This window comes from Pseudomonas sp. 2024-210 (assembly GCF_045062345.1).
GTDB lineage: Bacteria > Pseudomonadota > Gammaproteobacteria > Pseudomonadales > Pseudomonadaceae > Aquipseudomonas.
This window is the reverse complement of record NZ_JBJGEJ010000004.1, coordinates 282,950-340,620: the sequence shown is the minus strand read 5'-3', so window position 1 is coordinate 340,620 and position 57,671 is coordinate 282,950. Positions and strand designations below refer to the sequence as shown.

Genomic DNA, 57,671 nt, shown 5'->3' with positions numbered 1-57,671 from the left:
ACCTCTTTCATCCACTCAACCGGCCGCTCGCCTGAACCGATGGTCATCAATACCCCGGCAATGTTGCGCACCATGTGATGCAAGAAGGCACTGGCGCGGATATCCAGCACAATCATTCGCCCATGACGGGTGACCCGCAGATGATGCATCTCCTTGATCGGCGACTTGGCTTGGCATTGTCCAGCGCGGAAGGCGCTAAAGTCATGAACGCCCAGCAAATACTGGGCGGCCTCAGCCATGCGATCAACATCCAAAGGGCGATGATTCCAGGTCACTTCCTGATTCAAATGTGCCGGGCGGATCTGATCGTTGTAAATCACATACCGATAACGGCGAGCGATGGCCTTGAAGCGCGCATGAAATTCCGCCGGCATGACTTTGGCCCACGTCACACTGATGTCATGGGGCAAGTTGATATTGGCGCCCATGACCCACGCTTTGAGGGAGCGCTCGGCCTGAGTATCAAAATGCACCACTTGCCCACAGGCGTGCACACCAGCGTCGGTACGGCCCGCGCACATCAAAGACACTGGCGATGCGGCAACTTTTGATAACGCGCTCTCAAGGGTTTCCTGAACGGTCAACACACCATTGGCCTGGCGCTGCCAGCCGCTGTAGCGCGAGCCTTTGTATTCCACGCCCAGCGCGATGCGGTAAAAGCCCTCGGGGGCCATTTCGGCTACTGGGTTATCTATATTTGCCAAGGGGTGACAGCCTACTGATCAACGCAAAGTCGGCCATTATAAGGCGACACCGGCCAGACGCCATGAAACAAATGATGAGCGCGCGACAAATCCGGATGCCACAGACAACAACGGCAGCCATAAAGGCTGCCGCTGGCGTTTAAGGACTCAGACCATCAGACCAGTCGAGACAACATCTCGAGGGCTTCAGCCTGTTGCTCAGGGTTACCTTCAGCAATCACCTCCGCCAGAATATCCCGTGCCCCTTCATCATCACCCATGTCAATGTAAGCCTCAGCCAAATCCAGCTTGGTCGCGGTTTCATCCGAACCGGACAAGAAATCCGGTTCGGGGTCATCAGCAAATGCCGACTCAAGCGAGGGTTGCTCCAGGCTTTGCGACAAGCGCTGCAACTCCGCGTTGACCTTGTCCAGCTCAATGGAAAAGCTGTCGGGCTCAGCTTCAGCCTCTCCGCCCTCCGGCGCCAACGACAGATCGAAATCAGCCGGCAAGCTTAAATCTAGATCTGGCTGTTCATCACCCGCTACTTGAGCCTCAGCTTGCTGCTTGAGCACGTCCTCAAAGCTTTGCTCACTGCCTGGCACTGGCTGATCCAGTGGTTGTGCAGGCAACAGTTCGGCGGGGGATGCGGTTTCCAGCTCATCAAGGCTCAGGTCGAAGTCGTGATCAAACTCAGGCTCGAGCGCCCTGTCATCACGCAGCATTTCATCAACGAACTGCTCTTCAAGTTGCGCGGCAACTGCAGCCGTAGCGATCCCAGTAGCTGCCGCCGCCAACATGGCCGGATAACGCGCTTTGAGTTGTTCGACTTCAGCATGATTCTTGCCGTTGGCGACCAACTGACGCTCTTGAGCAATAAAAGCCTCACGTTCGCCCTGCTCGCCGTAGATCTGCATCAGCTTGAGACGCAAGTCACTGCGTTGAGGCTCTTTTTCGATTGCACTTTTGAGCAGCGCTACGGCCTCATCCAGCTGTTGCTGTGCAATCAGCCGCTCTGCCTGAGCCAGCACATCACCAGGTTTGGCCAATGACAAAGCGCCAATGACGGGAGGGATATCAGCAGCTGGAGCTGGAGCTTCTTCGAGCGTAGGGCTTGGGGGTGGCACTTCAAGCCCGGCAAAGTTACTTTCTGGCAGGTCCAGATCAGACGCAAAATGCGCATCATCTTCCAGCTCCCGTGCCATGCGCTCGTGCCGTTGCGCCGCTTGCAAGGCTTTGCGGCGACGAGCCAGCAGCAGTAACAGCAATAACAGCAAAACAGCTGCACCACCTGCCAAGCCCATCAGCATTGGACTGCCAAGCAGACCCTGAAGACTGCGCTCACCCGCTGAGGCAGGATGCTCGCCCTGCGTGGGTGCAGGCGGCACAGCGGTGGCGGGTGAACCTTCTTGCGCGGGCTCGATATCCGCCTCTGGGGCATCTACAGCTTGTGCGGCCAACTGAGCCGGGATCGCAGTAGCAGGGTCGCCAGAAGCTGCGCCGCCGGCCTCCAGCTTGGCCAGTTGATCATTTTTCAACTCGATCAAGCGTTGCAGCTTGTCCAGTTGGCTTTGCAAATCGTTCATCCGGCTTTGCAGCTCGGTATTTTCACGACGGCTTGAATCCAAACCTTCCTGAGCCATCGCTAGCTGTGCAGCGATATTCCCGGCGTCCCCAGCTGCGCCATTACCATTACCATTACCATTGGCTGGCTGCGCCGCCACCAGGCTCAGGTTGTCATTGCCAGCAGCCCTGGCCGGGCGAACGGCTTCAACCGGCTGACGTCGTGTTGCATCCAGCTGCTGGGGCAATGGCACCGTACGGCGACCATTACGCCAATCAGCGTTCTGTGAAGCCACTTCACCGAGCGCTTTGGCCTGCGGCAACTGAACACTCTGCGAGGCGTCAGGCAGACGCAACACTTGCCCGGTTTTCAGACGATTGATATTGCCATTGATAAACGCATCAGGGTTTAGCGCCTGAATGGCCAGCATCGTCTGTTGAACCGAGCCACCATTGGCCGCCTTTGCCGCGATTTCCCACAAGGTGTCGCGAGGCGTTGTGGTGTACTGCCCAGGCGCGCCAGCAGTGGCGGCCGCAATCGGAGCCGAGGCAGCCGCAGCGGTTTGTGGCGAAAACTTAGCAGGATCGAGCATGACGCTGTAGTCACGAAGCAAGCGACCGCTTGGCCACATGACTTGCACCAGAAATTTTACAAAGGGTTCGGACAGCGGCTGACTGGACGTAACGCGTAGCACGCTCTTGCCTTCGGCATTGATCACCGGGGTAAAACGCAACTCATCCAAAAAAGCCGGACGTGGCACGCCTGCCTTGTTGAACTCGTCCGCAGGGGCCAGGCTCGGCACCACTTCTGCGGCTGTAAGATCCTTGACATCCAGCAACTCGATTTCAGCCAGCAGAGGCTGGTTCTGAGTCGATTTCAGAGTCAGCTCTCCGAGCCCAAGCGCCTGCGCCATACCGGATGACAGCGCTGAAGCGGCAGCTATTGCTAACACTAATTTGCGAACCTGAAGCATCGCTCTTCCTTATTGGTACAGATCTCGTCCTGCGAGATCCGAATAGCTACTGCCCGAAGATAGTGCCCAAGACTTGCGCCTTAAGACACATGGCCCCAGAGCGGCTCTTGAACCCTGCTGGAAATTGACGCCAAGTATCTTTTACGGCAAGTCTTTTATCAACAACTCAGCCAGTTGCACGGCATTCAAGGCAGCGCCTTTACGTACGTTATCTGATGCTATCCAAAGATTAAGTTCAGAAGTATCGTCCACACCGTGGCGAACTCGGCCTACATAGACCACGTCCTGGCCAACAGCATCCCCTACCGCCGTCGGGTAGTCGCCTGCGTCAACCAACTCAAGACCGTCGGCGGCCTCAAGCGCTGCATTAACAGCATCCAAATCGACTGGCTCGGCCATTTGCACCGACACACTAAAGCTATCGCCAAAAAACACCGGAGCTTGAATGCACGTCACTGACACTTTGAGTGTCGGCAAATCCAATATTTCACGCAGTTGTGTGACCAGACGTTTTTCCAGCGGAACATGGCCTTGTTCATCTGGTGTACCGACTTGTGCAAGCAAGTTGAAGGCCATCTGACGATCAAAGAAATTTGATTCAAGCGGATGCAGGTTCAGCAGCGCCGTGGTTTGACGCGCTAACTCGGAAACGGCCTCGCGCCCTTGAGCGGAAACGGCCAGACACGCCGTCACAGTGACGCGCTGAAAATCGTGTAAACCGCGCAACGGCGCAAGTGCCACAGCCAGGGCGGTCGCCGACGGGCTTGGACTGCTGACTTGTACAGGCTTGGGCAAACCGGCCAGGACCTGCGCATTAGCCTCGGGCACCACTTGCGGCGCCTGCAAGGCAGGCAAAACGCCCGACAAATCAATCACCGCACACCCAGCAGCCGATGCTTTGGCCGCGTAGCTGGAGGTCACCGCTGGCCCGGCGGCAAAGAAAACCACCTGAACGTTGCTGAAGTCGAACACATCCACTTCACGCACTCTGACGTTTTTGCCACGAAATGGCACCGAGCTTCCGGCGGACTCGATGCTGGCCAGCAGGTGCAAGTCGGCTACAGGAAAATTGCGCTCTTCAAGAATTTGCACAATGGTTTCGCCAACAGTGCCGGTGGCGCCGACGACGGCGATATCAAAGGTCTGGTTCATGGATCTGCCTCAGGCGAAACGTGGGGAGGCGCACTTTAACTGCCCGGGGTGAGCCAGGCAATTAAAGCAAGGTGCAGGAAGACGCTAGCAAGCTTATGTCTGCTCAGCTGCCGCAAGTTGCGTTGCACGGTGGGTATTGCCATAAAAATGCTCGTTAATGGTGATCAGCCGTGGGTTTGATCAGGCATTTACGCGCGGACGCTGCAAGTGACATGTGTTGAAGGGATATAACAGTCATGACACGACCGGGACAACAGGTGTAGCGATGCATCAACACCCACAAAAAAACCGTGCTTCTTTGCAGAAAACACGGTTTTTGTAGTGCATCAGCGAATCAACGCTCCAGCAGAATCCGCAGCATGCGGCGCAACGGCTCAGCCGCGCCCCACAACAACTGGTCGCCCACGGTGAAAGCACCGAGGAACTGCGAACCCATGTTCAGCTTGCGCAGTCGGCCAACCGGTACGTTCAGGGTGCCCGTCACTTTGGTCGGACTCAGCTCTTGCATGCTGATGTCACGATGGTTTGGCACCAGCTTGACCCAAGGGTTGTGCTGGCTGATCAGGCCTTCGATGTCCGCGATTGGCACATCTTTGTTCAGCTTGATGGTCAGTGCCTGGCTGTGGCAGCGCATCGCACCGATACGCACGCAGATACCGTCCACCGGAACCGGGTTTTTGAACCGGCCCAGAATCTTGTTGGTCTCAGCTTGCGCTTTCCACTCTTCGCGGCTTTGACCGTTTGGCAGCTCTTTGTCGATCCACGGGATCAAGCTGCCGGCCAATGGCACGCCAAAGTTTTCAGTCGGATACGCTTCGCTGCGCATGGCGTCGGCCACACGACGGTCAATATCCAGAATTGCGCTGGCCGGATCAGCCAGTTGATCGGCAACAGCGGCGTGAGTCGCGCCCATTTGCTTGATCAGTTCGCGCATGTTCTGCGCGCCGGCGCCCGAGGCCGCCTGATACGTCATCGCGCTCATCCACTCCACCAGACCGGCTTCGAACAGACCGCCAAGGCCCATCAACATCAGACTGACCGTGCAGTTACCACCGATATAGTTCTTGGTGCCCGCATCCAGTTGATGGTCAATAACCTTGCGGTTGACCGGATCCAGAATGATGACCGCATCATCCTGCATGCGCAGGCTCGATGCTGCATCAATCCAGTAACCTTGCCAGCCTGCCTCACGCAGCTTGGGGAACACCTCATTGGTGTAGTCGCCGCCCTGGCAGGTCAGGATCACATCGAGGGTTTTCAACTCTTCAATGTTGTAAGCGTCCTTGAGCGGAGCAATATCCTTGCCCACGGACGGACCTTGTCCACCGACATTGGAAGTGGTGAAAAACACCGGCTCAATAAGATCGAAATCCTGCTCTTCCAGCATCCGCTGCATGAGCACGGAACCAACCATACCGCGCCAACCGACCAGACCTACACGCTTCATCGCAACGACACCTTTAACAAAAAGTGGGGTCGTTACTTCCACCAACAGGAAGTAACGGGCCCGAGAGATTACAGATTCTGTAGCGCCGCGACTACTGCGTCACCCATTTCCTGTGTTCCAACCTTGGTGCAACCCGCCGACCAGATATCGCCGGTGCGCAGTCCCTGGTCCAAAACCAGGCTTACGGCCTTCTCGATGGCGTCAGCGGCAGCCTGCTGATTGAAGCTGTAACGCAGCATCATCGAGACCGACAAAATGGTCGCCAGCGGGTTGGCAATGCCCTGCCCTGCGATGTCCGGCGCCGAGCCGTGGCAAGGTTCGTACATGCCTTTGTTGTGGGCATCCAGCGATGCCGACGGCAGCATGCCAATCGAGCCGGTCAGCATTGAAGCCTCATCAGACAGGATGTCGCCGAACAAGTTGTCAGTGACGATCACGTCGAACTGCTTGGGTGCACGCACCAGTTGCATGGCCGCGTTGTCGACGTACATGTGGCTCAGTTCAACGTCCGGGTAGTCCTTGGCCACTTGCTCAACCACTTCACGCCACAGTTGGCTGGAGGCCAATACGTTGGCTTTGTCTACCGAACACAGCTTTTTGCCCCGCACACGGGCCATATCAAAACCGACACGGGCAATGCGGCGAATTTCGCTTTCGCTGTAAGGCAGCGTGTCATAAGCCTGACGCTCGCCGTTTTCCAGCTCACGGGTGCCGCGTGGCGCGCCGAAATAGATGCCACCGGTCAATTCACGAACAATCAGAATATCCAGCCCCGAAACGATTTCCGGCTTAAGGCTCGATGCGTCCGCCAGTTGCGGATAAAGGATGGCCGGACGCAAGTTGCCGAACAGCCCCAATTGCGCACGGATTTTCAGCAGACCCCGTTCAGGGCGAATATCACGCTCGATGGTGTCCCACTTGGGGCCACCCACTGCACCCAACAATACTGCGTCGGCGGCACGAGCACGCTCCAGCGTTTCATCAGCCAGCGGCACGCCGTGCTTGTCGATGGCCGCACCGCCAATGACGTCATGAGTCATCTCGAAGTTCAGGTTGAACTTGTCGTTGGCCAACGCCAGCACCTTGACCGCTTCGGTCATGATTTCCGGACCGATGCCATCGCCTGGGAGAATCAGAATCTGCTTGCTCATGAGTTCCTCTTTTTTGTCGGTTGATGCCCCCGCAGGCGCATCTTTAATAGTCGGAATTACTTCTCGGCCCACAGCACCAGCACATCGGTACTGAACGAGCCATCGGCGGCAATTTCAAAGTACTCGCGCACTTCGTTGCCCATGGACTGTTGCAGCTCGCGAATGGCGGCGCTCATGACCGGCGGCGTACGCATACGCTCGATCCAGGAAGCGAACTCTAAACGCAAACGCTGACGCCGTGTGCTGCGCACCTGCAAACCTGCCTCATTGATCTGGTGCAACCACTCGCCTGCTGAATAGTCACGCACATGACTGGTATCACGCAGCACTTCGACACTTTGCAAATAGGTGTCGAACAATGGATTGCCCGGCGACATGACATCGATAAAGGCCGCCACCCCGCCCGGTTTGAGCACCCGACGCACTTCACGCAGCGCCAGCCCCAAATCGCTCCAATGGTGTGCCGAGTAACGGCTGAACACGTAATCAAACTCGCCATCGGCAAACGGCAAGCGTTCTGCCGCCCCGCAGACGGTGCTGATATTGGCCAGCCCCCGATCAATACCCGCCGCGCTCACCACATCAAGCATTTGCTGCGACAGGTCGTAAGCCACCACCTCTTTTACCAGTGCTGCCACATGAAAACTGACATGACCTGCACCGCAGCCCAAATCCAGCACCCGCGCCTGTGACTTGCCGGCCAACTCGGCCTTTAGCAGGCCGAATTCAGTGCCTTGTGCGTGCACGGAGCTGCTCAAATAGGCCGAAGCCTGTTCACCGAACTGTTTTTGTACAACCTGGCTGTGAGGGGCGGTTCTGGTCATGACAACTTCCTTTCAAGGTAACGCCAAACCTGTAGCAGTTGCCGCAGGCTAAGTCCGGTTGCGCAGCAATCGTAAAGCCTGAAAAACGCATGCTCTGACTTCACGATGACTGCGTCGCCTTACGCAGCTTGCGGCAGTTGCTACGAAGATCTAATGCAATCAAGCGTCGCGAAACAACCACGGCTGGCTCGCCCGGTGCTTGCTTTCAAATGCAGCAATCGAATCAGCGTCCTGCAAGGTCAGGCCAATATCGTCAAGGCCATTGAGCAGGCAATGCTTACGGAATGCATCGATTTCAAAACTCAGCACCTTGCCGTCAGGGCGAGTGACCGTTTGCGCCTCAAGGTCGATCGTGAGCTGGTAACCCGGCTCGGCTTCAACCTGAGCAAACAAGTCCTCCACTTCGGCGTCGCTCAAAATGATCGGCAACAACCCGTTTTTGAAACTGTTGTTGAAAAAGATGTCGGCGTAGCTCGGCGCGATAATGCTGCGAAAGCCGTACTCTTCCAACGCCCACGGCGCGTGCTCACGGCTGGAGCCGCAGCCGAAGTTTTCACGGGCCAGCAACACACTGGCACCCTGATAACGCTCGGCATTGAGCACAAAATCTTTGTTTAACGGGCGCTTGGAATTGTCCTGATACGGTTGCCCGACATCCAGATAACGCCACTCGTCAAACAAGTTGGGGCCGAAGCCGGTGCGTTTGATCGATTTCAAAAACTGCTTGGGAATGATCTGATCGGTGTCGACGTTGGCGCGATCCAAAGGTGCGACAAGCCCGGTGTGCTGGGTAAAAGCTTTCATGTTGCGCTCCTCAGATCAATTCGCGAACGTCGATAAAACGACCGTTAACAGCAGCGGCGGCGGCCATGGCCGGGCTCACCAAATGTGTACGACCACCGGCACCCTGACGGCCTTCGAAGTTGCGGTTGGAGGTCGATGCGCAATGCTCGCCCGACTCCAGGCGGTCGGGGTTCATCGCCAGGCACATCGAGCAACCCGGTTCACGCCATTCGAAACCGGCCTCAATGAAAATTTTGTCCAGACCTTCCGATTCCGCTTGAGCCTTAACCAGCCCTGAACCCGGCACTACAATCGCCTGTTTAATGGTGGACGCTACTTTGCGGCCCTTGGCAATCACCGCAGCTGCACGCAAATCCTCAATCCGCGAATTGGTGCATGAGCCGATAAACACCCGATCGAGCTGGATGTCGGTGATCGCTTGATTAGCGTTCAGGCCCATGTATTTCAAGGCGCGCTCGATGGAGCCACGCTTGACCAGATCCGTTTCCTGCGCCGGGTCGGGCACGTTTTGATCAACGGCCAACACCATTTCTGGTGACGTGCCCCAGCTGACTTGTGGCTTGATCTGCGTAGCATCCAGCTCGACCACCGTGTCAAACGTTGCATCAGCGTCGGAGACAAGGTCTTTCCACGCCTCGACTGCCAAATCCCACTCAGCGCCTTTGGGCGAGAAAGGACGCCCTTTGACGTAATCCACCGTCTTCTGGTCCGCAGCCACCAGGCCAACGCGGGCACCGGCTTCAATGGACATGTTGCAGATGGTCATGCGGCCCTCAACCGACAGGTCACGAATCGCGCTGCCGGCGAACTCGATGGCATGGCCATTGCCGCCCGCCGTGCCGATTTTGCCAATGACGGCCAACACGATGTCTTTGGCGGTCACGCCGAACGGCAACTGACCTTCAACCAAAACCAGCATGTTTTTCATTTTTTGGGCGACCAGGCACTGCGTGGCCAGCACGTGCTCGACTTCGGAAGTGCCAATACCGTGGGCCAAGGCGCCGAACGCACCGTGGGTCGAGGTATGGGAGTCGCCACAGACAACGGTCATGCCGGGCAAGGTCGCGCCCTGCTCCGGGCCGATCACGTGAACGATTCCTTGACGCACGTCATTCATCTTGAATTCAGTGATGCCATATTCGTCACAGTTATCGTCCAGGGTCTGCACCTGTAAGCGCGAAACCTGGTCGGCAATCGCTTCGATCCCGCCTTTACGCTCTGGCGTGGTCGGTACGTTATGGTCCGGGGTGGCGATGTTGGCATCGATACGCCAAGGCTTGCGCTTGGCCAGACGCAAGCCTTCAAAAGCTTGCGGCGAGGTCACTTCATGGATGATGTGACGGTCGATGTAGATCAGCGCCGAGCCATCGTCGCGCTGCTTGACCAAATGCGAATCCCAGAGCTTGTCGTAGAGCGTTTTGCCGGCCATCAGACGGTTTCCTCATCAGCTACTTTTCTGCGCCAATAACCACTTGGCTTGTGAGGTCGATCCTATGGCGTTACAGTGAATAACTCAAATTCATAATTTTCATGCTTTGGATAACCAATAGGAATTCGAACAGATGGATCTCGCGAATCTCAATGCATTTATTGCCATTGCTGAAACCGGAAGCTTTTCCGGGGCAGCCGAGCGGCTGTTTCTGACTCAGCCCGCCATCAGCAAACGCATTGCCAGCATTGAGCAGCAACTCAAACTCCGGTTGTTCGATCGCCTGGGCCGTGAAGTCAGCTTGACCGAAGCAGGACGGGCCTTATTGCCGCGTGCCTATCAGATTCTCAATGTGCTGGATGACACCCGCAGGGCCTTGAATAACCTCAATGGCGAAGTCAGTGGGCGATTGACCTTGGCCACCAGTCATCACATCGGGTTGCACCGCCTGCCGCCCTTGCTGCGCGAGTTCACGCGTCTCTATCCGAAAGTCGCGCTGGATATTCAGTTTCTCGATTCAGAAGTGGCCTACGAAGAAATTCTTCATGGCCGCGCTGAGTTGGCCGTGATCACCTTGGCACCTGAACCCCACTCGCTGATTCGCGCCGTATCGGTGTGGGATGATCCGCTGGACTTTGTGGTCGCCCCCGAGCACTCTCTTACCCGTCAACCGGTGGTCAACATGGCTGACATTGCGCATCATCCAGCGGTGTTTCCGGGGGGTAATACGTTTACCCACCATATTGTGCAGCGCCTGTTTGAAGCACAGGGGCTGACACCGAACATCGCCATGAGTACTAACTATCTGGAAACTATCAAGATGATGGTGTCCATTGGTCTGGCTTGGAGCGTGCTGCCACGCACCATGCTGGACGAGCAAGTTGCCTCGATCCGTTTGCCGGGTATTCAATTGACCCGACAACTGGGCTACATCGTACATACCGAAAGAACGCTGTCGAATGCCGCTCATGCGTTCATGACATTACTCGATGGTCAGGTCTCAACCCCTTGCAACGAGCTGTCCTGAATCCGCCACCTGGTTTCGAGTTCAAGGATCGCAGTACATGGCTAACCCCACGGACGATAAGCAAGCGCTACACACTCAAGCGCTTTGCTGGAACAACGCAAGCCACTTGCTCGCAGCCCTGAACGCCGCACAATCAGGCGCCTGGAGCTGGGATCTCGACAGCGGCGAGATCAGCTGGTCAAAAGGTGTTCACGCGTTATTTGGCCTGGATGCCGAGCAGGTATTGCCTGACAATCTCGAGCGCTTGGGCAATCTCTCTTTTGACGACTGGCCCAAGGCGCAGCGCGCGTTCCAAGACGTGATCAATGGTAATGCCAGGCAGGAGTTCATCCACCACCGGATCCGCTGGCCGGACGGTAGCCTGCACTGGTTGGAGGTGCGAGGGAGCCTCGTCAACCTGAAAAATGGCAGGCCTCTCATGTTGGGCATCATTCGCGAAGTTACGTTTCAACGTCAGCGCTTGAGTGTTTCCGAAGACAAATTCGCCAAGGCGTTTCACTCCAGCCCCGACGCCATCACTATCAGCGAGCTGTTCAGCGGTCGCTATCTGGAAGTCAATGAGGGTTTTAGTCGACTGACGGGGTACAGCAGCGCTGAAGCCATTGGTTGCAGCCCTTATGAGCTGGGCATTTGGGGCGATTATTCAAAGCGCCAGGCATTAATGAACGAACTGCGCGATAAGGGCCGAATCACGCACAGGGAAATCACAGGTCGCTCCAAGAGTGGTGCTGTACTTCACGTTGAAGTGTCTATCGAGCCGATCACCCTCAACGCTACGCCGTGCATATTGCTGACCGCCCGAGACATCAGCCAGCTAAAGATCGCTCAGGCCCAAGTCAGGCACCTGGCCTACCATGACCCGCTGACCAATTTGCCCAATCGTGCCCTGCTGATGGACCGCTTGAGCCAGTTAACTTCGATGCTCAACCGTCATGACCTGCGTGGGGCCTTGTTGTTTCTTGACCTGGACCATTTCAAGCACATCAATGACTCTCTGGGCCATCCCGTGGGCGATTCGGTGCTGCGCATCATCACGGCTCGCCTTGAAACCAGCGTGCGCAGCGAAGACACCGTAGCCCGCTTGGGCGGTGACGAGTTTGTCGTGGTGCTGACCGGCCTCAAGGGTACGCTCCAGGAGGTGACACACTCGGTACGCAACACGGCCGATGCGTTGCGTCAGTTACTGGCCGAACCCCTGTTTCTGGACGGCCAGCGCCTGCAAGTCACGCCCAGCATTGGCATAGTTATCCTGCCGGAGCATGGGACCCAGCCTGCCGACCTGCTCAAGCGTGCCGACATAGCCTTGTACCGGGCCAAGGACTGCGGCCGCAACACCGTCCAGCTTTTCGACTTTGCGATGCAAACCGCTGCCACTGAGCGGATGAGCCTGGAAAGCGATTTGCGCACTGCATTGGTCCGTAACGAGTTCAGCCTGCACTTTCAACCACAAGTTGACGCCCGCGAAAACCGCATCGTTGGCGCCGAAGCGCTGTTGCGCTGGGAACATCCGCAACGGGGTGCACAAGCGCCTGCCGAGTTCATCAGCATCCTTGAAGACAGCGGATTGATCGTTGACGTCGGCACTTGGGCGCTTGAGGAAGCCTGTCGATCATTACGCCTGTTACTTGATGAAGACTTGATTGACCCGAACAGCTTCAGACTATGCGTCAACATCAGCCCGCGCCAGTTTCGCCAAAATGACTTTGTCGAGCGGGTCCAAGCCAGCCTGAGCAATCACACGCTGCCAGCTTCGATACTCAAACTTGAGATTACCGAAGGTATCGTCATTCAGAACCTGGAGGACATCATCGGCAAAATGCGCCAGCTGATGGCCTTGGGCGTGAGCTTCGCAATGGATGATTTTGGCACGGGCTATTCCTCGCTGACCCACCTGAAACGTCTGCCAGTGGACACGTTAAAGATTGATAAATCGTTCATCCAGGACGCCATCAATGACCCAAGCGATACAGAAATTATCCGTGCCATTGTTGCAATGGCACACAGCTTGAAGATCACAGTGGTCGCTGAAGGTGTGGAACAGCAGAGCCAGTTAGCGTTCTTGCAGAGCCTGGGCTGCCATCTTTACCAAGGTTATCTGCACAGCCGACCGGTGCCCTTGGCGCAGTTCCAGGCGATGCTGAAGGGCCCAAATAACTGACAAGCCAACCGTAGCTAAAGGCCAAGACGCCCTCAAACGGACTAATCCCTGCGACCCGGCCGCATGAAATAATCTGCTTCACTTCAACCCATAACAAGAATAAGGACCTGCCATGCAAGCCCCTGAAATTTTCATTCTCAGCGCCCGGCGAACGGCCATCGGCACGTTTGGCGGCACGCTCAAGGATGTGCCGCTCTGCGATCTGGCCACCACGGTCGTCAAGGCCGCGCTCATCGACAGTCAAGTCGAGGCCGAGCGCATCGGGCACGTGGTCATGGGCAATGTAATTGCCACTGAACCCAAGGACGCCTACCTGGCGCGGGTCGCCGCGATCACCGCGGGTATTCCCAAGGAAACACCGGCGTATAACGTGAACCGCCTGTGCGGTTCCGGCTTGCAGGCGATCATTTCTGCCGCACATACCCTGCAACTGGGCGATGCCGATTTCGCCATTGGCGGCGGTGCGGAATCCATGAGCCGTGGCCCTTACCTGCTGCCGTCAGCCCGCTGGGGCGCGCGCATGGGGGATGCACTGGTGCAGGACTATATGCTCGGGATTCTTCACGATCCGTTCCAAGGCATTCATATGGGGATCACGGCGGAAAATGTGGCGCAACGCAATCACATCAGTCGTGAAGCGCAAGACGCCTTGGCGTTTACCGACCAACAACGTGCTGCGCACGCCATCGCCCAAGGCTATTTCGCCGCACAAATTGCGGAGGTCGAGGTGCCCGGTCGTAAAGGCACCAGCCTGTTCAATGTCGATGAACACCCGCGTGTGACCACGCTTGCGCAACTGGCGCAGATGAAGCCGGCGTTCAAAAAGGACGGCACCGTGACCGCGGGCAATGCTTCAGGCCTTAATGACGGCGCGGCGGCCTTGGTATTGGCCAGAGGTGATGCCGTTCGGGCCGCAAACCTCACCCCTATGGCGCGTCTGGTGGCGTATGCCCATGCCGGGGTCGAACCTGAATTGATGGGTTTGGGGCCCATACCGGCTACACGTCTGGCACTCAAGCGCGCGGGTTTACGAATTTCGGATATGGACGTGATTGAAGCCAACATCGCCTTTGCGGCGCAAGCGTGTGCGGTGATGGAGGAGCTGGAACTTGACCCGGCAAGGCTCAACCCGAACGGCTCGGGAATTGCACTGGGCCACCCGGTGGGCGCCACTGGCGCCATCATCGCCACCAAAGCGCTCCACGAGCTGCACCGGATAAAAGGCCGCTATGCCCTGGCCACCATGTGCATTGGCGGCGGTCAGGGCATAGCGGTGATTTTCGAGCGGGTCTAAGCGCCAGCCCGGAGTTATCCGGGCATCCGCCCAAATTTACCGGACTGGAAGTCAATAAAGGCCTGTTGAATCTCGGCCTCGGTGTTCATCACAAACGGGCCGTGACCTACAATCGGCTCGTCGATAGGCTCACCGCTCAAGATCAACACCGTAGCGTCTTGTTCGGCATCCAGAAGAATGTCAGTACCCTCGCGGTCGAACAGAACCAACTGGCCTTCACGCACGACTTCCTGACCATTGACCTCGACGGCACCGTGTAACACGACCAATGCGGTGTTACGACCTTGATGAAGATCAAAGGTGGCCGACTTACCTGCATTCAAACGCACATCCCAGACATCGATCGGCGTAAAGGTGCGCGCTGGGCCACGCTGGCCATCGAACTCACCGGCAATCAAGCGTAACCGACCGGCATTATCCTTGAGTTCCAGATCTGGGATCTCGCGGTCCAGAATCCCTTGATAGCCCGGTTCGGCCATTTTGTCCTTGGCGGGCAAGTTGACCCACAGTTGCACCATTTCAAGGGTACCGCCGCTGCGGGCAAAGGCTTCAGAGTGAAACTCTTCATGCAGGATCCCCGACGCTGCGGTCATCCATTGCACATCGCCCGGGCCAATCACACCGCCATTGCCGGTGGAATCGCGATGCTCCACTTCGCCTTTATAGACAATGGTCACTGTTTCAAACCCGCGATGCGGATGCTGACCTACACCACGACGCTCTGAAGTCGGCGTGAAGTCGGCTGGACCCGCGTAATCCAATAACAGAAACGGGCTGACATATTTGCCCATTCGGTCGTAGGAAAACATGGTGCGAACCGGGAAACCATCACCGACCCAATGGCCACGTGGAGCCGCATAAACACCTAGGATTTTTTTCATCTAGCACCTCCTGAAATTCATGCTAACCACTATAGATTCGCACCACCGAAGAGAGTAGAGGCTCTTTTTGAAACTCTGCGTCTCATTAATAGAACAGTTAGCGTTATATGTTGCGCATCACCAGCCTAAATCCTGCGCTTTGCCCCTCGTTCTCCCCTGATAGCAAAGGCCGTGCGCCGACCCCTTGACGGTGGATTCTGACTGAGATGGCAATGACTAAACCCCGTACAAAAAAAGGCCTGATGATAGGTATCCCATTGGCCTTAGTGGCTGCCCTCGCAGGGGGCTTTCTGGCCTGGGACGCGTTTTACAAGGGCAACCCGGGTTACCCGTTAAAAATCGTCAAACAGGCCGACGAGCTTCAAGAGCGTCTGTTGTCGTTCGATAGCCACATCACCATCCCGCTTGAGTTCGGCACGGCTGGCAATGAGGCCGACAAGGACGGGCCTGGACAGTTTGATCTGGTCAAAGCGGCGAAAGGTCGCCTTTCAGGGGCCGCGCTGACCATTTTTGGCTGGCCGGAAATATGGAATGGCCCCAATGCCCCGCACCGCCCCACGGCGGGTTTCGTAGAGGCCGCGCGCAACGAGCAGGAAGCCCGCTACCGGATCATCACCACGATGGTGCGCGACTTTCCCAATCAAGTCGCCATTGCCTACACCCCGGACGACTTTCGCCGCTTGCATGGCGAGGGCAAATTTGCGGTGTTTATCAGCATGCTCAACGCCTACCCGCTGGGTAACGATATCGACCAACTGGATAAATGGGCCGCACGGGGCATGCGCATGTTTGGCTTCAGTTATGTCGGCAACAACGACTGGTCCGACTCTTCACGCCCGCTGCCGTTTTTCAATGACACACCCGACGCACTCAATGGCCTGTCAGAAACCGGCAAACAGGCCGTACAGCGCTTGAACGAACTGGGGGTGATCATTGATGTGTCGCAAATGTCGAGCAAGGCACTGGAGCAAGTCAGCCAGTTGAGCCGCACACCGCTCGTGGCATCGCATTCGGCGCCCCGGGCGCTGGTGGATATACCGCGCAACCTCAGCGACAAGGACATGCAGTTGATCAAGGCCAGCGGTGGCGTGGTGCAAGTTGTTGGCTTCGGCACTTATCTGCGGCCCTTGAGCCAAGGCAGTCAGGACAAACTCAACGCCCTGCGCAGCCAGTTCGATTTACCGCCTTTGCACAACCTCGAAATGGCGTTGATGCCGGGTGACGCGATCATCACCGTATGGCCCGAGCAGCGCTTCGGCCAGTACGCCAGCGGCTTATACGGCATTGTCGACGAAGAACCCAAAGCCACCCTCAAGGATTACGGCGATGCCATTGATTATGCCGTGAAGAAAATCGGCATTGATCATGTCGGCATCAGCTCCGACTTCAACGATGGCGGCGGTCTGGACGGCTGGAAGGATGTCAGCGAAGCCCGCAACGTCACTGCCGAATTGCTGCAACGGGGTTACTCCGAGGGCGATATTGCCAAGCTGTGGGGCGGCAATTTTCTTCGGGTCTGGGACACCGTACAAAAAGCCGCCAAGCCAACGTCTACTGATGAAGTGAAATAACCATGCCTACGCTGAAACCCTTGTACTACCTGCCTTTGATCGCCTTGCTCGGCGCGCCTGCAGCCCATGCCGATGCACCTGGCACCGTCTTCAAAGACTGCAAGCATTGTCCGGAAATGGTCGTACTGCCCACCGGCAGTTTTATGATGGGTACGCCAGAGGATGAAGTCGGTCGCGAGCCCGATGAAGGCCCGATCCATAAGGTGACCTTCAGCACGCCAGTAGCCATCAGTCGTTTTCAAGTGACGGCGGCTGAGTTTGACGCCTATATCAAAGAAACCGGGGTCAAGATTGCCGATGGTGATGATCGTCCCGGCCGTGCCTGTATTGCCAGCAAACCGCGTTACCCGCAAGGGCCACGACAGCCTGCGGTGTGCATGGACTTCAAGGACGTTGAAGACTATGTGGCGTGGATTTCGAAGAAAACCGGTAAGCCGTATCGAATGGTCAGCGAAGCCACCCGTGAGTATGCCGCGCGCGCAGGCTCGACCGGGCCGTTCCCCTTCCCGATGGACGAAGGCAAGGGTTACAGCATCGCCCAACATGCCAACACCTATGGGCCTGCTGATGGCTACAGCTATACCTCGCCAGTGGGCACTTACCCGCCCAATGCCTTTGGCGTGTATGACATGCACGGCAATGTGTATGAGTTTGTTGAGGACTGCAAACACAGTGACTACACAGGCGCGCCAACCGATGGCAGCGCGTGGTTAACGGGCAGCACCTGTGAACTGCGTCAGATTCGCGGCAATGACTGGGGTGAAGCACCGGTGTTTTCGCGCTCGGGCAATCGTAATGACATCTACCCACAGACGCGCGGCGACTGGATCGGATTTCGGGTTCAGCGCGATCTTTAGGGATCAAAAGCCCCTCACCCTCACCCTCCCCCAAAGGGAGAGGGGACTGAATTGAGTCGTACACAAAATATCATTCACCGCATAAAACCCCCCTCTCCCTTTGGGAGAGGGTTAGGGTGAGGGTCGTTCGTTAAATCCATCGCCCAATCACTCGTTCACAAGAGACCGTCTTCCCTTGATCCAAGGAACTCTTGTTTATGAGCCAGTGCGCAACACCCCGAACCTCACCGGGGGTTCTTCGAGAGCTGTTAACCCTGCTCAAGCCGTTCCGCCTTATCGTCTGCCTGTCGGTCCTGCTGGGCATGATCGGCGGGTTAAGCGTGACGGTGCTGCTGGCAACCATCAATAACGCGCTGCACACCGAAGGCGGCCTCACCCAGCAGGTGGTCGCGGTGTTTGCCGGGCTGTGTGTACTGGCCCTGCTCAGCACCATTTGCTCAGACATCGGCAGCAACTATGTCGGCCAGCACATCATTGCCAGACTGCGTAAGGAACTCGGCGAAAAAGTGCTCTCGGCACCCATCTCGCAAATCGAACGCTACCGCAGTCACCGCCTCATCCCAGTGCTGACCCACGACGTCGACACCATCAGCGACTTCGCCTTCGCCTTCGCCCCCCTGGCCATTTCACTGACCGTAACCCTTGGCTGCATGGGCTATCTGGCCATGCTGTCATGGCCGATGTTTCTGATGATGCTGGTGGCGATTGTCATCGGCACCATCATTCAGTACATCGCCCGGGGGTATGGCCTCAACGGTTTCTCTGAAGCCCGCGACGCCGAGGACGAGCTGCAAAAGCACTACAACGCCATTGCCGAAGGCGCCAAGGAGCTGCGCATTCACCGGCCGCGCCGCCAGCGCATGTTCAACTCGGGCATTGCCCACACCGCGCAAAAAATCTGTGACACTCAAGTCCGCTCGATCAACACCTTCGTGATCGCCAAAAGCCTGGGCTCAATGCTGTTTTTCGTCGTCATCGGTTTGGCGCTGGCCATGCAGTCGCTGTGGCCGAGCAATAACCCCGGCGTCATTAGCGGCTTTGTGCTGGTGCTGCTGTATATGAAAGGCCCGCTGGAGCATTTGATCAGCACCCTGCCGATCATCAGCCGCGCACAAATTGCATTCCGCCGTATTGCTGATCTGTCTGAACAGTTCAACTCACCCGAACCGCATTTGTTGCTCAATGACCAGAGCACGCCCGACAAGACCGTAAACAGCCTGGAGCTGGTGGACGTCAATTACCGTTTCGCCGCTGTTGAAGGCAGCGCATCGTTTCGACTGGGGCCGGTTAACCTGAAGATCAATCAGGGTGACATTGTGTTTATCGTCGGCGAAAACGGCTGCGGCAAAACCACCTTGATCAAACTGCTGCTGGGCCTGTACGCACCGCAACAGGGTGAGATTCGCCTCAACGGCAAGGCCGTTGACGCCCAAACCCGTGACGACTATCGCCAGCTGTTCACCACCATTTTTGCCGACTACTACCTGTTCGACGACGTGGTGCAGGGCGACATGAAAATCCCTCAGGACGCCGAGCAATACCTCAAGCGTCTGGAAATTTCGCACAAGGTCAGCATCACAGACGGTCAGTTCAGCACCACCGACCTCTCCACCGGCCAGCGCAAGCGCCTGGCACTGGTCAACGCCTGGCTTGAAGAGCGCCCTGTGCTGGTGTTTGACGAATGGGCGGCCGACCAGGACCCCACCTTCCGGCGCATTTTCTATACCGAGCTGCTGCCGGATCTCAAGCGACTGGGCAAAACCATCATCGTGATCTCCCACGACGATCGCTATTTCGACGTCGCCGATCAACTGGTGCGCATGGACAGCGGCAAAGTCTCTACAGCACTGGAAACGGCCTGACATCGGCACCGCTGCCACAGCCAGTGGTAGCGGCAACCGAGGCTGCAAACATTAAATTTCAAAAATCCAGGAACTTCATTCCGGTTTCTTAATCGCGCTGCGTCTAATAACTATTCCCATTAACAAAAAAATAATTCAATCCCTTTGGAGCCTAGGCACGCAATGCAACGACCACACTTGAGCCGGACCCCCCTTTCGATTGCTACCCAACGCCAGACGGTTCGTCGAACCCTGCTGTCCAGTGCTTTGGTTGCCTCGGTTCTATTGGGGTCTTCAATGGCCCAGGCGGCTCCGGTTGCCTTGAACATTCCAGCGCAATCGCTGGCCAGCGCGTTGAATGAGTTTGGCAAACAAGCCAATCTGCAAGTGCTGTATAGCCCGGATCAGGTGCAGGGAATCAAGTCGCGTACCGTTTCGGGCTCGCTGGAGCCGGTCAAGGCACTGGAAACCTTGCTGCAAGGCAGCGGCATTTCGTATCAGCTTAATGGCGACACTGTGATTCTGAGTGCACCTCAAGGCAAAGGCCTTGAACTGGGGGCCACCACCGTTTCCGGCCAAGGGCTGGGCACCTCGCTGACCACTGAAGACACCGGTTCCTATACAACAGGCGCCACCAGCAGCTCGACCAAGCTGCCGTTGTCGATTCGCGAAACACCCCAGACCGTCACGGTGGTCACCCGTCAGAACATGGACGATCAGGGCGCACAAAGCATTGGCGACGTACTGCGTAATGCGCCGGGTATTTCCACTCAGGCCTACGACAGTGACCGCATGGAATATTCGGCCCGTGGCTATGCCATCACCAATTACCAGTACGACGGCGTCAACTCGATGTATGACGGCGTGTTTGATGAAGGCGCCACCAAGGTCGACATGGCCTTGTATGACCGCGTTGATATCGTTAAAGGGGCCACCGGCCTGTTGTCCGGTTCCGGCGAGCCTTCGGCGACCGTGAACATGATCCGTAAAAAACCGACCCGTGAATTCAAGGCTTCGATTACCGGTAGCGTCGGCTCGTGGGACAACTACCGTACCGAAGGTGATATTTCCGGGTCGTTGAATGACGATGGCAGCGTGCGTGGACGACTGGTCGGGGTGTATCAGGATGCTGATTCGTATATCGACCACTACTCCCGAAAGAATGACGTGTTCTACGGCATCATCGAGGCCGACGTTACCCCGGACACGACCCTGACGTTTGGCATGGATTACCAGAACATCAAGCCCCGCGGCTCGTCCTGGACCGGTAACCCGTACTACTTCTCGGACTACAGCAAAACCGACTTCAGCCGCTCGTTCAACCCGGCTACCGACTGGAGCCGTCGCGATGTTCAAGCGCAAACCACGTTTGCCTCCCTTGAGCACCGCTTTGCCAATGACTGGAAAATCAAAGGCACGCTGAACCAGCAAACCAACGACCATGACACCCAATTAGGTTCCGCCAGCGGCGGCACGCCCAACCCGGTCACCGGTGACGGCATGTTTTTCTACTGGGGCAAGTGGGAAGGCCATCGTGTACAGACCACTGCCGATATCAACGCCAGCGGGCCGTTCACGCTGTTTGGCCGTGAGCATGAGCTGGTTGTCGGCTACACCTCGCAAGACTCCCGCCAAACCGGCGCGACCTTCGACGGTAGCCTGTTTGAAATGGTGCCGGGGAGCATCTTTGACTGGAACGGCCATTACCCGAAGCCTGACTTCCCGAAAAACGGCAAGTACGAAACCAACCAGAACCAGAACAGTGCTTACATCGCTGCGCGCTTCAAGCCCACCGACGATTTGTCGCTGATCCTGGGCACCCGCGTCAGCGACTTTCAGTACAACAGCACTTACAAGTACTACGAACAAACCAATCTGTTCAGCGACAATAAAACCACCTCCAAACAGCACGGTCGTGTCACACCGTATGCGGGTGTGGTGTATGACATCAACGACACTTACTCGGCCTACGCCAGCTACACCTCGATTTACAAACCCGTCACTGACCGCAGCATTTCCGGCACCACGCTGGCACCTACAGAAGGCAACAGCTACGAATTGGGCTTGAAGGCCGAGTACTTCGATGGTCGCCTCAATGCCAGCGTTGCAGCGTTCCGCACTGAACAGAAAAAACTGCCGATTCAGGTCGGCACCAACCCGAATACCAACGAGGGCATCTTCGAGTCCCTGGATGGCGCAACCACCAAGGGCATCGAATTTGAGCTGACCGGCGAAGTGATGCGCGACTGGAACGTAATTGCCGGTTACACCTACGCCCAGACCCGGTCCGATGATGGCGAACGGGTATATGGCTACCCGCTGCAAACCACCAAGCCTGAAAATGTCGCCAAACTGTTCACCACCTACCGCCTGCCGGGCGTGCTAAACAAAGTGACCGTGGGCGGTGGTGTGAATTGGCAAAGTCCGTTCTACGGCCAGATCTACAACGATCCCAAGGGCGATTACGACATCATCGAGCAGCACAGCTACGCGCTGGTCAACCTGATGACGCGGTACGAATACAACGACCACCTGACCTTTAACCTAAATGCCGACAATGTCTTCGACAAGAAATACCTGTCCGGGCTGGGTAACTTCAACACCACGTATTACGGCGCGCCACGCAGTCTGATGCTGACCACCAAGTACACGTTCTAAAGGTATACGTGCTCGACGCAAAAGCCCCGGATCAATGATCCGGGGCTTTTGCATTTCAGGGTTGCCACTGAGTCTTTTGGTTATCCAGTTTGCGGTCCAGAAAACTCGCCGCGCTGATTAACGCCAAATGAGTCAACGCCTGTGGAGTATTGCCCAAATGACGGGCGTGACAGTCGAATTCCTCGGCATACAACCCCAGCGGGTTGGCATAGCGCAGCAACTGTTCGAACTCCTGATGCGCTTTTTCAACCTGTCCGGCGCGGGCCAGGCACTCTACGTACCAGAATGAACAGGCGGCGAAGGCCCCTTCTGTACCTTGCAGGCCATCCATGCCGCTGTCCTCATTGCGGTAGCGATAGACCATGCCGTCGCGCACCAGCGTTTTTTCTATGGCGGCCAGCGTTGCCAGCCACGCAGGGTCCGTGGCGCCGATAAAACGCACTAATGGCATCAACAACATCGAACCGTCCAGCGCCGTCCCGCCCTTGTACTGCACAAAATGACCGCGCTCGGCATTGAAAAAATTAGCCCAAATATCGCTGTGAATCGCTTGGCGGGTGTCGTTCCACTGCGCAAAAGGCGCGGGCAATGAGCGTTTTGACGCCAGACGGATCGCCCGGTCCAATGCCACCCAGCACATCAGCCGGGAATGCAGAAAGTGATGTTTCTCACCGCGCATCTCCCAAATGCCGACATCGGCCTGATCCCAGGTGTCGCAGACGTGGTTCACGATTTGGGTCACATGCTGCCAGCCCTCATGACTGATCGCCTCACCGTATTTATTGGTCAGGTAAACCGCGTCCAGCAACTCGCCGTAAATATCCAGTTGCACTTGGTCCACGGCACCATTGCCGATGCGCACAGGCGACGCCCCGCCGTGTCCAGACAAATGACTCAAGGTGGTTTCCGCCAATTCGGTGCGGCCATCGATGCCGTACATGATGTGAAGCTTGAGCGGTTCAGCGCAGCATTCCCCCACCCGACCGCGCAACCAGCGCATAAACCCATTGGCCTCCTCGGTAAACCCCAGACGCATAAAGGCGTAGACGGTAAAGGACGCGTCGCGAATCCAGGTGTAGCGATAATCCCAATTGCGCTCGCCGCCGGGGGTCTCCGGCAAACCAAAGGTCGCCGCAGCGATAATCGCGCCGGTATTGCGAGAGGTGAGTAATTTGAGGGCCAGCGCCGAGCGGTTAATCATTTCCCGCCAGCGCCCTCGATAACTCGATTGCGCTATCCAGCGGCGCCAGTAATGCAGGGTGCGCTGCAAAGCCAAATCCCCTTCGCCGACTTGCACCCGCAAATCGTCGCCCGCGCCCAGTACAAATTCCGCGGTTTCGCCTTCTTTCAGGGTAAAGCGGCTACAGGCCGCTTGATCCTCAATGCTCAAGGGCTGGGTGGAGGCCAATCGCAGCGTCGGTTGGCCCAGGGCCTGAAAACACACATCGGCACCGTCCACCACGGCTTGAGTGTCTGCCCGCGCATAGTCATGACGCACTGCACAGCGCAGTTCAAAGGTCGCTGTACCGCTGACAACGCGCACCCGGCGCATCAACAAAGGCAACTCATCCTCATGATCGCTCACTGGCAACAGGTCCGTCACATCGACCACCGCCTCTTGCGCCAGCCAGCGGGTTTGCAAAACATTGCTGTCAGGCAGATACAGCTGTTCGCGACGAGCATCCGGCAGCTGCGGTGCCAGCTGAAAAATACCGGCCTGGGGGGTGTCCAGCAGTGAGCAGAAAATGGAAGGACTGTCGAACTCGGGCCAGCAAAAAAAATCCACGCTGCCCTGATCACTGACCAACGCAGCCGTGCGCATGTCTCCAATGATGCCATGGGCTTCAATGGCGCTTTGCGACGCTTCAGAAAGGTTAACCATTGCCACGGAACTCCGGATAAAGGCTCATACCGCCATCAATAAACAGCGTACTGCCGACAACATAATCAGAAGCATCACTGGCCAGCCACACCACAGCGTTGGCCACATCGTCAGCCTCGCCGACACGGCCATACGGAATCAGCTTCAACAACGCTTGCTCAGCAGCGCCCTGAGTGACTTCGCGATTGATCGCAGTGCGAATCGCGCCCGGCGCGATGCCATTGATGCGAATTTTCTGATGGCTGACCTCCTGCGCGAGGCTGCGCATCAGCATCTCGACACCGCCCTTGGAGGCCGCGTAATTAACGTGCCCGGCCCAGGGAATCAATTGGTGCACCGAGCTCATGTGAATAATCTTGCCCGCCGCACAGGACACGCCGGGGCGAATGCCTTGGCGATTGAAGATCCGCAACGCGGAACGTGCACACAGGAACTGGCCGGTAAGATTGACCCCGATCACCGTATTCCACTGCTCCAGTGTCATATCAACCACCGCCGCATCCTTTTGTAATCCGGAGTTGGCCACCAGGATGTCGAGGTAACCGAAAGCATCCAGCGTCTGGGCAAACAGTTGCTCGACATCCGCTTCTTTAGAAACGTCACCTGCCAATGCAATCGCCCTGCCCCCGGACTGATTGATCTCATCGGCCAACGCTTGAGCCGGCGCTGCTTGTGAATGGTAATTGAGCACCACCGCAGCACCCGCGGCAGCCAGTGCGCGGGCACTGGCGGCTCCCAGTCCGGAGCTTGCGCCGGTGACCAGAGCGACCTGTTGAGCAAGAGATATCTGCATGATTGTCAGCGCCTGTTTTGTGAGAGGGCATTGACTGCTGACCGGCTCATTGGCGCAGGAGTTCAAAATCGGAGCCTTCAATGAACGCCCTTTTGCGCATAACTGCTGTTCCCGTTCAGGCCTTAACGCTGGCCACAGTGCTTCGTATAGTGGCCTTCAGCTCACCCACAAGAAGAAATCCTGATGAACAGCCTGACTGAGTCGCTGCACACCCTCGATGTGATGAATGCTGAACGGGACGCCGAGTACTTTGAGTACAGCAAGGCCGCCAACCCCATCAGTGCGGGATTGATTTCCCGTATTCCTTACCAGAATTTTCCGTCTTCTTTGTATGACTCAGGCCCCAGCCGTGTGGTGCCGCTGGACTTGAGCGAAGCACTCGGCTGCGAAGGCCCGGCGACCGGGCAAGGCTTACTGGCCAGTTTTATCCGCCTCAATGCCGGTGACACCCTATGCCTGACCCCCACTGCAACCTCACAAGTGCTGTACGTGATCGCAGGTAAGGGCTCACTGGAGCAAGGCAGCTATTCCTTTGAGTGGGTAAAAGGCTGCTTTATCGCCCTGCCGGGTATGGAATCGGTCCACCTGACGGCCAGCGCCGATGCCCGCTTTTATTATGTGCATGACGAGCCGTTGTTGCGTTATTTGGGTGTGGCCCCCACCCGTCAACCCTTTAGTGCGACCTTGTACCCCGCCGAGAAAGCCAACGCCAAACTGCGCGAAGCCGCCGATGATCCCCGCGCGCAAGACCGCAGCCGCGTCAGCATCCTGCTGGGCAACCGGCACTTCCCGCAAACCCGAACCGTGACCCATGTGCTCTGGGCCATGTACGGCATTTTGCCCGCAGGCTCGGTGCAGAAACCTCATCGCCATCAATCCATCGCCTTGGACTTCATCATCGATTGCCCAGCGGGCTGCTACACGCTGGTGGGCAGCGACATTGATGAAAACGGCCAGATTCGCAACCCGACCCGCGTCGACTGGGCACCAGGGTTAGCCTTTGTCACCCCGCCGGGTTACTGGCATGCGCATTTCAATGAATCCGACCGTGAAGCGTTCTTGATACCGATTCAGGACGCGGGCCTGCAGACCTATCTGCGCGCACTGGATATCCGGTTCAGCTAACGCTGCCAGAACGCCGGACTGCCCACCTGCTCCACCATAAAGTCGATAAAACAGCGCACTTTGGACGACACAGTGCGCTTGGGCGGATACACCAACCACAGCGCCGCAGGCACCTGTGTCGCCTGCACTCGCCAGTCGGGCAGCCAGTTGATCAACTCGCCTCGCGCCAGTTTCTCGGTCACTAACCAGTCGGGCAGCAGCGCAACGCCCAAGCCCTGTTCAACGGCCAGTAACTGCGCATCCAGCTCATTGATACGCAGCGGGCCGTGGACTGCGACCCGTTGCACGGCAAGGTCAATGTCTTGGCGCGGGACAAAAAAAACGTCGCTGGGCAGATTGCCATTGAGCACTACCGGCCCCAATGCTTGCGGGGTATCAGGCGCGGGATGCTGTTGCGCATACCCGGCACTGACACACACCAGCGTGTGCTCATTGGCCAGCTTGCGCGCCTTGAGGCTGGAGTCGGGCAAGGTGCCAATGCGTAATGCCAGGTCCACGCCTGTGCTGATGAGATTGACAGGGTGTTCGTCCAGCGTCAGCTCCAGGTGCACCTCTGGGTAACGCGCCGCAAACGCCCCCAGCAACGGCACGATGTGGTGCCGGGCAAACGCGGGCGGCACGGTCAGTTTGAGCACACCCCGCGGGCGCTGATTAAGCGAGGACGTCGCCTGTCGCGCTTGATCCAGTTCGTCGAGCACACGCAGGGCGTGAAGCAAGAAGGTTTCACCGCCTTCCGTCAAATGCAGCGTGCGCGTTGAACGGTTGAAAAGGGCAATGCCCAGATCTTGCTCCAAGTCTTTGATGTAGCGCGACACCGTCGAGGCTTTGATCGACAGCTTTTCGGCAGCGCGGGAGAAGTTATTGGCGTGCGCCGCTTCGACAAAAGCGTTCAGGGCAGCAAAGTAGTCCATTGGCGACACGCATCAGGGAAAGGTCCCTGAAGGCTATCAGAGCGGAGTGTTAGTGAGTCAAACCAAATCCCACTACACTGGCTCATTTGCACAGTGGCGCGATCATGGACCTCGACCTGGCCCGTACTTTCCTCGAAATCGTTCGTAGCGGCAGCCTCGCCAGCGCGGCCGAGAAACTTCATGTCACCCAGACGGCCGTCACCGCACGGGTGCAAAAGCTCGAAAGCCTGCTCGGCGTGACGCTGTTCGTGCGCAACCGCGCCGGCGCCAAACTGACCCCCGACGGCGAAGCGTTTGTGCTGTACGCCAACCAACTGCTGCAAACCTGGGAGGCTGCCCGGCGTGATTTACCTCGTCCCGAAGGCCTGCACCAGATACTGCACATCGGCGGCGAAGTCAGCCTGTGCAACCCGATGATACTGAACTGGGCCAAAACCCTGCGCCAACACCTGCCAACCCATGCCCTGCGCGTGCAAATTCGCGACTGCGAACAGTTACTGCGCCAAGTGGAAATGGGCCTGCTGGACGCGGCGCTGGTGTATCAGCCAGCGTATTGGCCAGGTGTACAAGTGGAGCAGTTGCTGGAAGAAAAACTGATCCAGATTCGTCGTCCCGACCTACCCGAGCCTTACGTCTATGTGGACTGGGGCGACGAGTTCCGTCAGCAACACGATGCCGCCCTGCCCGACAAAGCCCGTGCGGCCATCAGTTTTAATCTGGGGCCGGTGGCGCTGCACTACATTCTGGATAACGGGGGCAGCGGTTACTTTCGTACCCGGGTGGTTGAAAGCTACCTGGCCAGCGGCGCTCTGGAGCGCGTGCCAAAGGCCCCCGAATTCACGAATCCAACCTATCTGGTGTATTCACACGAACGCGACAGCCCCGCCTTGCAGCAGGCCATCGTGTTATTGCGCGAAAGGGTCAAGCAAGACAGCGATTGGTCACAGCGCTGGGGGGCCGAAATTTAAGCGTATCTGACACAGATGAAAGCTTTCAGCTTTGCGGCTGATCCCTTAGTCTGCGTGCGCAGAACATCGCACAAAAACAATACAGGTGGCCCATGACCGACCTTACCCAGGCCAGCGACAGCTGGCTGACATCCCTGCCCCATCAACAGTGGCTGCACGATCAGGGGCAGACACTGCTGGACTTCGCCAAAGCCGCGCGCGTGCCCCTCGGATTTGCCCAACTCGACCGCTTTGGCCGCCGCGCAGACACGGCGCCAGCCGACACCATCACCACCGCGCGCATGGTGCACAGTTTCTCGCTAGCCCATATTCAAGGCCTGCCGGGTTGCGCCCCCTTGATCGACCACGGGCTGGCAGCACTGGCGGGGCCTTTGCGTGACTGCGAACACGGCGGCTGGTTTGCCAGCCCTCACGCGCAAGACGGCAATACCCGCAAAGCCGCCTATCTGCATGCTTTTGTTGCCCTGGCGGCCAGCTCCGCAGCAGTGGCCGGACGGGGCGGCTCCGCTGAATTGCTGAGCGATGCAGTCGCCATTCTGGAAAATCGTTTTTGGGCCGAGCACGAGGGCGCCTTGCGCGAAAGCTTTGCGGGCGACTGGAGCGATTGCGAAGCGTATCGAGGCGCTAACAGCAATATGCATGGCACCGAAACGTTTTTAGCCTTGGCCGATGTGTTGGATGAAGACCTGTGGCTGGACCGCGCCCTGCGCATGGCAGAACGGGTGATTCACCAGCACGCCGCTAACGCCGATTACTTGCCCGTCGAGCATTTCGATGCCCAATGGCGCCCTTTGCCGGACTATAACCGGGACAACCCGGCGGATGGTTTTCGGCCCTTCGGCAAAACGCCGGGCCATGCGTTTGAATGGGCCCGCTTGTTGCTGCACCTTGAGGCTGCACGCAAACAGCGCGGTCTGCCCGTGCCTGAATGGTTGTTGGGCGATGCTCGCCAGTTGTTCGCCAGCGCATGTCAGTTTGGCTGGAATGTCGATGGCAGCCCCGGGGTGGTGTACACCCTGGACTGGGACAACCGCCCGGTGGTTCGCGAACGCCTGCACTGGACGCTGGCCGAAGCGTCGGCAGCCGCGGCAGCACTATTGCAACGTACGGGTGAGCCAATGTACGAAGTCTGGTACCAACGCTTTTGGGACTATATCGATCTGCATATGATTGACCGCCAGTACGGCAGTTGGCATCACGAACTGAGCCACGACAACCTGCCCTCTGAAACGATCTGGCCTGGTAAACCCGATCTGTACCACGCTTACCAGGCTACGTTGCTGCCGCGTCTGCCACTGGCAATCAGCCTGGCCAGTGCGCTGAAATTGCGTCGCTGAATCACAGGCTGAGCAAGAGTAAAAACAGACCGCCTTGCAGCATCTTTTTGTGAACAGTACAGGGGCGGCCCAGCAGTGCTTGCTGCGCGGCCTCGAGCTGCCCTGAATTGTGCTGCGAAACGTTGTGCAACGTCGCGACCGGAGCCTTCAACACCCCGGCAACCCGCTGCCAGGCAGCCAAATGCTCGGGGTTGTCAGCCAACCAGGCCTTGAACACTTGACGTTGCGAGGGGCAGGCATGCCCAGATTCCAGTCGCAACAGCCAATCAATGGCGGTCTGGGTCGTAGCATCGAGTCGGGCTTTACCCTTCGACACACACTGGGCAAAGGCCCGGCGCAACTCACGTTCGACAGTGCTTAACGAGACACCCAATTGGTCGGCGATGGCTTGCTGCGTCTGGCCTCCCAGACGGTTGAGCAAAAACGAGCGTTTGACCCGCGCAGGCAAGCCTGCGAGTGCGCGGTCGATTTCTTCAATCGCTTCGCGCATCAAACGGGCGTGTTCGCCAGACAACCCGCCGCGCCACATCGCATCACGAGCGCAATCGGGATGTGTCAGCGCGGTGTCGGATTCCACAGTGATAGGCACGATAATAACCAGACTCAAATAGCAATAAGTCGCATTACCAGCCTATCAACAGGAAATGCAATGCTGCGTTTTGCCGGGTCTGATTGACTGCACGCACAGGGCCTCTAACCAGAAGGCAAGGCTGCTTTTTAACGCCCGCCCCCCAGATCCAGAAAGGTACCTGTGGTGTAAGAAGCTTTGTCCGAAAGAAGCCAGATAATCGCTTCGGCCACCTCCTCCGGGCGCCCACCCCGGCCCATGGGGATGATCGGTTCGAGCTTGCTGACCCGCCCCGGATCGCCACTCAACGCATGAAAGTCAGTGAAGATATAGCCCGGCCGCACCGCATTGACTCGAATCCCCTCTCCCGCCAACTCTTTGGACAAACCCAGGGTAAAGGTATCCAGCGCACCTTTGGAGGCCGCGTAATCGACGTATTCACCGGGCGATCCCAGTCGCGCTGCCACTGACGAGACATTGACAATATTGCCGCCTTGCCCGCCGTACCGGGGGGACATGCGTAACACCGCATGCTTGGCACAGAGTATCGGACCCAGCACGTTGGTTTTCAGGGTGTGCATCACCCGCAGTTCGGACAGTTCATCAACCCGTGACTTGAGGCCCACGGTGCCAGCATTGTTGACCAGCGCAGTCACTGGCCCCAACTGCTCATCGACCTCAAGAAACAGACGGATGATTTCTTCTTCGTCGCTCACATCGGCGCGAATGGCGATGGCCTTCGCCCCCAAGGCACGCACCTGCGCCAGCACTTCATGGGCTGCCGCATCGTCGGCCAGATAGTTGATGCAGATCTTGTAGCCCTGCCGCGCCGCCAGCACGGCCGTTGCTGCGCCAATGCCTCGGCTGCCACCGGTGATCACGATGACTTTGTCCATAAATACGCGCTCCCTCATCAACGGTGCAAATGTGGCCACCAGAATAACCGCGAACGCTTTGATTTGTCAGGAAGGCGTCGATTTGTTGTGGGACGTCTGTTCCGCATGATGAATATCCGCCATGAACTGCTCGGCAGCCCGGGGTTCGCCCAACAAAAAACCTTGCAAGGCATCGCACCCCAGCGTGGTCAAAAAGCTTTGCTGCATGTCGGTTTCAACGCCTTCCGCAACAATCCGCAGCCCCAGCGCCTGACCCAACGCCACAATGGCCGAGACGATGGCCGCGTCATCGCTGTCATGTTCCAGATCACGCACAAAACCTCGGTCAATTTTGAGTTCATTGGCCGGCAAGCGCTTGAGGTACATCAAACTGGAGTAGCCCGTACCGAAATCATCGATGGACAGGTCGACCCCCATCTGCGAAAGCCGCTGCAATACAGTCATGCTCGCATCGGCATCGCTCATGGCCGTCGTTTCAGTGATTTCCAGGGTCAAGCTATTGGCCGGCAGCTGGTGGCGTTCCAACGCCCAGACCACACTGTCGACCAGGCCTGCATAGCAAAACTGCAAGGCCGACAGGTTGACCGCGATCCGCCAGTGGGTATACCCCTCATCAAACCAGAGCCGCATCTGCCGACACGCTTCGTTGAGCACCCATTCGCCAATCGGAATGATCAGTCCGGTTTTTTCAGCCAATTCAATAAAAAACTCCGGCAGCAATAACCCCTGTTGTGGATGCTCCCAACGCAACAACGCTTCAGCGCCGACAGGCTTGCCAGTGCTGGCGTCAAACTTGGGTTGGTAATGCAAGCGAAACTGCTTGTGCTCAAGCGCCTGACGCAAGTCTTGCAGCAGTTGCAGTTGCTTGCGCGCATTGGTGTTCATCGACACATCGAAAAAGCTGTAGCCATTCTTGCCCGCGCCCTTGGCGTGATACATGGCCGCGTCGGCGTTCATCAACAACTCTTCTGCCGTCAATCCATTGCCGGGAAACAGGGCAATGCCCACGCTCGCCGAAATCTGCAAGTCATGCTCGTCCACCCGAAACGGTTTTGACAACAGACTGACCTGGCGTGCCGCCACTTGCGGGGCATCGTCAGGCTCACTCAAGCGCACCAGCAGTACAAACTCATCGCCGCCAATACGCGCCAATGTGTCCTGACTGCGCAGTTGCTCGCGTAAACGCAAGGCGACTTCGCGCAACAGGCGATCGCCCAAATGATGGCCGAAGGCATCATTGACCGGTTTGAAGCCGTCAAGATCGATAAACATCAAGGAGAAGAAACCACCCTGTTCAGTGGTTTCAGCCATCGCTTGGCTGATCCGGTCGGCCAACAGGATACGATTGGGCAAACCTGTGAGCGTGTCGTGCAGCGCCAACTGGGTTAATTCTTCATTGGCCTGGCTCAGGGAGGTGGCCAACACCGCCGTACGCGCCTCAAGCCGCGCATCAAAAATCGAGGTCAGCAATGCAATGACCAGCACTGCCAGACTGCTGACCAACACCAGGGTATCCAGACCTTTGCCACTCAACCCGTCGAGGGCAGCGCCACAAAAGCTGCCCTCTGGAAAGTTGGCCGCCGCCATGCCGGTGTAGTGCATGCCCACAATGGCCAGCCCCATGATGATCGATGCGCCCGCTCGCGCCAGACGGACATAAGGCGTCTGCTTGCGCAGGCGAAAAGCGATCGACAGTGCAGCCGCTGAAGCCCCCATCGCAATCAATAAAGACAGACTCATTAACGCCGGGTCGTAATCAATGCCCGGCTGCATGCGCAACGCGGCCATGCCGCTGTAGTGCATGGCGCTGATGCCCGCACCCATGATCAAGGCGCCCAATAATAATTGCAGGAACGGCAAGCGTGGCTGGCTGACCACCCAGAGGGCAAAGCCTGAGGAAAGAATCGCCACCAGTAATGACCAAAGCGTCAGCCCCAGGTCGTAGCCCAGCGTGATCGGCAATTCCAGCGCAAGCATCCCGATAAAATGCATTGACCACACGCCAAAGCCCATGGCCAGTGCGCCCCCGCCGATCCACAGGTACACATTGCGGCCACGCGCAGTGGCAATACGGCCCGTCAGATCAAGGGCGGTGTAAGAGGCCAGAATGGCAACGCAAAGAGAGATGAAAACCAGCGCGGGGGAGTAAGAAGCGGAAACCATGGGCATTCTCTGGAGCATATGGCGATTAGCCTGCATGCCCGGTAAAAGGGCGCGATTGTACTGCTTGTACGCGCAAACGCCCATAAAAGTCTCAAGAAGCTTGCACACGCTCGTCGGACAGGCGATCCCAACAATTGGGCCTGTAAGATCCGACAATTGTCGCTATGCTCATGACCATGAGCCCTACCCCTGCGATTCGCCAGCCTTGCCCGCCCGGAGCCTGCATCTGCGAACGCGAGCGTCTGACGGACGCGTCTGACCCCGCCCTGCGCATTTTGACCCTCGATCGCCAGGCTGAAAAAGTGCTGATTGAGCGACTGGAAAACATTCAGAGCCTCAGCGATCTTGAGCACATGCAGCGACGCATGCGCGATCAGTTAGGCATAGAAGTGGTCATCGAGCCGGGCTTCAATGAAGTACGCACCATGCGCGGCATCGCCATCAACGTGGCTGAACAGCCGGGGCTGTGCCGTAAAACCCGTCAAGCCATCCCCGCAGCCATCCGCCGGGCGCTGGAGAACCGCCCCGAGATCGCCTGGAAACTCCTCGATGGTTACGACCTGCTGCGCGATACATGAGCCAAGCCCCCTGGGTAAACACCGTCCGCCAGGAGAATTTACCTTGTCTAATCAGAAAATATTCTTTATAAGCCCGGTTTTCAAACCAAATAGAGTCAAGACATGAGTACCGGATTCACCGAGGACGAAATGCGCAGAGCGTTGGGCCTTGATTTACCTGCTGCGGCCCCTACTGCACCCGCCCCTGTCCCGACTCCCCCGCCTGCACCCAAGGTCGACACACCTGTCATCGCCAAAGCCGCACCTCGGGCACCGGTAAAGCGCCGGGGTCCTGTTCTGCGCGTCAACATGCAGGTCAGTAAAGTGTTCGACGGCGAAGAAACCCTCTTCGTGCACGACTCCAAACTGCTAAGCCGCTTCGATGCCGAGCAGGAAGCCAAAAAGGCGCTGGCCAAAGCTGGCTATAAATATTTTGTGCTCGACTCTATCGTTCAGGTTGACTGATCGACGCCCACCCGACTCTGCCTGTATGCCATGCAGCGCCAAGGAAACCGCCCGTGCAAAACCTTCCCCTGACCGCCGCTGAATTCGACCTCTTCGACGAAATCCTGCTCAAATATGGCGACGACCATTCTGTGCTCAACGCGTGTGAGCTTGACGGCTACTTCACCGCACTGGTTTCAAGCCCGACACAATTGGACATTGCCGAATGGTTCCCGGGGATCTGGGGTGGCCTGAACCCTGAGTGGCAAACCACTGACGATGCCAAGCAACTGATTGAGTTGAGCGTGCGCCATATCAACACCCTGGCCCGCCAATTGGCAGAACACCGCAGTGCCTTTACCCCGCGCTTTGAACACACCGAGCATTTGGGGCAAACCGTCACACTGGCCGAAGAATGGTGCTTCGGCTACCTGCGCGGTGTCGCCGTGGGCAACTGGTCACCCCTGCCCGCCGTGCAGGCGGTACTGTTGCAAGCCATCAGCGACTGCGCCGAACAGGACAACTTTGAATTGCCGCATGATCTGGACGTGGCCGCTCACCAGCAACGGGTTACAGACCTGGCGCCGGCGGCACTGGCGCTGCACAGCTATTGGATGAGCCAGCGTTAAATGAGCCCCCTTACCCACTTCAATACGCCGCCGGGCGAGGCGATCAACAGCCAGATCCTGCAACTGGTGGTCGATCACCTCACCGACATCAGCGCAATGGAAATCGCGCCGAGCAATCTGCTCTACAGCATCTACCAATACGCCATCGGCTTTGAAGTACACCTGTATCTGGAGGCGCTGGGCGGGGCCAAGGGCATCGCGGTCGAGCTGATTGTCGCCACCGACGAACACGACCCCGACACCGTGACCGGCTTTGCCCTGTACTTACCGGTCAAGGACGATCCACACGCCTGCGGCATTGCCTACATGGCCGAGCGCGCCAGCCACCGGCACCTGGGTGTCCTTCAGGCACTGGTCAACGACGTCGTGCGCCGTTACCCGCACACTGAACTGACGTGTCGCGTAAGCAAAGTCGGTGCTTTCGAAGCCATGGGTTTTCAAGTCATCGGCAGCCGCGGCCCGCAAGTGCTAATGAACACCCTCGACCACAGCAGCGACGGCTTGATGGGCGTGCTTGATGTGGCGCCGATCTACACTTCGACCGAAGTGCGGCAAATTCATACGTACCTGCTGCAACGCAACGGCAAAAAAGCCATGCTCGATGCGGAAAAGAAACGTGATCGGCAGATCGACCAGTTGACCGCCAAGGCCAAAGCTTTTGTGGCCGAGCGCCAAGGCTAAAAAGCCTTGTCCCTGCCCGGGTGAAATAACGCATGATAGGCGCCTTGCTTCAAAAGGACTCTTTTATGCGTTACACCCCCCTGACTCGCCTTTGCGTCTTGACGCTGGTGATGGCGTTTGGTGCGCCGGCGCTGGCCAGTGAAGAATCGCAACTCATCTCATCGATCAATGCCTGGCGCAGCCAGAGCCAACCGTGCGCCGGCCAGTCTTCGCAAGAATTGCCGCCGTTAACGGCAGACACACGCCTGATATTGCCCGTAACGGGCTTTGGTAATTTGCAGGACGCTCTCAAGCAAGCCGCCTATCCGATGGTCAGCGTGCAGGCCATTAGCCTGTCCGGCCCGCGCGATGCGCAAGCCGCTATGAAGGCGGTTCAGGAAAGCTTCTGTCGCGTCGTGCTCGACCCGCAATTTGTCGATATTGGCATCAGCCATGATCAACGAGACTGGCGCATCGTACTGGCTCGCCCTCTGCTCGCCCGCGGTTTGGGCGACGCACAGGCTGAGGGCCAGAAGGTGTTTGAGCAGATCAATAGCGCTCGCAATCAACCCCGTCAATGCGGCACTCAGGCTTTTGCTGCGACGACGCCATTAACCTGGAACGGTACATTGGCAACCGCCGCCGAGACCCACTCGCGGGATATGGCCAATAACAATTACTTCGATCACAAAGATCGCGAAAATCACACGCCGGGCGATCGTGCCGAGCTGGCCGGTTACAGTGGTCAACAGATCGGTGAGAACATCGCCGCCGGTCAAGACACCGCGCGCAAGGTCGTCGATGGCTGGCTGGCCAGCCCCGGTCATTGCGCCAATGTGATGAACCCGCAGTTTCGCGAGTTGGGCGCGGCCTATGCGCTAGACCCAAAAAGTGATGCGGGGATTTACTGGACGGCCTTGTTCGGCACCCAGTGAAGTAAGGGAGGTAGTGCGAGGACGTTAATGCGAGGTGAAACGATAAAAGCAACCCCACCCGACAGCGTCAGGCGGGGCTCTTTTTTTACAGCGCCATGTCGGCCGCTGGATTGCTTGGTGCAGGCGCGGCCTGCTCAGCAGGTACTTCTTGGGCAGTCGCTGCAGCCGGGATAACCGGCGGCGGCGTCAGTTGCAGAACGTCGGCGGTGTACGCCCACTCCTGCGCAACACGCTCAGGCGAACCGTTCAGCTTGGTGCCGTAGCTCGGCACGATCTGGTGCAGCTTGGCTTGCCACTCAGGGGTCGCCACCTTGTCCTTGAACACGGTTTCGAGCACGGTCAACATGATCGGCGCAGCGGTAGACGCACCTGGCGATGCGCCCAACAGACCGGCAATGCTGCCGTCCTTGGCGCTGACGATTTCGGTGCCCAGCTTCAGCACACCGCCCTTCTCTTCGTCACGCTTGATGATCTGCACGCGCTGACCGGCCTGCCACAGGCGCCAGTCTTCAGTCTTGGCGTTCGGGAAGTACTCTTTCAGTGCATTGAAACGGTCTTCGTCCGACAGCATCAACTGACCGGCCAGGTATTCAACCAGCGGGTATTGTTCGATACCGACTTTGGTCATTGGCCAAATGTTGTGCGTCGTGGTGCTGGTCAGCAGGTCGAAGTACGAACCTTCTTTCAGGAACTTGGTCGAGAAGGTCGCGAACGGGCCAAACAGAATCACGCGCTTGCCATCCAGCACGCGGGTGTCCAAGTGCGGAACCGACATCGGCGGCGCGCCCACTGAAGCTTTACCGTAAGCCTTGGCCAAATGCTGCTCGGCAATGGTCGGGTTATCGGTCACCAGGAACGAGCCGCCTACCGGGAAGCCTGCGTATTCCTTGGCTTCAGGAATGCCGGACTTTTGCAGCAAGTGCAAGGCACCACCGCCTGCGCCGATAAATACAAACTTGGCGTCAGTGGCAGTTTCAGTGCCGTCTTTCAGGTTTTTGTACACCACATGCCAAGTGCCGTCTTCGTTGCGCGTGATGTCTTTGACTTCACTCGACAACTTGAGCGAGAAGTTAGGCTGGGCTTGCAGGTGAGCCGCAAACTGGCGGGTGATCTCGCCGAAGTTAACGTCAGTGCCGATAGGCGACCAGGTGGCCGCCACTTTCTGGTTCGGGTCACGCCCTTCCATCATCAGCGGAACCCACTTCTTGATCTGAACCGGGTCTTCGGAGTACTGCATGCCGGCAAACAATGGGCTGGCTTGGAGTGCCTCGTAACGCTTCTTGAGGAACTTGATGTTGTCATCGCCCCACACAAAGCTCATGTGCGGCGTGGAGTTGATAAACGAGCGCGGGTTTTTCAACACGCCGTTTTTGACCTGCCAGGACCAGAACTGACGCGAAATCTGAAAGGCTTCATTGATTTCAATGGCCTTAGGGATTTCAACGTTGCCGTTCTTGTCTTCCGGGGTGTAGTTCAGCTCGGCCAGCGCCGAGTGCCCCGTACCCGCATTGTTCCAGCCATTGGAGCTTTCCAGGGCAACGCCGTCGAGACGTTCAATCATCTCCATGGACAGACCTGGTTCCAGCTCATTAAGCCAGACCCCAAGGGTGGAACTCATGATGCCACCGCCGATCAGCAAGACATCAACGTGTTTGGTTTCAGCCGCGTGCACGGAGCCAAGCCCCATGCTCAGCGCCAAGCCCAGTAGCCCCTTGTTCATTTTTTTTAACATGTTGTCGTACCTAAGATAAAACGCCATCTGCCCGATAACCTGGGCAGACATAAGAGGCCCCTACACACTCCGGACCTCACTTTTATGTACCTTGGGCGCTGATCTCTTATTGATTTTGGCTTCAGCTACTTGGGTGACATTTATGCTGTGGATCACGCAACTCCCTTGCGCTGTAGCCACGTTCCACTCCCTGACGAGCACTTGCGCGGGCCTTGAAATCCAAGGTGCCCAGCGAAAGGCCGCGACATATTACCTCAGGTGGCACTTTGGACGTAAACGCAATTGCACCAAGGTCGCGAATCATCGCGCGTGACGCTTATAGTCGAGCATATGGGTATAATCGCGGCTTTGCCTCACCCGCCAACAGGATTCACCCATGTCTTTAAGCACCCGTAATCAGGCACAAATTGAACGACGCCTGGTTAAATCCCTGACCGAAGCCTGCGAAAAAGCCAAAGGGCAAATCAACGGTTTTGTCTGGCTGACCCACGTGGTCGACTACGCCGCCTTCCCTGCCAGCCTCAAAATCGTATGGGTGTTCGACACTCAGGTCAGTAAAGACTTCGCCCTGGCGGATGGGGAAGCAAGCTACATGGCCGAACTGACTGAAAAAGCACTGAAGAATGCGCAAATCAACGTGCGCAAGGCCGCCGCCCACGTGTACTTCGATTCCGAAGAAGAATGCCAGCGGGCCTGTGGCGGTGACTGGCCAAAACGTTTGTCGCACAAACGCTGAATGGCAAAGGACATTGAAAACCCATGTATCGCCGTGTGCCAGCTAAGCGGCGACCTGTGCATCAGTTGCGGGCGCAACAAAGAAGACATCCGCAAATGGAAGCGCATGAAGCGGCCCGAAAAAATGGCCGCCGTACAACGCGCGACGGCTCGCCTTAAAAGCCTTCAGAAGAAGAACAGTTAAGACAGGTACTTGCCAAACCAGCTCAGCGTCCTGTCCCAGGCCAGCCTGGCTGCGGCATCGTCGTAGCGCGGGGTGGAGTCGTTGTGAAAGCCATGATTCACGCCAGGATAAATATATCCCTGGTACGTGACGTTGTTGGCTTTCAACGCTTGTTCATAAGCGGGCCAGCCTTCATTGATGCGCGTATCCAGCTCGGCCAGATGCACCATGAGCGGCGCTTTGATACGGCTCACATCGCCTGCGTCCGGTTGGCGCCCGTAAAAGGAAACGGCTGCACCCAGTTCGGGATAAGCCACCGCCGCCGCATTGGCCACTCCGCCGCCATAACAAAAACCGGTAATCCCGACTTTTCCGGTACTTGCCTCGTGCTGCATCGACCATTCGATGGCGGCAAAAAAGTCATTCATCAACTTTTGCGGATCGACGGTTTTTTGCAGGGCTACGCCTTCCTCATCATTGCCCGGATACCCACCCACGGACGACAGGCCATCTGGGGCCAACGCCATATAGCCCTGTTTGGCCAAACGCCGCGCAACGTCTTCGATGTAGGGATTAAGGCCGCGGTTTTCATGGACCACCACAACCGCCGGCACCTTACCCTTGGCGTTCGCTGGCCGGACGAGATAACCGCGAACCTGACCATGCCCTTTGGGCGAGGGGTAAGTGATGTACTCAGCCACTATATCCGGATCAGTGAAGGCCACTTGCTCAGCCAGGGCATAGTTGGGGCTAAGCGCACCCAGCACCGACAAGGCGCTGACTCCGGCCGTGAACACCGCTGCCCGGTCAAGAAATTCGCGCCGGCTGATGCGTCCGTGGGCGTAGTAGTCGTACAGCTCCAGCAATTGCGGGGCAAAGTCTTTCGCAGTGAGACGTGGCATCGGGGCAGATCCTCTGACAGCGGATGGTACCCCTTGTATACCTGAAAACGGCGTGGACTGTCGCCTCAGCCCTTGCTTAGCACTCTGGCCAGCACCCGCGCCAATTGATCGGCCGAATAGGGTTTGGCCAGAAACTCAAAAGCAGAATAACCGCCTTCGGCCAGCTCTTCACTGTAACCGGAGGCCAGAATCACCGGCAGTTGTGCACGGCGCCGACGCAACTCCCCGGCCAGCGCCACCCCGGTCATGCCGGGCATCACCACGTCCGAAAAGACCGCATCAAAGGCCATCGCTTCTGGCCCAACCATCAATAACGCCTCTTCGGCATTGGCAGCCCACGCGGTTTCGTAGCCCAGGTCCTGGAGGATCTGATTGGCAAACCCGCCCACTTCAAGGTTGTCTTCCACCACCAGTACCCGGTATTGGCCCTGCGCGGCTGTTAGCGAGGCGACTTCAGGTTCATCGACGCGGGTGGGGATGATCGCTTCAACCTCCACTTGCGGCAGGTACAAAGTGAACACTGAGCCTTGCCCAATCACGCTCGACACATCCACATCGCCACCCGACTGCTTGGCAAACCCGAACACTTGAGACAAGCCCAGCCCTGTACCTTTTCCCACTTCCTTGGTGGTAAAAAAGGGCTCAAAGAGATGCTCAAGGGTATGCGCCGAAATACCTGTACCCGTGTCATGCAATGACACCGCAATAAACTTTCCACTGGAACCCGCATGCCCGCGGATAGAGGGCAGTGCTATTCCCTGCTCAAGGCGTAAGACCAATTGGCCATGCCCCTCCATAGCGTCGCGGGCGTTCAGGGCAATATTGACCAACGCGGTTTCAAACTGGCTGGAATCCGCCTTGATATAGCAGGGCTGGCCCGGCAGCTCGACATTGACTTGTATGCGTGCGCCGGTCAGCGCATCGAGCATTTCGCCGATGGAGCGGATGCGCTCCCCCACATTGAAGACCTGCGGGTTTAACGGTTGGCGCCGGGAGAAGGCCAGCAGTTGGCTGGTCAGCTTGCTGGCCCGATCCACCGTGTCCGAGACGGCATTCATATAGCGCGCCTGACGCGTAGCGGACAGGTTGGGGGTGCGCAGAAAGTCCACCGACGCCCGAATGATGGTCAGCAGGTTATTGAAGTCGTGAGCCACGCCTCCGGTGAGCTGGCCGATGGCTTCAAGCTTTTGCGACTGGCGCAGCGCGGCCTCGGTTTGCAATAAACGCGCACTGCGCTCCTCCACCCGTTGCTCCAGCGTGGTATTGAGCAGCTCCAGCTCCGCCAGCCCTTCGCGTACCGCCGAATCGGCCCGCGCCCTTTCGATATGCGCCCATGACAGTTCTGTCACTTCGCTCAGCAACCCCAGCTCAAAGGTCGTCCACACGCGCGGCCTTTGATCATGAACAGCCATCAAGGCGGTCAGACGTCCACCTTTGATCAGAGGCAGGCAAATCGTGGCCGCAATGCCCATCGCTGCGAAAGTGGCAGCGGCATCCGGTAAAAGATCCTTCGCCCGGTCATTAATGACCAAAGGTTGACCCGCACGCAGCCGACTGACTGCCATCTGGCCAAAGTCGCTTAAGCGGTAAGCCCCCACGATGCTGGCCGCCCCCGGGGCGGTCCAGTTATCACGGATGAAAAACGCATCTTCATCGGCTTCCATATCGGCGTAGGCGAAATGCGTCACCTTCAGGTAATCGGCCGTCAATCCCATGGTGGTCGCCAATATTTCTTCAGGCTTGGTCAGGTTAACGACCGCACTGGCAATGGCATCCAGCACTGCCAAGCGCTGACTCAAGAGCACCGTCGTGGTGGTTTCAGTCACCGTATCCAACATGCCCACTACGTTACCTGAGGGATCACGGATCGGGCTGTAGCAAAAGGTGAAATAGGCAGGTTCCGGCGTGTGAGTGCGCTTAATCACCAGCGGGAAGTTCTCGATATAGGTGGCATGCCCGGCAAAGGCCGCATCGGCGATGGGCTTGATTTCACCCCAGACCTCTTCCCAGACATCACTGAAGGGTCGCCCCAGCGCTTCAGGCTTGTCGCCCAGAATGGGCAGAAAACCGTCGTTATAAATCGTGATCAGCTCGGGGCCCCAGACAATCGACTTGGGAAAGTGTGAGTCGAGCATCAACAAAACCGTGGTTTTCAACACGTCTGGCCAAGCGTGTAAAGGGCCGAGCGACGTACTCGCCCAATCATGGCGTCTGATTTTGTCAGCCATCAAACCTTCACATCGCAGCCAATTGGCCATTCCACACATACCTTGTTTGTCACAATTTGTTGAAAAGGCTGAATCGATGATAGAGCAGGCTGCAACACTCTGCTAAAACCCTGCCTGCGATCCGACTGCTAATGCCCGAGAACGTTCGCCTGCGTTGCCAGAGCATGGCGAAACACAGCTACCCTGCACCCCTGGTGGACTTGCCACTCCCTCCCTGAAGAAGACATTAACGATGAGAATTGCCATTGTATTGCTACTGAGCGTTATCACCCTGACGGCCCAAGCGGCCAGCATCGGCGAGCGTCTGACCCCCTGGACGTTGAGCGACCAACACGACCAGCCCTACACACTGGATACCCAAACCCGCGTTCTGCTAGTGGCGCGCAACATGGACGGCTCCAAACTGGTCAAGGCTGCGTTGCAAGATCAGCCCAAAGACTACCTGGATTCACGCCACGTCGTGTTTCTGGCCGACATTCAGCGCATGCCTTCTCTGATCGGCAAACTCATCGCCATCCCGGCCATGCGTGACTATAACTACCGCGTTGTACTTGATCGTGACGGCAAAGTTGCTGCGCAATACCCCGGTGCCGAAGACAACGTACTGTGGTTGCAGCTCGATAACAGGGTTGTCACTGCGCAAAAAGAATTTGCCAATGCTGATGAGTTGCGTGAAGCACTGGCCAAGCTTCCTCGGTAATCACCCGCAGTCGCTGACCAAGGCTGCGACTGCAGGTCGAGGCTCAACGCAGTGGCGGTAAACCGTGCGCCGCCAGATCAAAGTCTTCCAGTTTGCGGATAATCTGATCCGCGTGGTGGTACTTGCTGTCCGCCATGGCTTCATCCGGCACGGCAATCGCCCTCATGTTTGCAGCCTTGGCGGCGGTCACACCAAAGGGTGAATCCTCAAACACCAGACAGTCTTCGGGAGCCACACCAAGGCGTCGGGCAGCAGTCAGGAAAATATCCGGCGCGGGCTTCGCGGCCCCCACTTCGGGGTCGTCAGCCGTGACGATGGCGTCAAACAACCCGAACCATTCGCCATGCAGGGTGGTTTTCTGCTCAAAGGAATGGGCCGATGAACTGGTGCCGACGGCAATCGGGATGTGATGCGCCTTCAAATGCCGCACCAGCGCTTCAGCTCCCGGCATCGACTGCGCCAAGGGAAAACGCGCTTTGAGCAAAGGCTCACGTACCGTCAGGAACTCTTGCGCCGTGATCGGCAGCTCCAGCGCCTTGACCAGAAACTGGGCCAGATCCAATGCGCCGCGCCCGATAATGTGCTGTTTGACACCCCAGTCATAAGTGCGGCCATAACGCTCGGCGATCATCTGCGTTACCTCGGTGTAAATCCCCTCGGTGTCCAGCAGCAACCCGTCCATATCAAAAATCACCGCCTTGATCGGGCGGACAACCGTACGCGCAACATTCATCACAACAGATCCATTGAGGTCGCTCAGCCATAGCCGGTGACGTGGATGACAAAAAGGATTCAGCACAATAACGGCCCAGCCCTTTCAAGAGCAAGGTGTTGCGCGTGATGAACGGTGCCGCAGCACTCAAATCGCGGGCAAAAAAAAGCCGCTATTGCTAGCGGCTTTTTTAACGTCTGGCTCCACGACCTGGACTCGAACCAGGGACCCAATGATTAACAGTCATTTGCTCTACCAACTGAGCTATCGCGGAATGGCGTCTATCTTACTGATCTAAAAAGAGAAGTCAACACTTCGGATGACTTCTCTTTGCAGTTTTCAGATCACCTGAACAATGGCGTCGGTGACCGCTTCAATGTTGCGTTGATTCAACGAAGCCACGCAGATGCGACCCGTGTCCAGCGCGTAAATACCGAACTCGCTGCGCAGGCGTGCCACTTGCTCAACGGTCAGGCCCGAGTACGAAAACATGCCGCGCTGGCGGGCAACGAAGCTGAAATCATGCTCAGGGGCTTTCTTGGCCAACAGCTCAACCATCTGCAAACGCATGCCGCGAATACGCAGGCGCATTTCAGCCAACTCAGCCTCCCACTGAGCACGCAACTCAGGGCTGTTGAGCACGGCTGCCACAATGCTTGCACCGTGGGTCGGCGGGTTGGAGTAGTTGGTGCGGATCACACGCTTGACCTGGGACAGAACGCGCGCGCTCTCTTCTTTGGATTCGGTGATGATCGACAATGCGCCAACGCGCTCACCATACAGCGAGAACGATTTGGAGAACGAGCTGGAAACAAAGAAGCTCAGGCCCGACTCAGCGAACAGACGTACCGCCGCCGCGTCTTCATCAATGCCGTCGCCAAAGCCTTGATAGGCCATGTCGAGGAACGGCACCAGACCTTTGGCCTTGACCACGTCCAGCACGTTCTGCCAGTCGGCCGGGGTCAGGTCAACGCCGGTCGGATTGTGGCAGCAGGCGTGCAACACCACGATGGAACCGGCTGGCAGGGCATTGAGGTCTTCTAGCATGCCCGCGCGATTGACGTCATGGCTGGCGGCATCGTAGTAACGGTAGTTTTGTACCGCGAAGCCCGCCGTTTCAAACAGGGCACGGTGGTTTTCCCAGCTTGGGTCGCTGATGGCAACCACGGCGTTCGGCTGCAATTGCTTGAGGAAGTCCGCACCAATTTTCAGCGCGCCCGTTCCGCCTACCGCTTGTGTGGTAATCACTCGGCCAGCCGCCAACAAAGGGGACTGCGCACCAAACAGCAACGTCTGAACAGCTTGGTCGTAGGCAGCGATGCCATCGATTGGCAAGTAGCCGCGCGAGGCGTGCTGAGCAACCCGGATCGTTTCGGCTTCGACAACGGCACGCAAGAGTGGAATTCGTCCCTCCTCGTTGCAATAAACACCGACCCCCAAATTGACTTTGTTGGTACGAGTATCGGCGTTAAATGCTTCGTTGAGGCCCAGGATAGGATCGCGTGGTGCCATTTCGACAGCGGAGAACAGGCTCATTATTACGGCGGCTCTGAATGGAGTATGGAGGGGGTGACAACGCTCCAGCCGATTGCACTAGAGCGGTGCACAAACGGGGAGCAAGTATAAGGCCGATCACGAATCGGGCAACAGACTAATGTCGGTTTTTACCCAAGTATTTCAATTTATTGACAGGCCACTGGTCTAATTGCATTCCCCGCCCAACCTGCCGTGTCAGACGCGCGCCTTGAAACAATCAGCCATGAACTCCATATAAAGCCGTATCCTGTTTTTTCCTGCGGCGTGCGTCGTATGCAGTCTTTCGCGTTTCTCTGCGGTCAATGTGTGTAGAGAGGCGAACCCAGAGGTCAGATATGTCCGATTTTCAGCTCGTTACCCGCTTTGAGCCCGCAGGCGATCAGCCCGAAGCCATCCGTCAATTGATCGAGGGCATTGAAGCCGGTCTGTCGCACCAGACCCTGCTCGGTGTAACGGGCTCGGGCAAGACCTTCAGCATCGCCAACGTGATTGCCCATGTGAACCGGCCGACGCTGGTGCTGGCGCCGAACAAGACGCTGGCCGCGCAGTTGTATGGCGAGTTCAAAGCGTTTTTCCCGAACAACGCGGTGGAGTACTTCGTTTCGTATTACGACTACTACCAGCCCGAAGCCTATGTGCCCTCCTCCGATACCTTTATCGAGAAGGATGCGTCGATCAACGACCATATCGAGCAGATGCGTCTGTCCGCGACCAAGGCGTTGCTGGAGCGCAAAGACGCCATCATTGTCACCACCGTGTCGTGCATCTATGGCTTGGGCAGCCCGGAGACCTATTTGAAAATGGTCTTGCACGTGGATCGCGGCGACAAGCTCGACCAGCGCGAACTGCTGCGCCGTCTGGCTGACCTGCAATACACCCGCAACGACATGGACTTCGCCCGTGCCACCTTCCGCGTGCGCGGTGACGTGATCGACATCTACCCGGCCGAATCCGACCTGGAAGCCGTGCGCATCGAGCTGTTCGATGACGAAGTCGAAAGCATCAGCGCCTTTGACCCGCTGACCGGCGAAGTCATCCGCAAAATGCCGCGATTTACCTTCTATCCGAAAAGCCACTATGTGACCCCGCGCGAGACCTTGCTCGATGCGGTAGAAGGCATCAAGCAAGAGCTTCAGGAGCGCCTTGAGTACTTGCGCGCCAACAACAAATTGGTGGAAGCCCAGCGCCTGGAACAGCGCACCCGTTTCGATCTGGAAATGATCATGGAGCTGGGTTATTGCAACGGCATTGAAAACTACTCGCGCTACCTCTCGGGTCGCGAATCCGGCGCGCCGCCGCCCACCTTGTTTGATTACCTGCCAGCTGATGCCCTGCTGGTCATTGATGAGTCCCACGTCAGCGTGCCGCAAGTCGGCGCCATGTATAAAGGCGACCGTTCGCGCAAAGAAACGCTGGTGGAATACGGCTTCCGCCTGCCATCCGCATTGGACAACCGGCCCATGCGCTTTGATGAATGGGAACGCATCAGCCCGCAAACCATCTTCGTCTCGGCGACCCCCGGCAACTATGAGGCCGAACACTCGGGCCGCGTGGTCGAGCAAGTGGTGCGCCCTACGGGTCTGGTCGACCCGCAAATCGAAATCCGCCCGGCGTTGACACAGGTGGACGATTTGCTCTCCGAGATTGCCAAACGGGTGGCACTGGAAGAACGCGTGCTGGTGACGACCCTCACCAAGCGCATGTCCGAAGACCTTACCGACTACCTGGCCGACCACGGCGTGCGCGTGCGCTATTTGCACTCGGACATCGACACGGTGGAGCGCGTAGAGATCATCCGCGACCTGCGCCTGGGCGTGTTTGACGTGCTGGTGGGGATCAACCTGCTGCGCGAAGGCCTGGACATGCCCGAGGTGTCACTGGTGGCGATTCTGGATGCCGATAAAGAGGGCTTCCTGCGTTCCGAGCGCTCATTGATCCAGACCATTGGCCGTGCGGCGCGAAACCTGAACGGCCGGGCAATTCTGTACGCCGACCGCATTACCGGGTCGATGGAACGAGCCATTGGCGAGACTGAGCGACGTCGCGAGAAACAGATCGCCTTCAACCTGGCCAACGGCATCACGCCTAAAGGCGTGTTCAAGGATGTTGCTGACATCATGGAAGGCGCGGTGGTACCCGGATCGCGCAGCAAAAAACGCAAAGGCATGGCCAAGGCCGCCGAAGAAAGCGCCAAGTACGAAAACGAACTGCGCTCGCCCAGCGAGATCAGCAAGCGTATTCGCCAACTGGAAGAAAAAATGTACGCGCTGGCCCGCGATCTGGAATTCGAGGCGGCAGCGCAAATGCGCGATGAAATCGGCAAGCTCAGGGAGCGCTTGTTGCAAGTCTGACTCGGGGCGCGTCCCGTAGCCGCTGCCGAGGAACGAAGGCTGCGATCGGCGGCGCAGCCGTCGTAAAACCATTCAATCCGGTACAGCTGATAAAACGGCAGTGTCCGGTTTACGATCGCTTCGCGACCGATCGCAGCCTCGCGCTGCTCCTCAGCGGCTACACGGGTTTTGCACACCCTGTAGAGACTCTCTAGCAGGCCAAACTGTATATCGACAAGGACGCCCATGACCGCCATCAACACCCAAACGCCTGTTGTGCCAGGCCGTCTCGAACAGATGTCCACCCGCATTGCCTTTTTCATTGCCGGTTTTGGCATTGCGGCCTGGGCACCGCTGGTGCCTTACGCCAAGGCCCGTGCCGGACTGGATGAAGCCACGCTGGGGTTGTTGTTGCTGTGCCTAGGGGCCGGTTCGATTCTGGCCATGCCCATTTCCGGGATGCTCGCGACGCGTTACGGCTGTCGACGTGTATTCAGCGCAGGCACGGTATTGCTTTGTCTGGCCCTGCCGTTGCTGGCCACGGTCAGCTCAGTCCCCTTGTTGATCGCCACCCTGTTTTTGTTTGGCGCAGGTCTGGGCGCGGTTGACTCTACCGTTAACCTGCAAGCGGTCATCGTCGAGCGCGCCAGCGGGCGCACGATGATGTCGGGTTTTCATGGTCTGTTCAGTGTGGGCGGGATTGCCGGGGCCGCCGGGGTCAGCGCCCTGCTGGCGCTAGGGTTGACGCCCCTGTGGGCGATTGCGGTGGTGATTGTGCTGATCCTCGCGGCCCTGATCAAAGCGGCACCGCATCTGTTGCCCTATGGCAGCGAAAGCAGCGGCCCGGCCTTCGCTGTTCCGCACGGGGTAGTGCTGTTTATCGGTTTACTCTGTTTTGTGGTGTTTCTGGCAGAGGGCGCGATGCTGGACTGGAGCGCCGTGTTTCTGACCGCCGACAAACAGATTGATGAGGCTTATGCAGGCCTGGGTTATGCCGCTTTCGCGCTGACCATGACCGCGGGACGGTTGCTGGGCGATACCATCGTCAGCCATCTGGGGGCACGCCGGGTCATTGTCTTGGGTGGGTTGTTAGCTGCCGCTGGGTTGATATTGGCAACACTCGCCGCAAGCTGGCAGGTTGCGCTGGTCGGTTATGGGCTGGTTGGCATGGGCTGTTCCAACATCGTGCCGGTGTTGTATACCGCCGTGGGTAAACAAACGCTGATGCCCGCCAGTATCGCCGTACCGGCCATTACGACATTGGGCTATGCGGGCATTTTGGCGGGCCCTGCGGCCATCGGCTTTATTGCCCATGCCAGCAGTTTGAGCACTGCCTTTTTGTTGATTGCCACACTGCTAGTTGCCGTGGCCATCAGTGGGCGGATTTTGCGGGTATGACGCGCTGAGTGGCCGCAGTTCTTGCCGCTGCGACGAGGCGCCGCAAACCACTGCACGTGGTTTAACGGGGCACCTGGATCAAAAGCCAGATCAAAATCACCTGATCGCGAGCAAAATCCGTAGCAGTTGTCGAGCTCCGCGAGGCTAAGTCCGACTGCAAAGCAGTCGCTAATCCTAACCGTCGCGCACACTCAGTGGTTTTTAAACTCAGCCTCACGCTTACCGACAAACGCCGCCATGCCTTCTTTCTGATCCTGGGTCGCAAACAGCGAATGGAACACCCGGCGCTCAAAACGCACGCCTTCCGACAGGCTGACTTCAAACGCACGGTTGACGCTTTCCTTGGTCAGCATCAAGACCGGCAAGGATTTTTTGGCAATCAGCGCCGCCACTTTCAGCGCCTCGTCCAGCAATTCATCAACCGGCACCACGCGTGCCACCAGACCGGAACGCTCAGCCTCTTCAGCACCGATCAAACGTCCACTCAAGCACATTTCCATCGCCTTGGCCTTACCCACGGCACGGGTCAGACGCTGGGTACCGCCCATGCCGGGCAGTACGCCCAGATTGATTTCAGGCTGACCAAATTTGGCGTTGTCACCGGCCAGGATAAAATCGCACATCATCGCCAATTCACAGCCGCCGCCCAAGGCAAATCCGGCCACAGCCGCAATGATGGGTTTACGGCGGGTCGCCACGCGATCGCTGTCTGAAAACAGGTCTTCCAAATAGATTTGCGGGTAAGTCAGGTCGGCCATTTCTTTGATGTCGGCACCCGCCGCAAAGGCTTTTTTTGAACCGGTGATGACGATACAACCAATGGCGCTATCGGCTTCCAACTCATCCAGCGCGTGATTCACTTCACTGATCAGCTGCGCATTGAGGGCGTTCAACGCCTGCGGTCGATTGAGTGTAATCAGGCCAACATGCCCGTGAATGTCCAACAAAATGCTTTCGTAGCTCATCGAAAACGTCCTCGATTCAAAGATTGCGCAAGATGGAGCTGCGCTGAATATCGTGCTGGATCCGTTCCAGCCAGCCTTCATGCAAATAGCCATAACCGCCACGCGTTTGCAACGTTTTGGCATACATCCGTTGAGCCCTGTCACAACTGGCTACGCGCATGCATTGGCCGTTGGCAAACCGGCAAAGCTGTTGGGTTTACAGACATTCCACGGCGATGGCGGTGGCCTCGCCGCCGCCAATGCAGATCGCTGCAACACCCCGTTTGAGCTTTTGTTGGCGCAGTGCCGAAATCAGCGTGACCAAAATACGCGCACCTGACGCACCAATGGGATGACCCAACGCACAGGCACCCCCGTGGATGTTGACCTTGTCATGAGGAATGTCCAATTCGCTCATGGTGACCAGACTGACCACTGCAAACGCCTCGTTGATTTCAAACAGATCAACCTCGCTCAGGTTCCAGCCGGTCTTGCTCATCAAACGTTTGATCGCACCGACCGGGGCCGTCGGAAACAGGCCCGGCTCATCGGCAAAAGCCGCATGGCCGTGAATCACTGCCAGGGGTTGCAGGCCCTGCTTTTGCGCGTGTGAGCGGCGCATCAACACCAAGGCTGCCGCGCCATCGGAAATCGAACTGGAATTGGCGGCGGTCACCGTACCGCCCTCGCGGAAAGCGGGTTTGAGCGTCGGGATTTTTGCCAGATTGGCCTTGGGCGGCTGTTCGTCATCCTTGATCAGTCGCGGTTCCTTGCCGACCGTGAACGGCACCGGCACGATCTCATCGCTGAAACGACCGTCCTGGATCGCCTGCTGGGCACGGGTCAGCGAAGCCACGGCAAAGGCATCCTGAACTTCACGTGAAAAACCGTGGGCCTGAGCGCAATCTTCGGCATACGTCCCCATCAAGCGCCCACGGTCATAGGCGTCCTCCAGACCGTCAAGAAACATATGGTCCAGCACCCGACCATGCCCCATGCGGTAGCCACTGCGCGCGCGGTCGAGCAAATACGGCGCATTGGACATACTTTCCATGCCTCCCGCGACCACCACATCGACACTGCCTGCCACGAGCCGGTCATAGGCCAGAATGGTTGCCTCCATGCCTGAGCCACACATCTTGTTCAGCGTGGTGCAACGCGTCCCCTTGTCCAACCCTGCTCCCAAGGCCGCTTGTCGGGCAGGCGCCTGACCGAGACCGGCTGATAGCACACAGCCAAACAACACTTCTTCAACGCCCTCAAACGCCACACCTGCACGCTCAACCGCGGCACGAATCGCGATAGCGCCCAGTTGCGGCGCGGTCAGACCTTTCAACTCACCTTGAAAGCCGCCCATCGGCGTACGGGCAACGCTCACAATCACGATCGGATCATTGCTGACAGTCATTTCTCACCCCTTATTTGGCAGCCATGCGCAAGGCACCGTCGAGACGGATCACCTCGCCATTGAGCATGCTGTTTTCAATGATATGGCGCACTAGCGAGGCATACTCGGCGGGCTTGCCCAGACGCGCAGGAAACGGCACACCCGCGGCCAGCGACTCGCGCACTTCGGGCGTCATGCCCGCCATCATCGGCGTTTCAAAAATGCCCGGGGCGATGGTCATGACCCGAACCCCGTAACGGGCCAGCTCCCGCGCCGCCGGTAATGTCAGGCTGGCAATGGCCCCCTTGGAGGCGGCATACGCCGCCTGCCCTATCTGGCCATCGAACGCGGCTACAGACGCGGTGTTGATAATCACCCCGCGCTCACCTTCGGCATCGGCCGGTGTTTCTGCCATCGCGGCCGCTGCCAGACGCAACATGTTGAAACTGCCGATGAGGTTGACGTTAATCACCTGACTGAAGCTATCCAACGCATGCGGACCCTTTTTGCCCAGGATCTTCTCTCCACGCACAATCCCTGCGCAGTTAATCAGCCCGTTGACGCCACCAAACTGCGCGACGGTCGCATCCACGGCGGCTTGCGCCGCTTCACTCTGACTGATGTCGGCAACCACGCTGCTGGCTTGCGCACCCAGTGTGCGCGCTTGCGCTGCGACGGCGTCGGCATTCATGTCGACCAGCATCACTTTGGCACCCGCTTGCACCAGCATTTCAGCGGTGGCGGCCCCTAGCCCCGAAGCTCCGCCAGTGACGATAAAAACCTTGTTTTCAATCTGCATGGAATGTCCTGAACGACGTCATTGAAAAATATCAGGCGGTGCTTTTCGCGCTTGCGGCCATTTCAGCCTTGGCGATTTCCTGATTGCGCAAAATGAAACGCTGCAACTTGCCGCTCGGTGTTTTCGGCAACTCGCTGACAAATTCGATCTCTCGGGGATAGGCATGCGCCGCCAGACGCTGGCGCACGTGCAAGCGCAAGGTCTCAGCCAATTGGGCGTCGCCCGGGTAGTGCGAACTGAGCACCACAAACGCTTTAACCAACTCGGTACGCTCGGCATCCGGTTTACCCACCACAGCGGCTTCTATCACTGCCGGATGCTCAAGCAAGGCGCTTTCTACATCGAAAGGGCCAACGCGATAACCCGACGTGGTAATCACATCATCACTGCGCCCGACAAAGCTGATGCTGCCATCCGCATTCATCTCAACGGTGTCACCGCTCAAGTAATAATTTCCGACGAAGGCCTTGGTCTTGAACCCCAGATAGCCGTCAAACCAGCACATCGGCGACTGGCTGCGATCAACCGCCAAAATACCCGGCTGACCCACGGGCAATTCCTGATGGTTGTCATCGAGTACCACAATCCGGTGGCCCGGCGAGGCAAATCCCGCCGCCCCACGGTGTATCGGGTGAGCCAACCCGTGGTGATTGCACAGCACCATGCCGACTTCGGTCTGGCCGTAGTGGTCATGAATCGTGACGTTGAGTTGCTCGGCGAACCAGCGAATCACTTCCGGGTTCAGTGGTTCGCCGGCGCTGCTGACTGCGCGCAGTTGACCTTTGATCCTGCTTGAGAACGCTTCCCCGGCGGCAATCAGCAAACGATAAGCCGTGGGTGAGCCGGTGAGATTGGTGATGCCGTATTTTTTGATCACACGGCAGGTACTTTCGACCGTGAACGGGCCATCGTAAAGCGTGATGGGATGCCCCATCGACAGCGGGCCGGTGATGCCAAAGTAGATCCCGTAGGCCCAGCCCGGATCGGCCAGATTCCAGAACGCATCTTCGGGCCGCAAATCCACCGCATCGCGGGTATAGCTCTGGAAGGCAACGATGGCTTTGAGGGGCACCAGCAGCGGCTTCGCGGGGCCGGTTGTCCCCGAGGTGAACATCAGCAGGAAAGGATCATCGCCAGTCAACATCACGGGTTCGCAGAGCGGTGAGTAATTCTCCAGTTCGGCCCAAAAACTGAAATCCCCGCGCACCACGCCCTGCCCTTTTGCGCCCGCCACGGTGACGACCGGCGGGCAGTCGCTGACGTCGTTCAATTTGGAGCGATTGATGCCATCGGTGATCACCACGGCCGCGCCTGAACTGTTCAGTCGATGCTCAATGGCTTTAGGGCCAAAGGCGGTGAACAGCGGCTGATAGATCGCACCAATACGCCATGCGGCCAATGCCACAATCAACAACTCGACATTTCGCGGCAATAAACCCGCTACTTTGTCGCCCTGCGTGACCCCTTGGGCCAATAGAAAGTTAGCAAAACGGGCACTTTTATCCTGCAACTCCGTAAAGGTGTATGTCGCGCTGCTGGCCTCTCGCCCCTCCCAAAACAGGGCGATCCTGCCCGGCAAGGCGTGGCGATCACAGCACTCGACACAGGCATTGAGCGCCGTCAATTGGCCATGAAGTGCCTCCATGACCGTACGCGGGTATTCAAAGTCATTCATCGCGGTCAGATAGTCACGCATCAACAGAATCCCTCGGTCTTTGTTTTTAGGATGGGAGCCGTGAAACATCCTGATGATAATCGCCTTGCAAGGCCGTCGTCACAATGGTCAAACCGCGCAAGCTGGCTGACTGTTTTGGCCAATGAGCCGTGTGCCAGCGGGTGACTGGAAGGCTGAAAAGAGACTGACGAGTCACATATGTAGTGCCGCAAAATAATCACTACATATGTCTTGACGACCCGATTTTCCCGCCGCATTATGCAGACGTCTTCCCCACCGGAAGCGCTGGAAAGGGTTGTTGCAAGCATGCTCGACGAGCTGTCGGGCTGTTCCGGGATAGGTACTGCCCACAAGGCAGAATTGATGAAGCTGACCTGGCTTGATCGTCCACGTTTAGTGGCGTGAGGTGCTAGCGAAACGTCCTCAAGAAGCTTGTGGCTGATGCGTCATGTCACTCAGGCATCCTGGTTCACGCTGCTCTCCCTCGCTTTACGCTGTATATGTAGTGCTTTTTATGGCGGCTACATATTGACGAACTCAAGGCCCGATCTGCTTTGGATAAACACTGCGTAGCGCTGCATGTGCAGTTGCGCGAATCAATTAGACAGATCAACGCGTGGTCAAGGAGTTTGCTATGAACCTGAATAATCAACCGTCTGTTAATGCGCTGGCTGAACTGTTCGCCACCCGTAAAGACTCGCTCGACAATCATATTTTGTGGATCAACGAAACCGGTGATGTACATCTGGACCCGCTGCCCTGCGGTGAAGAAGAGACCCGATTCGAAGAACAACACCCGCAAATGCGTGCCCGTCTGAAAATGTATCGTCGTGGTCATGGCTACGTGGGCAAGAAAGCCGCAGCCGATAAAGAATACCTTGAGCGTGTGTTGCAAACGCTGTCCCTGAGCTGGAAACAAGCTCAAACCGAGTCAACGCTGGTCAAGGTTAATAGCTACAGCTGATCAAGCGGTTATACAAAGGGCCCTGGAGACTTTCCAGGGCCTTTTTTATTAGTGCGGGGTGCTCGTTTTAATGCAGCTCTCAGTGCCGCGTCCACCGCCCTTGTAATCGGGCAGGTAATAGGACTTGTGCAAGGTGGTGGTGTATTTACCCTCACTGTCCTGATCGTGGGTGATCACAGCAATCCCTGTGCCCCGATCGGTGGGTGCCTGTTCGTTGTCGTTGGCAAAGAACATGGACAACGACTGGCCTTGAGCAGCGGCATAACCGCTATAGGTCGATTTCTCGCCGCCCAGTTCAACAATCAGTTTGAACGTATAGGCACCAAAGCTCTTATCGAAGTGGCTGGCCTTCTCATCGAGCCTGAACGTCAGGTCGCCGATAAATGCACCGTCATGGCTGTCAAAGCCCGTGCATTTATAATTACCGGCTATATGCAAAGGGTCCGGGACCGCAGCGTGAGCAACTCCCGTCAGGGACAACGCAGTTGTTACAGCGGCGGCAAAGATTGTTTTTAGATTTATTCCCGACATAACGCATCCTTAAAATAAGCGATTGGGTGCAACTGGGTTACACCCCCGGGAATGTACACATCACTTGAAGAAGGCGCAGCAAAGGCTACAAAAAGCATTGTTTCAAAAATCTTCTGCCTCCCTGCACTGCCTCAAACAGCAAGTTCCAGCTCAGGCACCGCTTCAAACAAATCGGCAACAAGGCCGTAATCGGCCACCTGGAAGATCGGTGCTTCTTCATCCTTGTTGATCGCGACGATCACTTTGGAGTCTTTCATACCCGCCAAGTGTTGAATCGCGCCGGAGATACCGACCGCGATGTACAGCTGTGGCGCAACGATTTTGCCGGTTTGGCCGACCTGCATGTCATTGGCTACAAAGCCTGCATCCACGGCGGCACGGGACGCGCCCACCCCAGCGCCCAGCTTGTCTGCCAACGAATAGAGGTACTTGAAGTTGTCACCGTTCTGCATGCCACGACCGCCGGACACGACGATTTTGGCAGCCGTCAGTTCTGGACGGTCCGACTTGGCCAGCTCTTCTCCGACGAACGACGAAGTGCTTGCATCATGAACCGCTGCAACCGCCTCAATCACAGCCGAGCCCCCTTCAGCGGCAACCGGATCGAAACCGGTGGCACGCACGGTGATCACTTTGACCGGCGCAGTCGACTGCACGGTAGCAATGGCGTTACCGGCATAGATTGGGCGGGTGAAGGTGTCAGCGCTGACGACCGAGATGATCTCGGAGATCTGATCAACGTCCAGCTGGGCAGCAACGCGCGGCAGGATGTTTTTGCCGTTCGAAGTCGCGGCGGCCAGGATGTGGCTGTAGCCCTTCCCCCCCGCCTCTGAACAAAGAGCAGCAACCAGAGGGGCAACGTTTTCTGGCAGTTGATGTGCGTAAGCGGCGTTATCGGCCACCAGCACTTTAGCCACGCCAGCGATGTTCGCGGCCGCTTCAGCCACAGCGCCAATGCCCTGGCCTGCAACCAGAACGTTGATGTCGCCACCGATTTTGGCAGCGGCGGCAACGGTGTTCAGCGTAGCCGGAGCCAGCGTCTTGCCGTCCTGCCCTTCTAAAAAGTCGGCGATTACCAAGATAGTCATCTTTAAGCCCTCCAATTCACAGTACCTTCGCTTCGTTTTTCAGTTTCTCGACCAGTTCAGCCACCGACTTGACCTTGATGCCTGCGCTGCGTGCTGCTGGCGCCTCGACTTTCAAGGTTGTGTGGGTCGATGCCGTCGAAACACCCAACGCGTCAGGCGTCAGCACTTCAAGCGGCTTTTTCTTGGCTTTCATGATGTTTGGCAAGGACGCATAACGCGGCTCGTTCAAACGCAGGTCGGTGGTGATGATGGCCGGCAAGCTCAGCGACACGGTTTGTGCGCCGCCGTCGATTTCACGGGTCACGGCAACCTTGTCGCCTGCCACTTCAACCTTCGAAGCAAAGGTGCCCTGACCGTAACCGGTCAGCGCAGCCAGCATCTGGCCGGTCTGGTTGTTGTCGCTGTCGATGGCCTGTTTGCCCAGGATCACCAACTGAGGCTGCTCCTTGTCCACCACCGCTTTAAGCAGCTTGGCCACGGCCAGCGACGTCAGGTCTTCGGCGGACTCAACAAGAATGGCACGATCGGCACCCAGCGCCAGCGCGGTACGCAGCTGTTCCTGAGCCGTGGTCGGGCCGATGGAGACAACGACGATTTCAGTCGCAACACCCTTCTCTTTCAGGCGTACGGCTTCTTCCACGGCGATTTCGCAGAAGGGGTTCATCGACATCTTGACGTTGGCGAGGTCAACGCCGGAGTTGTCCGCTTTGACGCGGACCTTAACGTTGTAATCGACCACGCGTTTGATACAGGCCAGCACCTTCATTGTTTCTCCCCCGATAGGTCCCGTGAGTACAGACACGACACCATAACGCTGAGCCCCAACCCTGCGTATCGACCATTCGGGTTAGGTGGCACGGCCCTGCATCGCGGTATGATCCCAAGCGCTGAAGGGTGGGTAACGACCCTGCCCATTAGCGCTGAATGATTTAGTCACACAAAAACAGCTGTAATTACCTCATCACGTACGTCAAATCGTCATTTGACGTAAGTAGAATCGAACCAACAGTGTAAAAGGCGTCTAATAAACACTTCATTAAAAGGAAGGAAAGCAACAGGACTTGCGTTAACGACAGGGACAAACACACGACGCAACCCGCTCGATGTGCCAGGCCGGTCGGCCTTAATAGCAGTAACAGAAGAACCCCATGAACCTGTCCGTCTGGATCAAACCTCGTGTCAAATCTTATGCACTGGCGCTTAGCTCGCTGTTTCTGATCACAGGTGCAACCACCCTCGCGGTACATGCCGATAAAGTCTTTGCTCAGCCAGTCGACGGCGTACAAACCCTGGTCTTTATGCGTCACGCTGAAAAACCGGTCGATGGCCTTGGGCAACTCAACTGCCAGGGTTTGAATCGGGCCATCGACTTGGCCACCGTACTGCCACAGCGCTACGGCAACGCTGACTATATATTTGCCGCCAACCCCTCACGGGAAGTCGAAGAAGGCGCTGCAGATGATGCGTACAGTTACGTACGCCCAATGATGACCATCAACCCCAGTGCCATAAAATTGGGCTTACCGATCAATCTGCAATACTCCGCCAACGACACTCGCGCCCTTGCGAACGAATTGACCGACGATAAGTATCACACCTCGACTATCTACACCGCGTGGTCCCACGGCTATTTGCCCGAGCTGATCAACAGCGTCGCTGGCAAAG

Annotated in this window: 49 protein-coding genes and 1 tRNA gene (2 of these 50 running past the window's edge); 22 read left to right on the top strand and 28 right to left on the bottom strand. The window is 57.4% G+C overall.

All coding sequences use genetic code 11. The annotated features are described in order from the left end of the window. The 8 genes from truA to leuC form a co-directional block, all read right to left on the bottom strand. Positions 1–674, bottom strand: the 5' portion of a protein-coding gene (gene truA, locus ACI7MX_RS08450; protein ID WP_405590489.1) for a tRNA pseudouridine(38-40) synthase TruA. Its footprint begins 151 nt before the window's first position; only the first 674 of its 825 coding nucleotides appear in the window; its start codon is at positions 672–674; the stop codon falls past the left edge of the window. Between the two features lie 185 nt (positions 675–859). Beyond that, a complete protein-coding gene (locus tag ACI7MX_RS08445; RefSeq protein WP_405590385.1) occupies positions 860–3,220 on the bottom strand; it encodes a FimV/HubP family polar landmark protein in 2,361 nt (786 codons plus the stop codon). A gap of 141 nt (positions 3,221–3,361) precedes the next feature. Beyond that, positions 3,362–4,372 carry an aspartate-semialdehyde dehydrogenase gene (locus ACI7MX_RS08440; protein ID WP_405590388.1) on the bottom strand — a complete coding sequence of 337 codons (1,011 nt, stop codon included), beginning with the start codon at positions 4,370–4,372 and terminating at the stop codon, positions 3,362–3,364. A gap of 334 nt (positions 4,373–4,706) precedes the next feature. After that, positions 4,707–5,819 (bottom strand): aspartate-semialdehyde dehydrogenase, encoded by a 1,113-nt coding sequence (asd, locus tag ACI7MX_RS08435; RefSeq protein WP_314487284.1) that lies wholly within the window; start codon positions 5,817–5,819, stop codon positions 4,707–4,709. Between the two features lie 68 nt (positions 5,820–5,887). Next, positions 5,888–6,970, bottom strand: coding sequence for a 3-isopropylmalate dehydrogenase (leuB, locus tag ACI7MX_RS08430; RefSeq protein WP_405590392.1), 1,083 nt, complete (start codon positions 6,968–6,970; stop codon positions 5,888–5,890). Positions 6,971–7,026: 56 nt separating this feature from the next. Continuing rightward, a complete protein-coding gene (locus ACI7MX_RS08425; RefSeq protein ID WP_405590395.1) occupies positions 7,027–7,794 on the bottom strand; it encodes a class I SAM-dependent methyltransferase in 768 nt (255 codons plus the stop codon). A 159-nt stretch (positions 7,795–7,953) separates the two neighbouring features. After that, positions 7,954–8,598, bottom strand: a complete 645-nt coding sequence (gene leuD, locus ACI7MX_RS08420) for a 3-isopropylmalate dehydratase small subunit (RefSeq protein ID WP_405590398.1) — start codon at positions 8,596–8,598, stop codon at positions 7,954–7,956. Between the two features lie 10 nt (positions 8,599–8,608). Beyond that, the gene (gene leuC, locus ACI7MX_RS08415; RefSeq protein WP_314487274.1) at positions 8,609–10,027 is read right to left on the bottom strand and encodes a 3-isopropylmalate dehydratase large subunit; all 1,419 of its coding nucleotides are present in this window, start codon (positions 10,025–10,027) and stop codon (positions 8,609–8,611) included. Between the two features lie 133 nt (positions 10,028–10,160). Here leuC and ACI7MX_RS08410 point away from each other — a divergent pair, with 133 nt between their 5' ends. From ACI7MX_RS08410 to ACI7MX_RS08400, 3 genes are all read left to right on the top strand, one after another. Further along, positions 10,161–11,054 carry a LysR family transcriptional regulator gene (locus ACI7MX_RS08410; RefSeq protein ID WP_314487271.1) on the top strand — a complete coding sequence of 298 codons (894 nt, stop codon included), beginning with the start codon at positions 10,161–10,163 and terminating at the stop codon, positions 11,052–11,054. A 37-nt stretch (positions 11,055–11,091) separates the two neighbouring features. After that, complete coding sequence (locus ACI7MX_RS08405) at positions 11,092–13,212, top strand: putative bifunctional diguanylate cyclase/phosphodiesterase (protein WP_405590403.1); 2,121 nt, start codon at positions 11,092–11,094, stop codon at positions 13,210–13,212. 112 nt (positions 13,213–13,324) lie between these two features. Then, a complete protein-coding gene (locus ACI7MX_RS08400) occupies positions 13,325–14,506 on the top strand; it encodes an acetyl-CoA C-acyltransferase family protein (RefSeq protein WP_405590406.1) in 1,182 nt (393 codons plus the stop codon). A gap of 14 nt (positions 14,507–14,520) precedes the next feature. Here ACI7MX_RS08400 and ACI7MX_RS08395 read toward each other — a convergent pair whose 3' ends face one another. Then, a complete protein-coding gene (locus tag ACI7MX_RS08395) occupies positions 14,521–15,387 on the bottom strand; it encodes a pirin family protein (RefSeq protein ID WP_405590409.1) in 867 nt (288 codons plus the stop codon). 212 nt (positions 15,388–15,599) lie between these two features. On the opposite strand from ACI7MX_RS08395, the gene pvdM reads away from it, so the two are divergent. The 4 genes from pvdM to ACI7MX_RS08375 all read left to right on the top strand — a co-directional run bounded on the left by pvdM (position 15,600) and on the right by ACI7MX_RS08375 (position 22,314). Further along, entirely contained in the window at positions 15,600–16,958 is a 1,359-nt protein-coding gene (gene pvdM, locus ACI7MX_RS08390) for a pyoverdine-tailoring dipeptidase-like protein PvdM (RefSeq protein ID WP_405590412.1), read from the top strand. A gap of 2 nt (positions 16,959–16,960) precedes the next feature. Continuing rightward, on the top strand, positions 16,961–17,815 hold the full coding sequence (locus ACI7MX_RS08385; protein ID WP_405590415.1) for a formylglycine-generating enzyme family protein: 855 nt from the start codon (positions 16,961–16,963) through the stop codon (positions 17,813–17,815). Between the two features lie 197 nt (positions 17,816–18,012). Continuing rightward, complete coding sequence (locus tag ACI7MX_RS08380; protein WP_405590418.1) at positions 18,013–19,677, top strand: cyclic peptide export ABC transporter; 1,665 nt, start codon at positions 18,013–18,015, stop codon at positions 19,675–19,677. A gap of 162 nt (positions 19,678–19,839) precedes the next feature. Further along, entirely contained in the window at positions 19,840–22,314 is a 2,475-nt protein-coding gene (locus tag ACI7MX_RS08375) for a TonB-dependent siderophore receptor (RefSeq protein WP_314487251.1), read from the top strand. 55 nt (positions 22,315–22,369) lie between these two features. Here ACI7MX_RS08375 and ACI7MX_RS08370 read toward each other — a convergent pair whose 3' ends face one another. Continuing rightward, positions 22,370–24,196 carry a glycoside hydrolase family 15 protein gene (locus ACI7MX_RS08370; RefSeq protein WP_405590421.1) on the bottom strand — a complete coding sequence of 609 codons (1,827 nt, stop codon included), beginning with the start codon at positions 24,194–24,196 and terminating at the stop codon, positions 22,370–22,372. After that, complete coding sequence (locus ACI7MX_RS08365; protein WP_314487245.1) at positions 24,189–24,989, bottom strand: glucose 1-dehydrogenase; 801 nt, start codon at positions 24,987–24,989, stop codon at positions 24,189–24,191. Before ACI7MX_RS08365 ends, ACI7MX_RS08370 begins: the two co-directional genes overlap by 8 nt. A gap of 183 nt (positions 24,990–25,172) precedes the next feature. Here ACI7MX_RS08365 and ACI7MX_RS08360 point away from each other — a divergent pair, with 183 nt between their 5' ends. Then, positions 25,173–26,114 carry a cupin gene (locus tag ACI7MX_RS08360; RefSeq protein ID WP_405590424.1) on the top strand — a complete coding sequence of 314 codons (942 nt, stop codon included), beginning with the start codon at positions 25,173–25,175 and terminating at the stop codon, positions 26,112–26,114. Here ACI7MX_RS08360 and ACI7MX_RS08355 read toward each other — a convergent pair. Continuing rightward, complete coding sequence (locus tag ACI7MX_RS08355) at positions 26,111–27,025, bottom strand: LysR family transcriptional regulator (RefSeq protein WP_405590427.1); 915 nt, start codon at positions 27,023–27,025, stop codon at positions 26,111–26,113. The two genes, ACI7MX_RS08360 and ACI7MX_RS08355, sit on opposite strands and share 4 nt — an antisense overlap. A gap of 104 nt (positions 27,026–27,129) precedes the next feature. Here ACI7MX_RS08355 and ACI7MX_RS08350 point away from each other — a divergent pair, with 104 nt between their 5' ends. Then, positions 27,130–27,993, top strand: coding sequence for a LysR family transcriptional regulator (locus ACI7MX_RS08350; protein WP_405590430.1), 864 nt, complete (start codon positions 27,130–27,132; stop codon positions 27,991–27,993). 92 nt (positions 27,994–28,085) lie between these two features. After that, complete coding sequence (locus ACI7MX_RS08345; RefSeq protein WP_314487232.1) at positions 28,086–29,330, top strand: AGE family epimerase/isomerase; 1,245 nt, start codon at positions 28,086–28,088, stop codon at positions 29,328–29,330. Position 29,331: 1 nt separating this feature from the next. Here ACI7MX_RS08345 and ACI7MX_RS08340 read toward each other — a convergent pair whose 3' ends face one another. From ACI7MX_RS08340 to ACI7MX_RS08330, 3 genes are all read right to left on the bottom strand, one after another. Then, positions 29,332–29,919, bottom strand: a complete 588-nt coding sequence (locus tag ACI7MX_RS08340; RefSeq protein WP_405590434.1) for a sigma factor-like helix-turn-helix DNA-binding protein — start codon at positions 29,917–29,919, stop codon at positions 29,332–29,334. A 128-nt stretch (positions 29,920–30,047) separates the two neighbouring features. Then, a complete protein-coding gene (locus ACI7MX_RS08335; protein ID WP_405590437.1) occupies positions 30,048–30,794 on the bottom strand; it encodes an SDR family oxidoreductase in 747 nt (248 codons plus the stop codon). A gap of 66 nt (positions 30,795–30,860) precedes the next feature. Further along, positions 30,861–32,957 (bottom strand): EAL domain-containing protein, encoded by a 2,097-nt coding sequence (locus ACI7MX_RS08330; RefSeq protein ID WP_314487223.1) that lies wholly within the window; start codon positions 32,955–32,957, stop codon positions 30,861–30,863. A gap of 176 nt (positions 32,958–33,133) precedes the next feature. Between ACI7MX_RS08330 and ACI7MX_RS08325 the strand changes: the two genes are divergently transcribed. The 5 genes from ACI7MX_RS08325 (at position 33,134) to ACI7MX_RS08305 (ending at position 36,182) form a co-directional block, all read left to right on the top strand. Further along, the gene (locus ACI7MX_RS08325) at positions 33,134–33,535 is read left to right on the top strand and encodes a hypothetical protein (protein ID WP_405590440.1); all 402 of its coding nucleotides are present in this window, start codon (positions 33,134–33,136) and stop codon (positions 33,533–33,535) included. 102 nt (positions 33,536–33,637) lie between these two features. After that, positions 33,638–33,979, top strand: a complete 342-nt coding sequence (locus ACI7MX_RS08320; RefSeq protein ID WP_405590443.1) for a hypothetical protein — start codon at positions 33,638–33,640, stop codon at positions 33,977–33,979. Positions 33,980–34,032: 53 nt separating this feature from the next. After that, positions 34,033–34,587: a UPF0149 family protein gene (locus ACI7MX_RS08315; protein ID WP_314487212.1), complete on the top strand. Its 555-nt coding sequence runs from the start codon at positions 34,033–34,035 to the stop codon at positions 34,585–34,587. Continuing rightward, entirely contained in the window at positions 34,588–35,268 is a 681-nt protein-coding gene (locus ACI7MX_RS08310; protein WP_405590446.1) for a GNAT family N-acetyltransferase, read from the top strand. A 65-nt stretch (positions 35,269–35,333) separates the two neighbouring features. Further along, complete coding sequence (locus ACI7MX_RS08305) at positions 35,334–36,182, top strand: CAP domain-containing protein (RefSeq protein ID WP_314487207.1); 849 nt, start codon at positions 35,334–35,336, stop codon at positions 36,180–36,182. A gap of 85 nt (positions 36,183–36,267) precedes the next feature. Here ACI7MX_RS08305 and mqo read toward each other — a convergent pair whose 3' ends face one another. Beyond that, entirely contained in the window at positions 36,268–37,914 is a 1,647-nt protein-coding gene (gene mqo / locus ACI7MX_RS08300) for a malate dehydrogenase (quinone) (protein WP_405590449.1), read from the bottom strand. Positions 37,915–38,290: 376 nt separating this feature from the next. On the opposite strand from mqo, the gene ACI7MX_RS08295 reads away from it, so the two are divergent. Further along, positions 38,291–38,650: a hypothetical protein gene (locus ACI7MX_RS08295; protein ID WP_153380421.1), complete on the top strand. Its 360-nt coding sequence runs from the start codon at positions 38,291–38,293 to the stop codon at positions 38,648–38,650. Next, positions 38,651–38,833, top strand: coding sequence for a DUF1289 domain-containing protein (locus ACI7MX_RS08290; RefSeq protein WP_314492513.1), 183 nt, complete (start codon positions 38,651–38,653; stop codon positions 38,831–38,833). Here ACI7MX_RS08290 and yghX read toward each other — a convergent pair. Further along, on the bottom strand, positions 38,830–39,714 hold the full coding sequence (yghX, locus tag ACI7MX_RS08285) for a YghX family hydrolase (protein ID WP_405590453.1): 885 nt from the start codon (positions 39,712–39,714) through the stop codon (positions 38,830–38,832). The two genes, ACI7MX_RS08290 and yghX, sit on opposite strands and share 4 nt — an antisense overlap. 65 nt (positions 39,715–39,779) lie before the next feature. Next, the gene (locus ACI7MX_RS08280) at positions 39,780–41,972 is read right to left on the bottom strand and encodes a response regulator (RefSeq protein WP_405590456.1); all 2,193 of its coding nucleotides are present in this window, start codon (positions 41,970–41,972) and stop codon (positions 39,780–39,782) included. Between the two features lie 202 nt (positions 41,973–42,174). Between ACI7MX_RS08280 and ACI7MX_RS08275 the strand changes: the two genes are divergently transcribed. Then, positions 42,175–42,642, top strand: coding sequence for an FAD/FMN-containing dehydrogenase (locus tag ACI7MX_RS08275; protein ID WP_405590458.1), 468 nt, complete (start codon positions 42,175–42,177; stop codon positions 42,640–42,642). 43 nt (positions 42,643–42,685) lie between these two features. Here ACI7MX_RS08275 and ACI7MX_RS08270 read toward each other — a convergent pair whose 3' ends face one another. The 3 genes from ACI7MX_RS08270 to ACI7MX_RS08260 form a co-directional block, all read right to left on the bottom strand. Then, the gene (locus ACI7MX_RS08270) at positions 42,686–43,375 is read right to left on the bottom strand and encodes an HAD-IA family hydrolase (protein WP_314492500.1); all 690 of its coding nucleotides are present in this window, start codon (positions 43,373–43,375) and stop codon (positions 42,686–42,688) included. A gap of 177 nt (positions 43,376–43,552) precedes the next feature. Continuing rightward, positions 43,553–43,628, bottom strand: a tRNA-Asn gene (locus ACI7MX_RS08265). 65 nt (positions 43,629–43,693) lie between these two features. Further along, complete coding sequence (locus tag ACI7MX_RS08260; protein WP_405590461.1) at positions 43,694–44,890, bottom strand: amino acid aminotransferase; 1,197 nt, start codon at positions 44,888–44,890, stop codon at positions 43,694–43,696. 335 nt (positions 44,891–45,225) lie between these two features. Here ACI7MX_RS08260 and uvrB point away from each other — a divergent pair, with 335 nt between their 5' ends. Beyond that, positions 45,226–47,241 carry an excinuclease ABC subunit UvrB gene (gene uvrB / locus ACI7MX_RS08255; RefSeq protein WP_122782298.1) on the top strand — a complete coding sequence of 672 codons (2,016 nt, stop codon included), beginning with the start codon at positions 45,226–45,228 and terminating at the stop codon, positions 47,239–47,241. A gap of 225 nt (positions 47,242–47,466) precedes the next feature. After that, complete coding sequence (locus ACI7MX_RS08250) at positions 47,467–48,618, top strand: MFS transporter (protein ID WP_314490428.1); 1,152 nt, start codon at positions 47,467–47,469, stop codon at positions 48,616–48,618. 191 nt (positions 48,619–48,809) lie between these two features. Here the strand turns inward: ACI7MX_RS08250 and ACI7MX_RS08245 are convergent, their stop codons facing one another. From ACI7MX_RS08245 to ACI7MX_RS08230, 4 genes are all read right to left on the bottom strand, one after another. Continuing rightward, positions 48,810–49,583 carry an enoyl-CoA hydratase gene (locus ACI7MX_RS08245; RefSeq protein ID WP_314490431.1) on the bottom strand — a complete coding sequence of 258 codons (774 nt, stop codon included), beginning with the start codon at positions 49,581–49,583 and terminating at the stop codon, positions 48,810–48,812. Positions 49,584–49,779: 196 nt separating this feature from the next. After that, a complete protein-coding gene (locus tag ACI7MX_RS08240) occupies positions 49,780–50,970 on the bottom strand; it encodes an acetyl-CoA C-acyltransferase (protein ID WP_405590466.1) in 1,191 nt (396 codons plus the stop codon). 10 nt (positions 50,971–50,980) lie between these two features. After that, on the bottom strand, positions 50,981–51,748 hold the full coding sequence (locus tag ACI7MX_RS08235) for an SDR family NAD(P)-dependent oxidoreductase (RefSeq protein WP_405590469.1): 768 nt from the start codon (positions 51,746–51,748) through the stop codon (positions 50,981–50,983). A 31-nt stretch (positions 51,749–51,779) separates the two neighbouring features. After that, positions 51,780–53,444, bottom strand: coding sequence for an AMP-binding protein (locus ACI7MX_RS08230; protein WP_405590472.1), 1,665 nt, complete (start codon positions 53,442–53,444; stop codon positions 51,780–51,782). A gap of 613 nt (positions 53,445–54,057) precedes the next feature. Here ACI7MX_RS08230 and ACI7MX_RS08225 point away from each other — a divergent pair. Further along, positions 54,058–54,387: a hypothetical protein gene (locus ACI7MX_RS08225; protein WP_314490441.1), complete on the top strand. Its 330-nt coding sequence runs from the start codon at positions 54,058–54,060 to the stop codon at positions 54,385–54,387. A 48-nt stretch (positions 54,388–54,435) separates the two neighbouring features. Here the strand turns inward: ACI7MX_RS08225 and ACI7MX_RS08220 are convergent, their stop codons facing one another. From ACI7MX_RS08220 to ACI7MX_RS08210, 3 genes are all read right to left on the bottom strand, one after another. After that, complete coding sequence (locus ACI7MX_RS08220) at positions 54,436–54,918, bottom strand: hypothetical protein (protein WP_314490444.1); 483 nt, start codon at positions 54,916–54,918, stop codon at positions 54,436–54,438. A gap of 131 nt (positions 54,919–55,049) precedes the next feature. Further along, complete coding sequence (locus ACI7MX_RS08215) at positions 55,050–56,006, bottom strand: electron transfer flavoprotein subunit alpha/FixB family protein (protein ID WP_405590476.1); 957 nt, start codon at positions 56,004–56,006, stop codon at positions 55,050–55,052. A gap of 16 nt (positions 56,007–56,022) precedes the next feature. Then, positions 56,023–56,772: an electron transfer flavoprotein subunit beta/FixA family protein gene (locus ACI7MX_RS08210; RefSeq protein WP_405595988.1), complete on the bottom strand. Its 750-nt coding sequence runs from the start codon at positions 56,770–56,772 to the stop codon at positions 56,023–56,025. 382 nt (positions 56,773–57,154) lie between these two features. Between ACI7MX_RS08210 and ACI7MX_RS08205 the strand changes: the two genes are divergently transcribed. Then, positions 57,155–57,671, top strand: the 5' portion of a protein-coding gene (locus ACI7MX_RS08205) for a histidine phosphatase family protein (RefSeq protein ID WP_314490452.1). 158 nt of this gene lie beyond the right edge of the window; 517 of the gene's 675 nt are visible here — the first part of the coding sequence; its start codon is at positions 57,155–57,157; its stop codon lies beyond the right edge, outside the window.

Excerpts from the sequence above, each read along its gene's own strand:
- ACI7MX_RS08310 (WP_405590446.1), top strand. The coding sequence starts at position 34,588 with ATGAGCCCCCTTACCCACTTCAATACGCCGCCGGGCGAGGCGATCAAC.
- ACI7MX_RS08320 (WP_405590443.1), top strand. The coding sequence starts at position 33,638 with ATGAGTACCGGATTCACCGAGGACGAAATGCGCAGAGCGTTGGGCCTT.
- yghX (WP_405590453.1), bottom strand. The coding sequence starts at position 39,714 with ATGCCACGTCTCACTGCGAAAGACTTTGCCCCGCAATTGCTGGAGCTG.
- mqo (WP_405590449.1), bottom strand. The coding sequence starts at position 37,914 with ATGTTAAAAAAAATGAACAAGGGGCTACTGGGCTTGGCGCTGAGCATG.
- ACI7MX_RS08410 (WP_314487271.1), top strand. The coding sequence starts at position 10,161 with ATGGATCTCGCGAATCTCAATGCATTTATTGCCATTGCTGAAACCGGA.
- ACI7MX_RS08425 (WP_405590395.1), bottom strand. The coding sequence starts at position 7,794 with ATGACCAGAACCGCCCCTCACAGCCAGGTTGTACAAAAACAGTTCGGT.
- ACI7MX_RS08365 (WP_314487245.1), bottom strand. The coding sequence starts at position 24,989 with ATGCAGATATCTCTTGCTCAACAGGTCGCTCTGGTCACCGGCGCAAGC.
- ACI7MX_RS08375 (WP_314487251.1), top strand. The coding sequence starts at position 19,840 with ATGCAACGACCACACTTGAGCCGGACCCCCCTTTCGATTGCTACCCAA.
- ACI7MX_RS08355 (WP_405590427.1), bottom strand. The coding sequence starts at position 27,025 with ATGGACTACTTTGCTGCCCTGAACGCTTTTGTCGAAGCGGCGCACGCC.
- ACI7MX_RS08230 (WP_405590472.1), bottom strand. The coding sequence starts at position 53,444 with ATGCGTGACTATCTGACCGCGATGAATGACTTTGAATACCCGCGTACG.
- ACI7MX_RS08400 (WP_405590406.1), top strand. The coding sequence starts at position 13,325 with ATGCAAGCCCCTGAAATTTTCATTCTCAGCGCCCGGCGAACGGCCATC.
- ACI7MX_RS08385 (WP_405590415.1), top strand. The coding sequence starts at position 16,961 with ATGCCTACGCTGAAACCCTTGTACTACCTGCCTTTGATCGCCTTGCTC.
- ACI7MX_RS08220 (WP_314490444.1), bottom strand. The coding sequence starts at position 54,918 with ATGTCGGGAATAAATCTAAAAACAATCTTTGCCGCCGCTGTAACAACT.
- ACI7MX_RS08440 (WP_405590388.1), bottom strand. The coding sequence starts at position 4,372 with ATGAACCAGACCTTTGATATCGCCGTCGTCGGCGCCACCGGCACTGTT.
- ACI7MX_RS08290 (WP_314492513.1), top strand. The coding sequence starts at position 38,651 with ATGGCAAAGGACATTGAAAACCCATGTATCGCCGTGTGCCAGCTAAGC.
- ACI7MX_RS08250 (WP_314490428.1), top strand. The coding sequence starts at position 47,467 with ATGACCGCCATCAACACCCAAACGCCTGTTGTGCCAGGCCGTCTCGAA.
- ACI7MX_RS08240 (WP_405590466.1), bottom strand. The coding sequence starts at position 50,970 with ATGACTGTCAGCAATGATCCGATCGTGATTGTGAGCGTTGCCCGTACG.
- ACI7MX_RS08380 (WP_405590418.1), top strand. The coding sequence starts at position 18,013 with ATGAGCCAGTGCGCAACACCCCGAACCTCACCGGGGGTTCTTCGAGAG.
- leuC (WP_314487274.1), bottom strand. The coding sequence starts at position 10,027 with ATGGCCGGCAAAACGCTCTACGACAAGCTCTGGGATTCGCATTTGGTC.
- uvrB (WP_122782298.1), top strand. The coding sequence starts at position 45,226 with ATGTCCGATTTTCAGCTCGTTACCCGCTTTGAGCCCGCAGGCGATCAG.
- ACI7MX_RS08245 (WP_314490431.1), bottom strand. The coding sequence starts at position 49,583 with ATGAGCTACGAAAGCATTTTGTTGGACATTCACGGGCATGTTGGCCTG.
- ACI7MX_RS08275 (WP_405590458.1), top strand. The coding sequence starts at position 42,175 with ATGAGAATTGCCATTGTATTGCTACTGAGCGTTATCACCCTGACGGCC.
- asd (WP_314487284.1), bottom strand. The coding sequence starts at position 5,819 with ATGAAGCGTGTAGGTCTGGTCGGTTGGCGCGGTATGGTTGGTTCCGTG.
- ACI7MX_RS08225 (WP_314490441.1), top strand. The coding sequence starts at position 54,058 with ATGAACCTGAATAATCAACCGTCTGTTAATGCGCTGGCTGAACTGTTC.
- ACI7MX_RS08325 (WP_405590440.1), top strand. The coding sequence starts at position 33,134 with ATGAGCCCTACCCCTGCGATTCGCCAGCCTTGCCCGCCCGGAGCCTGC.
- ACI7MX_RS08295 (WP_153380421.1), top strand. The coding sequence starts at position 38,291 with ATGTCTTTAAGCACCCGTAATCAGGCACAAATTGAACGACGCCTGGTT.
- ACI7MX_RS08235 (WP_405590469.1), bottom strand. The coding sequence starts at position 51,748 with ATGCAGATTGAAAACAAGGTTTTTATCGTCACTGGCGGAGCTTCGGGG.
- ACI7MX_RS08345 (WP_314487232.1), top strand. The coding sequence starts at position 28,086 with ATGACCGACCTTACCCAGGCCAGCGACAGCTGGCTGACATCCCTGCCC.
- ACI7MX_RS08330 (WP_314487223.1), bottom strand. The coding sequence starts at position 32,957 with ATGGTTTCCGCTTCTTACTCCCCCGCGCTGGTTTTCATCTCTCTTTGC.
- leuD (WP_405590398.1), bottom strand. The coding sequence starts at position 8,598 with ATGAAAGCTTTTACCCAGCACACCGGGCTTGTCGCACCTTTGGATCGC.
- ACI7MX_RS08270 (WP_314492500.1), bottom strand. The coding sequence starts at position 43,375 with ATGAATGTTGCGCGTACGGTTGTCCGCCCGATCAAGGCGGTGATTTTT.
- ACI7MX_RS08260 (WP_405590461.1), bottom strand. The coding sequence starts at position 44,890 with ATGAGCCTGTTCTCCGCTGTCGAAATGGCACCACGCGATCCTATCCTG.
- ACI7MX_RS08350 (WP_405590430.1), top strand. The coding sequence starts at position 27,130 with ATGGACCTCGACCTGGCCCGTACTTTCCTCGAAATCGTTCGTAGCGGC.
- ACI7MX_RS08445 (WP_405590385.1), bottom strand. The coding sequence starts at position 3,220 with ATGCTTCAGGTTCGCAAATTAGTGTTAGCAATAGCTGCCGCTTCAGCG.
- leuB (WP_405590392.1), bottom strand. The coding sequence starts at position 6,970 with ATGAGCAAGCAGATTCTGATTCTCCCAGGCGATGGCATCGGTCCGGAA.
- ACI7MX_RS08405 (WP_405590403.1), top strand. The coding sequence starts at position 11,092 with ATGGCTAACCCCACGGACGATAAGCAAGCGCTACACACTCAAGCGCTT.
- ACI7MX_RS08215 (WP_405590476.1), bottom strand. The coding sequence starts at position 56,006 with ATGACTATCTTGGTAATCGCCGACTTTTTAGAAGGGCAGGACGGCAAG.
- ACI7MX_RS08335 (WP_405590437.1), bottom strand. The coding sequence starts at position 30,794 with ATGGACAAAGTCATCGTGATCACCGGTGGCAGCCGAGGCATTGGCGCA.
- ACI7MX_RS08210 (WP_405595988.1), bottom strand. The coding sequence starts at position 56,772 with ATGAAGGTGCTGGCCTGTATCAAACGCGTGGTCGATTACAACGTTAAG.
- ACI7MX_RS08360 (WP_405590424.1), top strand. The coding sequence starts at position 25,173 with ATGAACAGCCTGACTGAGTCGCTGCACACCCTCGATGTGATGAATGCT.
- ACI7MX_RS08395 (WP_405590409.1), bottom strand. The coding sequence starts at position 15,387 with ATGAAAAAAATCCTAGGTGTTTATGCGGCTCCACGTGGCCATTGGGTC.
- ACI7MX_RS08305 (WP_314487207.1), top strand. The coding sequence starts at position 35,334 with ATGCGTTACACCCCCCTGACTCGCCTTTGCGTCTTGACGCTGGTGATG.
- ACI7MX_RS08370 (WP_405590421.1), bottom strand. The coding sequence starts at position 24,196 with ATGGTTAACCTTTCTGAAGCGTCGCAAAGCGCCATTGAAGCCCATGGC.
- pvdM (WP_405590412.1), top strand. The coding sequence starts at position 15,600 with ATGACTAAACCCCGTACAAAAAAAGGCCTGATGATAGGTATCCCATTG.
- ACI7MX_RS08280 (WP_405590456.1), bottom strand. The coding sequence starts at position 41,972 with ATGGCCAATTGGCTGCGATGTGAAGGTTTGATGGCTGACAAAATCAGA.